Origin of the sequence: Paraburkholderia panacisoli (genome assembly GCF_008369935.1) — a bacterium.
Taxonomy (GTDB): Bacteria; Pseudomonadota; Gammaproteobacteria; order Burkholderiales; family Burkholderiaceae; genus Paraburkholderia; species Paraburkholderia panacisoli.
In genome coordinates this window covers 228,775-286,243 of record NZ_VTUZ01000006.1, presented here as the reverse complement: position 1 = coordinate 286,243, position 57,469 = coordinate 228,775, and the positions used below count along the sequence as shown (strand labels likewise).

The following is a 57,469-nucleotide window of genomic DNA, read 5'->3' as shown; positions in this document are numbered from 1 at the left end:
GACGACCAAAACACAAGTCTCGGCTGTCATCGGTCTGCGCCATCGTTGGTAAAAGAATCGCACGTAAATCCGTCGAGGAAAGCGCCTGTGACCCGCGAGCGCTTCTTCCAGAATTCACTGGAATGTTTTCAGCGCGACAGTTCCAATCACTCTCGCCTCCCCAAAAACTCAAAGCAAAAAGCCCGATCCTCGCGACCGGGCTTTTTGCTTTTCCGTCGTCGTCACCCAGGAAACCGCTCCCAAAGCAATTTCCTTCAATACACCCCACCGGCTCGCCCGCTACCGTTGAGCGTCGCAATTCCTGCGCACTCACGTATCGAGGCATCAGATGACCGTCTTACTTTCCATGGCCGCCTTCGCGCTCGCCAGTTCCATTTCCCCCGGCCCGGTGAACGTGGTCGCGCTCAGCGCCGGCGCCCAACACGGGTTCATCGCAAGCATGCGTCACGTGAGCGGCGCGACGGTCGGTTTCACCGTGCTGCTTTTACTGATCGGCCTGGGTCTCCACGAACTGCTCGCCCACTTTCCTGATCTGATCGACATCGTCAAATGGGCCGGCATCGGCTTCCTGCTCTACATGGCCTACAAGCTCGCCGTCGACGACGGTCAACTCGGCGCCGGCAAACCGGCCCGCCGGCCATCCTTCGCCCATGGCGCGGCGCTGCAATGGCTCAACCCGAAAGCCTGGCTGGCGTCGCTGGCCGGTATGGGCGCGTACGCGGCCGACGGCGACGGCAAGCTCGTCTGGCAATTCACTGCGCTGTACTTCGTGATCTGCTACGTGTCAATTGCGAGTTGGGCGTACGCGGGCACGTTCCTGCGCAAGTACCTGCAGGAGCCGAAGCGAATGAGGCGATTCAACCGCGTGATGGCAACGCTGCTCGCCGCGAGCGCGCTGTATCTGCTGATGGAATGATGATTGACCCGACACGCCGGACCGGCCGCGCCGATCACCGCAGCGGCCGCATCAACTGCGATACTGCCCCGGCGTCGCCGCCACCAGCCGTTTGAAGGTCCGCTGTAAGTGCGCCTGGTCGGCGAAACCGGCATCGAGTGCGACGTCCGCGATCAGGCGTCCGCGCCTGAGTTGTGCCCGGCTGTATTGAATGCGTCGATTGATCAGGTACGCGTGCGGGGTCATCCCGTAGCGTTGTTTGAACGCGCGAATCAGATGCGACGCGGACAGCCCGGCCGCCTTGCAAACGTCGTCGAGTTTCAGCGAGCGCGTGCAGTTTTCCGCGATGAATTCCGCCGCCCGCGTGAGTTGACGGCTCGCATCACGATCCTGCAAGGACGCCGGATTCAGCTTGCGTTGCACTTCGGAGAAGAAAGTGACGGCCGCGCTTTCCTTGCGCAGCGTCTCAGTGTTGCTATCAACCAGAATCGCACACAGCCGGTTCAAGCCATCGAACAATGCCAGGTCCAGCGTCATGGTTTGCGAGAACGCGCGAAACGCGTGGTTCTCGTTGAAGCCCAGTTCGTGTTGCAGTGCCGTGAGCCATTCGACGTCGACGTGCAGCATCCGATACGACCAGCGTTCGTCGGCGATCGGATTGCACGCATGCACGTCGTCGGGGTTCATCATCACGACCGCGCCCGCGCCGATCCATTCACGCGCGTGGCGATTCAGGTACACGCTGCGTCCACCGGTCACCGCACCGATCGAAAACGTTTCGTGCGAATGTTTGGCGTAACAGACTTCGCGGCCGTCGTCGATGGAACGCGCTTCGATGAACGGCAACGCATCGCTGCGCCAGAACTTCGGCGCCGAAGCATCCTTCGCGTTATGAATTGCCGCTGCCGCTATCCCGTTCATCCGCGCCCCCTCTGATGCTCACGTAGACTTCGCCAGAACGAAGCCTATGTATGCTAGCCGCCAAACGCACGGTCAACAAGCAGAGTCGCACGGGACATCAACAGCGCGGCGGACCCACCCGCCGCGCAACAAGTTACTTCGCGCTCACGTCGATATTGCCGAGATATTTCGCGGCCAGCGTCTTCACCGTCCCGTCGGCCTGCACCTTCGCGATCGCCGCATTCAACTGGTCGCGCAGCGCCGTGTCGCCCTTGCGAATCCCATACGCGATGCCGCTGCCGAGAATCTTGTCGTCACGCACCGGCTGGCCGACGAACGCGTAGTCCTTGCCGTTAGGCTTCGACAGAAAACCCGTTTGCCCTGCCGGCGCCAGCACGAGCGTCGCGTCGAGACGGCCCGCCATCATATCCGTGTACACCTGGTTCTGATCCTGGTACGGCACGACGGTTACGCCCGCCGGTTCCCAATGCGTTTTCGCGAAGGTCTCCTGAATCGACGCCTGCAATACGCCGACCCGCTTGCCCTTCAACGACTCGGGCGTCGGCAGCAGACCGCTGTCGCGCCGGGCGATCAATTGCGTCGGCACACGATACACGACCGTGGTGAAATCAATCGCCTGACGGCGTTGTTCGGTCGCGTTCATCGCCGAGTTGATCGCGTCGAACTTGCGGCCCTGCAAGGCGGGAATCAGTCCGTCGAACGAGGTCTCGACCCATTTGCAGGTCATATGCGCGGCGGCGCAAACGGCATTGCCGACGTCGATATCGAGCCCCTGCAGTTCGCCATTCGGGCCTTTCGATTCGAACGGCGGATACTGTGCTTCGACTCCGAAGCGCAGCGTCGAGGTGTCGGCAGCGTTCGCGGCAGACGACGCCGCCAGCGACGCGAATGCGCAGGCGAGCGCCAATAGAGGCTTGAGCAACTTCATAACAGATCCCTTTTCCCTTCGATTTCGTTGAAACGCCCGCGCTGCAATACGCTGATGCGCAAACTCGCGACGATCATACTGCGTTCAAAATTGCGGCCCCGGCGGGACCGCCGTTCGCGCGCGCGATCAGATCTCGCACAAGCGCCGCGCGCCTTCGATCAACGTGGCGTCGTCCTTCGAGAAACTCAGACGGATCAGGCCGGAATCCGTGCCGTCGGTATAAAACGCCGACAACGGAATCGTCGCGACGCGCGCATCGCGGATCAGGCGCAGCACGAAATCGCTGTCGCTTTCGTCGGAGAAGCCGCGAAAGCGCGCAAGCATGAAGAAGCTGCCTTCGCTCGGCAACAGTTCGAAGCGCGACTCGCGCAATGCATGCGTGAGCAGATCGCGCTTCTTCTGATAGAACGCGGACAGGCCGAGATAGCTGTCGCGATGGGCCAGCGCATCGACGAACGCGTACTGCATCGGCGTATCGGCGGAAAACACCATGAACTGATGGACCTTGCGGATCTCGTCCATCAGCGCGGCGGGTGCGAGGCAATAGCCGACGCGCCAGCCGGTCACATGGTACGACTTGCCGAACGACGAGACGATCACGCTGCGCTCCGCGAGTTCGGCGTGACACGCCATGCTCTGATGCTTCGCGCCGTCGAACACGACGTGTTCGTAGACCTCGTCGGCGAGAATCACGATGCCGGTGTTGCGCGTGAGGGCTTTGAGCCGCGCGATGTCGGCTTCGTCGAACACGGTCGCGGTCGGATTGTGCGGCGTGTTGATGATGATCATGCGGGTCTTCGGCGTGATCGCCGCGGCGACCTCGTCCCAATCCACACGGAAATCGCTCAACGACAGCTTAATCGCCACCGGCGTTGCGCCTTGCAGCCGGACGATCGGGCCGTAGCTGTCGAACGAAGGCTCGAAGTAGATCACTTCGTCGCCGGGATGCACCAGCGCGCTGATCGTCGAGTACAGCCCTTCGCTCGCGCTCGCGATCACGGTGACTTCGCTGACCGGGTCGTAGCGTACGCCGTACAGCGTTTCGACCTTGTCTGCGAGGGCTTCGCGCAATGCGGCGATGCCGGCCATCGGTGCGTACTGGTTGTGGCCCGCGCGCATCGCCTGAGCGACGCCTTCGATCAGTTTCGCGTCCGGCGCGAAATTCGGCGCGCCTTGCGACAGGTTCAGCGCATCGTGCTGGGCGGCCAGTTGGCCGATCACGGTAAAAATCGTCGTGCCTACGTCAGGCAGTTTCGAGCGGGCTTGCATGGCGCTCTGCATAAAGCTATCTCCCTTTCTCCATCCGGCTGCGGATTCGCGGACGGCCGACAGCGCGGCGATCCTTCCATTGGGGTGATTAGGCATCAGCCAAAGAACCGTCACAATCGAAACTTTGTCATGCGCGGCATGCGTTTACGTCATGGCAAGCGCGAAAGCGCGCCGCCTCGGACGAGGCCGGCCAGATCAGGGCTTGCGGGGAAGAAACAGGGCGGTGCGAAGAACGCGGAAAACCCGGAGGTATGACGTAATGTGATGCGCGCATGGACGGCTGCGAGCGCAGCCGTCCACGCCTGTCAGGCGTCGTCCATCATACGGACCTTGACCTTCTTACCCTTCACCTTGCCGGCGCTGAGTTTGCGCACCGCATCGCGCGCGACGCTGCGCTCCACCGCCACATAAGTCGACATTTCGGTCACGTTGATCTTGCCGATCTGCGTGCCGGCGAAACCCGCCTCGCCGGTCAGCGCGCCGAGCACGTCGCCGGGACGGATCTTTTCCTTGCGGCCGCCGAGAATCTGCAGCGTTTCCATCGGCGGCAACAGCGGCTCGTTGCTCGCCGCCGTGAGTTCGGAAAGCTTGTGCCATTCGACATCGCGTTTTTGCGCCAGTTCGAGACTGCCGACACGGCCCATCTCGTTCATGCTCGCGAGACTCAGCGCCCAGCCATCCTGATCGGCACGACCCGTGCGGCCGATACGGTGCACGTGCACTTCCGGGTCGGGCGTCACGTCGACGTTGATCACCGCCTCGAGTTGCGCGATGTCGAGACCGCGCGCGGCGACATCGGTCGCCACCAGCACCGAGCAGCTGCGGTTCGCGAACTGGATCAGCACCTGATCGCGCTCACGCTGATCGAGTTCGCCATGCAACGCGAGCGCGTGGAAACCTTGCGCGCGCAGCACGTCGAGCAGATCGCGGCATTGCTGCTTGGTATTGCAGAACGCGAGCGTGCTCACCGGACGGTAGTGGTTCAGCAGCAGACCAACGGCGTGCAGCCGCTCGTCTTCGGTCACCTCATAGAAACGCTGACGGATCTTGGTGTTGTCGTGCCGTTCGGCAAGCTTCACTTCCTTCGGATTGCGCAGGAACTGCTGACTCAGTTTGACGATGCCCTCGGGGTACGTCGCCGAGAACAGCAGCGTTTGCCGCTCTTTGGGGCATTGCTTCACGACGGTCGCGATATCGTCGAAGAAACCCATGTCGAGCATGCGGTCGGCTTCGTCGAGCACCAGCGTGTTGAGCGATTGCAGCGGCAGGCTGCCGCGCTCGAGGTGATCCATGATGCGGCCCGGCGTGCCGACCACGATGTGTGCGCCGTGTTCGAGGCTCGCCGTTTGCGGACGCATCGGGGTGCCGCCGCACAACGTGAGCACCTTGATGTTTTCTTCCGCGCGCGCGAGACGGCGGATTTCCTGCGTGACCTGATCGGCGAGTTCGCGCGTCGGGCACAGCACCATCGACTGCACGGCGAAGTTGCGTGTGTCGAGGCGCGCCAACAGCGCCAAAGCGAATGCAGCGGTCTTGCCGCTGCCGGTCTTCGCCTGGGCGATCAGATCGTGGCCGGCGAGCGCGATCGGCAGGCTTGCGGCCTGAATCGGCGTCATCTCGACGTAGCCGAGCTGCGTCAGGTTCGCGAGGGTCGCGGGTGGCAGCGCCAGCTCGCTAAACGGCGCGCCGGCGGGGGTGGGACTGTTCATGGGGTGAGGGCTCGCTATGGACTGAAGGCGGAAGATCAATCGGCCACGGGGCCGAGGTCGGGACGGCCTTCGAGCTGCTCGTACAGCACCGAACCGTCTTCCCCTTCGAAGCGTTCGAGGTAATTGCGCGTGGCACACAGCGGGCAGCGGAACAGCAGCCCCTGCCCTTCGTTCTTGATGACGACGTCCGACTCTTCCCACTGCGCTTCGCAGGTCTTGTTTCTACAGGTAAACACGTTGATTCTCCAACTGGATTCGATGATTGATTGGCGGGCCGCACGAAGGCCCGGCCATGCAGGATTGGCGCCGCGCTACCGGATTGCCGCGGCCGGGGCGCTTCAACCCAGATGCGTATGGCGCGCACGCGGCGCGCTCACGTCCATTTCGGTCAGACCGTGCACGATTCCGCAGTCTTCGACGGCCTGTTCGCCGTGGCATTGCTCGCGCAGCGTGGTCAGTTGCACTTTCAGCTGCTTCAGCTCTTCGATGCGGGTGTCGACGTGCGCGATGTGCTCGTCGATCAGCGCATTGATGCCGCCGCAACCGTCCGCCGGCGCGTCCGTCAGACGCAGCAAGGCGCGGATTTCGTCGTGGGTCATGTCGAGCGCGCGGCAATTGCGGATGAAGCGCAACCGTTCGACGTGCCTTGCCGTGTAACTGCGGTAATTGGCCTCGGTGCGTTCCGCTTCGGGCAATAGCGCTTCTTTCTCGTAGAACCGGATGGTTTCGGTCGTGCAATGGGCGATTTTCGCCAATTCGCCGATCTTCATGCGCCCTCCGGATAGCGGTCTCGACCCCGGGCCTTGACCTTGTAGTGGCTTCAAGGTGTTTACTAGACCACAAATCGACCCAGGAAGCCACTATGCGTGATGCCAGCCAACTCGTAGCCGACCACCGTGAACAGGGGGATGCCTGTGCTCACGGGGATGAAGGACATGCTCATGCGCATGGACATGTACTCGGGCACGAGTGCGACCATCGGCACGACGCGGCCGGCCACCCGGGCCACCCGCCCGCCCACGCCGATTGCTGCGCAAGCACGGCCGCCGTCCCCCTGCCGCTCCCCTTGCCGCGATCCGAAGCCGTCGGCGCCGGCACACGCACCGCGATCCGCATCATGCAAATGGATTGCCCGACCGAAGAAGCGCTGATCCGCAAGAAACTCGACCGCATGCCGGAGGTGCGCAGCATCGACTTCAACCTGATGCAGCGCGTGCTGACCGTCGTGCACGCGCCGAATGCGCTCGACTCGATCCTCGCCGCGCTCCGTTCTCTCGACTTCACGCCTGAACTCGCGGACACCGCCGCGCATGCAGCGCCTGCGGGCATCCGTGACGCGTCGACCACGCCGTGGTGGCCGCTCGCACTCGCCGGCGTCGCCGCGGCGGGTTCAGAAGCCGCCGGTTGGCTCGGCGCGCCGGTCTGGCTGGCTGCGGGTCTGGCGATCCTCGCGATCGCCTCTTGCGGCGTCACCACTTACCGGAAGGGCTGGCTCGCGATTCGCAACGGCAACCTGAACATCAACGCGCTGATGAGCATCGCCGTGACCGGCGCGCTGATCCTGCGCCAGTGGCCCGAAGCCGCGATGGTGATGGTGCTCTTCACGATCGCCGAATTGATCGAAGCGAAGTCGCTCGACCGCGCCCGCCATGCGATCCGGGGTTTGATGCAACTCACGCCGGAACAGGCGAGCGTGCAGCAGCCCGACGGCGGTTGGCGTCTCACCGGCCTCGACGCGATCCCGCCCGGCGCGCTGGTCCGCGTGAAGCCGGGCGAGCGGATCGCGCTCGACGGCGAGATCGTCGCGGGCCGCTCGAGCGTGGATCAGGCGCCGATCACCGGCGAAAGCCTGCCGGTCGACAAGACCATCGGCGACGCGGTGTTCGCCGGCACGATCAATCACGCAGGCTCGTTCGACTACCGCGTCACCGCCGCGGCCGCCAACACGACGCTCGCGCGGATCATCCACGCCGTCGAAGAAGCGCAAGCCAGCAAGGCCCCGACGCAACGTTTCGTCGACCGTTTCGCGCGGGTCTATACGCCGCTCGTGTTCACCATCGCGCTCGCTGTCGCGGTCGTGCCGCCGCTGCTGTTCGGAGCAGCGTGGCACGAATGGGTCTACAAGGCGCTCGTGATGCTGGTGATCGCGTGCCCCTGCGCGCTCGTGATCTCGACGCCGGTGACGATCGTCAGCGGGCTCGCGGCCGCCGCGCGCAAAGGCATTCTGATCAAAGGAGGCGCCTACCTCGAGGAGGGCCGCAAGCTGAGCCGGCTCGCGCTCGACAAGACCGGCACGATCACGCACGGCAAACCCGTGCAGACCGGGTTCGAGATGCTCGCCAGCGCTGACGTCGCGGTCGGCATCGACGCCGAACGTTGCCGGATGCTCGCGGCGAGTCTCGCGGGACGCTCCGACCATCCGGTGTCGATGGCGATTGCGGCAGCAGCGAAGAGCGACCGCCTGGCGCACGTCGCAGTCGATTCGTTCGAGGCGCTCGCGGGACGCGGCGTGCGCGGCGTGATCGACGGTTCGCCGTATTGGCTCGGCAATCATCGGCTGGTCGAAGAGCTTGGCCGCTGTTCGGCGTCGCTCGAAGCGCGGCTCGACTCGCTCGAACGCGAAGGCAAAACCATCGTGATGCTGGTGGACGCCGAGCGTGTGCTGGCGCTCTTCGCCGTCGCCGATACGGTGAAGGAGACGAGCCGCGCCGCCGTCGCCGAACTGCGGCGCCTCGGCGTCGCCACCGCGATGCTCAGCGGCGACAACCGGCACACCGCGTCGGCGATTGCGCGGCAGGTCGGGATCGACGAAGCGCTCGGCGATCAGTTGCCGCAAGACAAGCTGAACGCGGTCGCGCATTGGTCGGCGCAAGGCGCGACGGTCGGCATGGTCGGCGACGGCATCAACGATGCGCCCGCGCTGGCGCGCGCCGACATCGGCTTCGCGATGGGCGCGATGGGCGCCGACACCGCGATCGAAACCGCCGATGTCGCGCTAATGGACGACGACCTGCGCAAGATCCCGCTGTTCATCCGCTTGTCGAAGGCGACGCACGCGGTGCTGGTGCAGAACATCTCATTGGCGCTCGGCATCAAAAGCGTGTTTCTCGCGCTGACCTTGATGGGCACAGGCACGATGTGGATGGCGGTATTCGCCGATGTCGGCGCAAGTTTGCTGGTGGTGGGGAACGGGTTGCGTCTGCTGCGCAAGTGAGGGCGCGCGCTGCGCGCGTGCCGCTAGTGCGCAAATGCGCGCTCGTCCATGCACTGACAACCACCGATCGCCGCCTTTAACGTCTCCGAAGGCCGCACCCCGAACAGCTTCCGGTAATCGGTCGCGAACTGGCTCAGATGCCAGAAGCCCCACGCCGCCGCGACGTCCTGCACCGAACGCGCGTCGCACGACGCGTTCGAAAGATCGCGCCGCGCGCCGTTCAGGCGGATCGCGCGCAGATACGTGGCGGGCGCCATGCCGAGCACGTCCTGAAAGCAGTATTGCAGCGTGCGCCGGCTCACATGAAGACGCTCGCACAACTCCGGCACGTTCACGGCGCGGTCGCGATGGGCCAGCACATACTCGCGCGCTTCCGACACGATCGACTGACGGCGCGGGCGCGCCGGGATCGCAACCGGCTCCGAAGCCGGCAACGCGCCGACATCGAACAACATAGCCAGCACCGACGCCTGCAAACTGTCGCGCGCGACCGCAGACAGCGGCGCGCCGCTCGCCGCGCCATCGTCGAGCAGGCGGCGCAGCGACGCGCACAACCGCTCCTTGCGCGCCATCCCAATCGGCACGACTTGCGTGTTCGGCACATGATCGGCGAGGCCGATGCGCTCCACTTCCGCCGCGTAGCGGCGCAGTACATCGCTCTTCACCACCACGCCGAAAATCTCGTAGCCCGCCGTGGTCAGCAATTCGAATTCGACGCCGCCCGGACGGCACGCGAGCGCATCGGCCACGATCACCTGCGCGTCGATGCGGCCTGAACCGGCCGGACAAGTCGGAATGCCGAACCAGTAGGCGTCCTTCTGCACCTCGCAGGTTTGCCGCAACGTGTGGCTGGTCGTTTCGACGAACACCTGCATGTGATCGACACACAACTCCGTCAGTCCGCCGGTAAAACAGCCGGCGGTCAACTGATCGTAGGTCTGGCGCCAGCCATGGAGATTGCGCGCCTGTTCGTCGGCGTCGCGAGCAATGCGGGTTTGCACGCAGAAGCTCGGCTGCGGCGTGAGCGTCGAACGGGTCAGGCTGTCGCCTTGGGTATCAATCGTCATCGTCATACCGGATCTGTGCAAACGGAATATCGAGTCGCAAAAGAAGGCAAGTCCCATGCCGAACGCCACCGCTGTCTTTCTCGCTCACATCGCAGCGGTAGTCTGCGTGCCGCTGTTCAATTCATGAACAGCGCTGCACACACTGCTCAGAAACGCGACGCCGCATCGCCGCGCTCTCAGCAGTCCGCCGCATGATGCCACGCGCCGGTGCTTGACAGGTATGCACAGATCACCAGCGCGGTGCATTGGCACACTTCTGGCTCTACGCTGTCACGGTCGAGCGAAATATCTCGCCGGATATAGCCCATTCAAACATGTGAGGAGCACACAGATGAATCACGCGGAGATGCAGTTTCTGACCACCGAATTCCCGTACAAAAAGCAGTATGCGAATTTTATCGGCGGCGAATGGGTGAAGCCTGTCGGTGGGGAGTACTTCGACAACATATCGCCGATCACCGGCGAGCCCTTCACATCGATCCCCCGTTCGCGCGAGGCCGATATCGAACTTGCACTCGACGCCGCGCATTGTGCGAAAACGGCATGGGGCAAAACCTCGACCACCGATCGCGCGAACATCCTGAACCGCATCGCCGACCGGATGGAAGCAAACCTGCAACGCCTCGCGGTGGCCGAGACGATCGACAACGGCAAGCCGCTGCGCGAAACCATGGCCGCCGACATTCCGCTCGCCATCGACCACTTCCGCTATTTCGCCGGCGCCGTGCGCGCGCAGGAAGGTTCGATCTCGGAGATCGACGACGACACCGTCGCTTATCACTTTCATGAACCGCTCGGCGTGGTCGGGCAGATCATCCCGTGGAATTTCCCGATTCTGATGGCGGTATGGAAACTCGCGCCCGCGCTCGCCGCCGGCAATTGCGTGGTACTGAAGCCAGCCGAGCAAACACCCGCTTCGATCCTCGTGCTGCTCGAAGTGATTCACGACCTGCTGCCGCCGGGCGTCATCAACGTGGTCAACGGCTTCGGCCTGGAAGCCGGCAAGCCGCTCGCATCGAACAAGCGCATCGCGAAGATCGCGTTTACCGGCGAGACCACGACCGGCCGTCTGATTATGCAGTACGCGAGCCAGAACATCATTCCGGTGACGCTCGAACTCGGCGGCAAGAGCCCGAACATTTTCTTTGCAGACGTGATGAATGCGGACGACAGCTACTTCGACAAGGCGCTGGAAGGCTTCACGATGTTCGCGCTGAATCAAGGCGAAGTGTGCACGTGTCCGTCGCGCGTGCTGGTCGACGAGAAGATCTACGACCGTTTCATGGAGCGTGCGTTGAAGCGCGTCGCCGCGATTGCGCAAGGGCATCCGCTGGACAGCAAGACGATGATCGGCGCGCAAGCCTCGCAGGAGCAGCTCGAAAAGATTCTCTCGTATGTCGATCTCGGCAAGCAGGAAGGCGCCGAATGTCTGATCGGCGGAGAACGCAACCAGCTCGACGGCGAACTGAGCAAAGGCTATTACGTGAAGCCGACCGTGTTCCGTGGCCACAACAAGATGCGGATCTTCCAGGAAGAAATCTTCGGGCCGGTGGTTTCGGTCACGACGTTCAAGACCGAAGAAGAAGCGCTCGAGATCGCCAACGATACGCTCTACGGTCTGGGCGCCGGCGTATGGACGCGCGACGGCACACGCGCGTACCGCTTCGGCCGGCAAATCCAGGCGGGACGCGTGTGGACCAACTGCTATCACGCGTATCCGGCGCATGCGGCGTTTGGCGGCTACAAGCAATCGGGCATCGGCCGTGAGAATCACAAGATGATGCTCGACCACTATCAGCAGACCAAGAACCTGCTCGTCAGCTATAGCGAGAAGCCGCTCGGATTCTTCTAAGCTTCCCGCTGGCGCTAACAATCCTGTTCGAGCGGGCCGCGTTGCGCGGCTCGCTCTTTTTCAGCGAGGGCATGTGATGGCCGATGAAAAGAAAGTCGCCCGCGTCGTGGCGACGCCTGCCGCGATCGAGTTGATCGACACGTTGCGCACCCAGCATGGGGACGTGCTGTTCCATCAATCCGGCGGATGCTGCGACGGCAGCGCGCCGATGATGTTTCCCCGAAGCGAGTTCATGGTCGGCTCGTCCGATGTGAAACTCGGGACGATCGGCGGCGTGCCGTTCTACATGAGCGAATCGCAGTTCGAATACTGGCAACACACGCAGTTGATCATCGACGTGGTGCCGGGAAACGGCGGCATGTTTTCTTTGGAGCGCCCGAGCGGCATGCGTTTTTTGACCCGCTCCCGGCTTTTCGAAGATGACGAGAACGCGTGGCTGGAGACGCATCCGGTGGAACGGGTCGATGCCTGATTGTTTACGCCGCGCCTGGATTCTTTGACTCGTCGCTCACCGCGGGCGTGGCTGGCACACTTGCCAGCAGCGCATCGCTTTCGTCTTTCAGGCCGATGCCGGTCAGCCCAAGGCGCCGCGCATGCGTCAGCAGGTAATGCAACTTGTGCGCGGCCAGCGGATAGTCGAGTCCTTCGGGGCGCACATTCGAAATGCAGTTGCGTTGCGCGTCGCTACAACCCACTTTTGGCGCATACGTCAGATAGATGCCAAGGCTATCGGGCGAACTCAGGCCGGGCCGTTCGCCGATCAGCATCACCACGATCTTCGCATCGAGCAGCTCACCGATCTCGTCGCCGAGTGCGACGCGCGCCTGACGCGCGACCACCACGGGGCCGATTTTCCAATCCGCGAGTTTCGGGCAAACGGCTTGCAGCAACGGGATTGCTTGCCTCGATGCGGCGAACGCCGACAGCCCGTCGCCGATCACGAACACCACGTCATTTGGCTGCGCCGATCGCTGCATGAGTGTCGCGCGGCTCGCTTCCGACAAACGCCGCCCGAGATCGGGACGCCGCAAGTAATGCTCGCGATCAGGCGCGGCGCTATGCACGTCCAGTGACTCGAAGCCTTGCGCGTGTAGCTGCTCGTGCAACACATCGGCATCGAGCGGATGGTGTACGGCGTCGCGCGCCTGCGCATGCGACAGGTTGAACGCGAGCAATGGCGCGGTCGGCAAGCTGCTGCCCGCGCGGCCCAATGCGATGCGCGCGTTGGTGAACTGGCGCAGCGCGTTCCACGGATTCTTTTCGAGGAAGTCGCTCATACGATGCCCATCCAGTCGCGCGCGCCTTCCAGCAGCGGTTGTTGTGCCGACGCGCTCAGCAATGCGCCGCGTGAGTCGGTGATCTGCATCGACTCCAGCCACTCTTCGAACTCGGGTGCGCGACGCAAGCCGAGCACGTCGCGCACATACAGCGCGTCGTGGAAAGACGTGCTCTGATAGTTGAGCATCACGTCGTCCGCGCCCGGAATGCCCATGATGAAATTGATGCCCGCTACACCGAGCAGCGTCAGCAGGTTGTCCATGTCGTCCTGATCGGCTTCGGCGTGGTTCGTATAGCAGATGTCGCAACCCATCGGCACGCCGAGCAGCTTGCCGCAGAAGTGGTCTTCGAGACCGGCGCGCGTGATCTGCTTGCCGTCGTACAGATACTCAGGACCGATGAAACCCACCACCGTATTCACCAGAAACGGATTGAACTTGCGCGCCACCGCGTAGGCGCGGACTTCGCAAGTTTGTTGATCGATGCCGAAATGCGCGTCGGCCGACAGCGCGCTGCCCTGGCCGGTTTCGAAGTACATCAGATTGCTGCCGACCGTGCCGCGTTTCAGCGACAGTCCCGCTTCATACGCTTCCTGCAGCAGCGCGAGCGAAATGCCGAAGCCCGCGTTCGCTTTTTGCGTGCCCGCGATCGACTGGAACACCAGATCGACCGGTGCGCCCTTTTCGATGGCGGCGATCGTGTTGGTCACGTGCGTCAGCACGCACGATTGCGTCGGCACCTGATAGCGCTGGCGGAACTCGTCGATCATCAGCAACAGCTTCGTGATTGCGGCGAGATTGTCGCTCGCCGGATTGATGCCGATCATCGCGTCGCCGCAACCGTACATCAGGCCGTCGAGCATCGACGCGGCGATGCCTTTGACGTCGTCGGTCGGATGATTCGGCTGCAGACGTACCGACATATGGCCCGGTAAACCGACCGTGTTGCGAAAGCGCGTGATCACCGGACGTTTACGCGCCGCCGCGATCAGATCCTGATTGCGCATCAGCTTCGACACCGCCGCGACCATCTCCGGCGTGAGGCCTGCGCCGATGCGGGTGAGCGCGTCGGCATCGGTCGAGCTGCTCAGCAGCCAGTTGCGGAAATCACCGACCGTCAGATGTGCGATCTCGGCGAAAGCCTGCGGAGAGTGATCGTCGATCACCAGACGCGTGACCTCGTCGCTCTCATAGGGGATCAACGCTTCGTTGAGGAACGCGCGCAACGGCACCTGCGCGAGCGCCATTTTTGCAGCGACGCGTTCTTCTTCGCTCGCTGCCGCGACGCCTGCGAGCTGGTCGCCGGATCGTAGCGGACTGGCTTTCGCGAGCAGCGTTTTCAGATCCGCGAAGCGATACGTGCGGCTGCCAATCGACTCGGTGTAGCTCATATTTACGACTCCAATCGCCGCCGCACGCGCAGCGGCCCCGATCCGTCATTCTTCCAGCAAAACATCCGCTGACGCCGTGTCGCGTTGATGGCGCGTCAACAGGAAGTAGACGTAGCCCAGCACGAGAAAGATTGCGAACACGACCGCCACCAGAAAGTTGAAGTAGACCATCGTAGCCAGACAGATCAGCGCGGCGATCAACGCGAACGCCGGGAACAATGGAAAGAGCGGCGCGCGGAACGGTCGTTCCATGTTCGGCGCCGTGCGGCGCAGCTTGAACAGCGACAACATGCTGATGATATACATCACGATAGCGCCAAACACGGACATCGTCACGATGTTTGCCGTCAGCGTCTGTCCGCCGAACTGGATCAGCTCGTCGCTGTAGATCGCCGCGATGCCGACTACGCCGCCCGCCAGAATCGCGCGATGCGGCGTCTTGAAGCGCGGATGCACTTTCGACAGCCACTCCGGCAGATAGCCCGCGCGGGCCAGCGCGAAGATCTGCCGCGAGTAACCGAGGATGATGCCGTGAAACGACGCGACGAGTCCGAACAGCCCGAGCCACACCAGCATATGCATCCAGCCGCTGTGTTCGCCGACGATGAACTTCATCGCTTGCGGCAGCGGGTCGTTGATGTTCGCGAGCCTGGTCCAGTCGCCCGCCGCGCCGGCAAACACCATCACGCCGATCGCGAGCACCACCAGCGTCAGAATCCCGGTGATGTAGGCGATCGGAATCGAACGCTTGGGGTTGCGCGCTTCTTCGGCGGCCATCGCGACGCCTTCGATCGCGAGGAAAAACCAGATCGCGAACGGAATCGCCGCGAACATGCCGTGGAACGAACCCATGCTGAAGGTGTTTGCGCCGGCCCAGCCGCCCGCCGTGAAGTTCGACCAGCGGAAGCCCGGCGACACGACGCCCATGAAGACGAGCAGTTCGAAGATGGCGAGCAGCGTCACGCACAACTCGAAGGCCGCGGCAATCTGCACGCCGACGATGTTCAACGCCATGAACACGAGATACGCGCACATTGCCGCGTGCTTCGGCTCGAGACCTGGGAACTGCACGTGCAGATAGGCGCCGATTGCGAGCGCGATGGCCGGTGGCGCAAACACGAATTCGACCAGCGTCGCCGCGCCGGCCAGATAGCCGCCGGTCGGGCCGAACGCCTGGCGCGCGTAGGCAAATGGGCCGCCAGCATGCGGGATTGACGTGGTGAGTTCGGTAAAACTGAAGATGAACGTCGTATACATCGCGGCAATGAAAATCGCCGTGATGACGAAGCCGAGCGTGCCGGCGCTCGCCCAGCCGTAGCTCCAGCCGAAATATTCGCCGGAGATGACGAGACCGACTGCGATGCCCCATAGCTGCCATGTGCCGAGCGTCTGCTTCAGCTCGTGATGCATGACCTTGCCGATGGGCTGATTGCTGGACTCTGATTTCATCGGACGCTCCTGATGTTTACCGTTTGCTGCGTGGGACGACAGGCTTCAGCCGATGGTAGTGAGCCATTAATCGAGGTGTTATCGAAATTCGGCAATTCTCCGGGCACGTAGCGGGATCAGCGGATGCTTAAATGTGTTTACACGCTGTCCACCAAGTTCGCAGGATTTGGTAAACGGCGACGTGGTACTTTTGTTTTTGTCCGGATCCCATTCGCACCGCTTTTCTGTCCACTCAGTCATGAACGATTCAGGCAATCGGGCTCGATATGAAACGCGGCTCGCACGCGTGCTCGACCACATCTACGATCATCTCGACGAACCGCTCGATATCGAACGGCTGGCGGATATCGCGTGTTTGTCGCCATATCACTGGCATCGGATTTATCAAGCGATGTACGGCGAGACGGTCGCGACGACGGTGCGCCGCTTGCGCTTGCATCGCGCGGCCGGTTTTCTCGCGAACAGTTCGATACCGATTGCGGAGATCGCCGAGCGTTCGGGGTATAGCAGCTTGCAGTCTTTCTCGCGCACTTTTCGTGCGACCTTTGGCATGCCGCCCGCGCGGCACCGGAAGCAAGGCACTCATAGCCGGTTTCGTCCGGCGCTCTCAGGAGACGATCAAATGACGATGCGTGAGGTCGTGATTCGGAACGTGGAACCGATGGACATTCTGTCGGTGGATCACGTGGGTCCGTATATGCAGATCGGCAAGGCGTTCGATGCGCTGTTCGGCTGGTTGTCGAAACATAACCTGCTGGCGGCGCAGATGCGGATGATCGCGGTTTACTTCGACGATCCTGGGGTTGTGGAAGAGAACGCGCTGCGCTCGAAAGCGGGCGTGTTGTTGCCGCATCCGATTCAGGCTTCGGTGACGGTGAGTGTGCCGGTCTCTGTGACGCACGTGAAAGGCGGTGAGTACGCGGTGTTGCGGCACAAGGGACCGTATAGCGATATGCGTGCGGCTTATGAGTGGTTGTATGGGACGTGGCTGGTGCAGTCGGGCCGTGAGGCGGCGGATGCGCCGGTGTTCGAAGAGTATCTGAATAGCCCGAAGGACACTGCGCCTGCCGAGCTGCTTACCGAGATCTGTTTACCGTTGGTTTGATCGCTTGGTGAGTTTTGCGTGTGGTTGCGCACGTATACGCAGCGCGCTTTATGGGTGCCTCTCTGGTTTTTATAGTCTTTGTATATGTATACGTAGTAATAGTTAACAAGCATCGCTCCTGGCTGTGGATAACTTGGAACTTCGTTTACGGATCAAGGGACTGCGGAATCGATAACCCGTGGGAGCGCAGGCGGACAGGCGAGCGGAGCCTGGGAAAACTTTTCTGCCGCCAGGTTGGACGGTGGGTTTATCAAGGTTTCGTGCACAAGGTGCCAGGGGGTCTTTACAAGAGTTATCCAGAGGAGGGTGTGGATAAGTTTTGGGGTGTGGCGGATCGTGTGGGGAGTTTTCGGCGGCCAACGCCGTGCATTCCTGTATGAACACAAGAATGCCTGCTTTGACCCGCGCGACTATGCGGAGCTAGATGATCTGAGTCTAATTGACGACGAAGTTCGATTCGTACTGCGAACGTACCGACAGATTTTTTTGGCCTACTCGCGTAACGCCATCCCGTCGGCTAACTGGTCAATTTTGTCAGGAGGTAGGCTTCAGAAAACAAAAAGGGTTACAAGCAAAAAGCTCGTAACCCGTCCGAATTTATCGATGGGAGCGAGTGACTGGGACACTCACCCCGCCGCGCCTAAAAGGCCGCAAATCAAAATGCTGAGGCTGCTTTCACATAAGGCAGGCCAGTCGCGATTACTCCGGCGCCCTAGGGAAAAACTACCCACTCAAACGTCAATATTCCCCGCCCGCAACGCATTCGACTCGATGAAAGCCCTACGCGGTTCCACATCATCGCCCATCAGCGTGGTAAAGATGCCGTCAGCAGCAATAGCATCCTCAATCTGCACACGAAGCAAACGCCGCACAGCCGGATCCATCGTCGTTTCCCAAAGCTGCGCGGGGTTCATCTCACCGAGGCCCTTATAGCGCTGCTTGGAGACATTGCGTTCAGCATCGGCCAGGAGCCACTTCATCGCACTCTTGAAGTCGCTGACAGCCATACTGCGCTCCCCACGCTTGATCACAGCCCCAGCGCCAATCAAGCCCTTGAACGTATTCGCGGTATTGACCAGCTGCTGATAATCCGCGGTCAACTGAAACTCTTCATCCAGCACGGAGACTTTCTGATTGCCATGATGCGTGCGCGCGACGCGCAGCGAGCGCAGCTCACGCACCGGGTCATACATCGTCGTGACCGTCACTTCAGGCTTCAGCGCATCATCGCGCAACTTTGCCTCGAGCGCTTTAGCCGACGTCTCAGCGGCCGTTTCGCTAGAGAGGTCGATAGCAACCCCATCCATCACAGCCTCAAGCGCTCCGGCGTCATACAACCGGCTCAGACGATTGACCACAGCTTGCGCAAGCAAATAAGCGCGAGCCAATTCGCCCAGCGCATCGCCGGTAATCGGCGTTGCATTCTCGGCCGGCAATAGCTCCGACCCTTGCAGCGCAAGCTTCAGAATATGAGCATTGACCTCGGACTCATCCTTCAGATACCGCTCGTCCTTGCCGGCCTTGATCTTGTACAGCGGCGGTTGCGCGATATAGATATACCCGCGCTCGATCATCTCCGGCATCTGCCGATAGAAGAACGTCAACAACAGCGTCCGAATGTGCGCCCCGTCAACGTCAGCATCGGTCATGATGATGATCCGGTGATAACGCAGCTTATCGAGGTTGTAGTCTTCCTTGCCGATCCCGCATCCGAGTGCGGTAATCAGCGTCACGATCTGCTCCGAAGAAAGCAGCTTGTCATAGCGCGCTTTCTCGACGTTGAGCACCTTGCCGCGCAGCGGCAAGATCGCCTGAAACTTCCGGTCACGCCCCTGCTTCGCCGAGCCGCCTGCCGAGTCGCCCTCGACGATGTAAATCTCCGACTTCGCCGGATCCTTCTCCTGGCAGTCCGCGAGCTTCCCAGGCAGACCGACGCCATCGAGCACGCCCTTACGACGCGTCATTTCACGCGCCTTGCGAGCCGCATCGCGTGCGCGCGCCGCATCGACGATCTTGCCGCAAATGATCTTCGCGTCGTTCGGCGTTTCCAGCAGGAATTCCTCGAGCGCCTTCGCGACCACATCTTCCACCGGCGCGCGCACTTCCGACGACACCAGCTTGTCCTTGGTCTGTGCGCTGAACTTCGGCTCCGGCACCTTGACCGACAGCACGCACGACAGCCCCTCGCGCATGTCGTCGCCCGAGGTCTCAACCTTCGCTTTCTTCGCGACTTCGTGATCGGCGATGTACTTGTTCAACACGCGTGTCATCGCCGCACGCAAGCCGGTCAGGTGCGTGCCGCCGTCGCGCTGCGGAATGTTGTTCGTGAAGCACAGCACGTTTTCGTTGTAGCTGTCGTTCCACTGCATCGCCACTTCCACGCCCACGCCGTCTTTCTCGCCGTTCACGTGGAAAATGGTGGGGTGCAATACGCTCTTGGTCTTGTTGATGTACTCGACAAAACCCTTCACGCCGCCGACAAACGCGAAATCGTCTTCCTTGCCCGAACGCTGATCGCTCAGGCGAATCCGCACGCCGTTATTCAGGAACGACAGTTCGCGAATCCGCTTGGCCAGAATGTCGTAGTGATATTCGACATTGCCGAAGATCGTCTCGTCGGCCATGAAGTGCACTTCGGTGCCGCGGTTTTCGGTCTCACCCACCACTTGAATCGGCGACACGGCGACACCGTCGATCTCTTCGATCACACGGTTTTGCGGCACGCCACGGTGGAATTCCATGAAGTGCTTCTTGCCGTCGCGGCGCACGACGAGGCGCAGCCACGCCGACAGCGCGTTCACGCACGACACGCCCACGCCGTGCAAACCGCCGGACACCTTGTAGCTGTTCTGGTCGAACTTGCCGCCGGCGTGCAGCTCGGTCATCACGATTTCAGCGGCGCTGCGCTTCGGATCGTGCTTGTCGTCCATCTTCAGGCCGGTCGGCACGCCTCGGCCGTTGTCGGTGATGGAAATGGAGTTGTCCGCGTGAATGATCACCTGGATGTCGTTGCAGTGCCCGGCCAGTGCCTCGTCGATCGAGTTGTCGAGCACTTCGAACACGAGGTGGTGCAAACCGGTGCCATCCGATGTATCCCCGATGTACATCCCCGGCCGCTTGCGCACAGCCTCCAGACCTTCGAGGATCTGAATGGACGAGGCGCCGTAGCTGTTGTCGGGTTGCGTATTGTTCGTTTCAGTCATGGATTTTTTCCGGTTCTGCGTTACTGCAAGGTTGCTGCTCGGGACTTTTCAAATCGCCATAAAAACGCCAAAGGGGCGCTGCGCCCCTTGGTGTGTTATTGGTGTTGGACGCGTTAGATGCGCATCGGCATCACCACGTATTTGAATTCGTCGTTCTCGGGAATCGTGATCAACGCGCTGGAGCTGGCGTCGCCCAGGCTCACCTGCAACATGTCGACCTTCAGGTTCGCGAGCACGTCGAGCAGATACGTGACGTTGAATCCGATGTCGACGCTGTCGCCGTCGTATGCGATTTCCAGTTCTTCCTGCGCCTCTTCCTGATCGGCGTTGGTGGACATGATCTTCAACTGGCCCGGCTCGATGATGCAGCGCACGCCCTTGAATTTGTCCGACGTCAAGATCGCCGCGCGTTGCAGCGAACGCTGCAATTCTTCGCGGCCAATCAGGAATTGATTCTTGTGCGACTTCGGAATCACGCGCTGGAAGTCGGGGAATTTGCCTTCCACCAGCTTCGACACCAGTTCGACCTGGCCGAACGTGAACTTGACCTGCGTTTGCGCGATGTCGATCTTCAGCGTGTCGTCGATGTCTTCCAGCAGGCGCTGCAATTCCAGAATCGTCTTGCGCGGAATGATCACTTCCTGACGCGCGAACGAGCCTTCGATCTTCATCGACGAAAACGCCAGGCGGTGGCCGTCGGTTGCGACTGCCATCAACTGGTCGCCGTCCACCACCAGCAGCATGCCGTTCAGGTAGTAGCGGATGTCCTGCTGGGCCATCGAAAAATGGACCATACCGAGCAACTGGCGGAACGTCTTCTGCGGAACCACCAGGCTCGCGCCGTAGTCTTTAGCTTGCGCGACTGTCGGGAATTCGTCGGCGGCGAGCGTTTGCAGCGCAAAGCGGCTCTTGCCGGACTGCACCGTCAAACGCTTGTCGTTCAGCGTGAGCGTGACCTGGCCGTCGGGCATCGCGCGCAGAATGTCGAGGAGCTTGCGTGCCGCCACCGTGGTCGCCACCGAATCGCCGCCCACGCCGAAATCGGCACGCGTGGTGATCTGCAACTCCAGGTCGGTCGACAGGAACGACACGTCCGGGCCGTTCTTGGTAATCAGCAAATTGGCGAGGATCGGCAACGTATGGCGGCGTTCGACGATGCCGCTCACAGTTTGCAGCGGCCTGAGGAGGTTATCGCGTTCGGTCTTGACCAGTTGCATAGAGTTCCTTCGTTGATATAACGGCCTGCACGCCTTGCCAGGCAAGCATTCCAGCGCGCAGCCGTGGCTCCCCGCCGGCGCCACGCAGCGCCCGTCACGGCGTGAATCCGCCCGCGGCCGCCGGGCGGTTAAACCTGTATTGTGCCTGAAAACGGAACCGCCTCACTAAAATGGGGGCGAGTTTGAAAATAAACAGGTCGATTTTTCCGTCCGGGCCGCTCAGCCCTTCAGCGTCTGCTCCAGCACGTGCAGTTCGTGGTTCAGTTGCGCGTCCTTGCTGCGCTCGTCGGCAATTTTGCGCACTGCATGCAGCACGGTGGTATGGTCGCGCCCGCCAAACAGCTCGCCGATTTCCGGCAGGCTCTTCTGCGTCAGCTCCTTCGCCAGATACATCGCGATCTGCCGCGGCCGCGCAATGTTCGCCGGACGCTTCTTCGAATACATGTCCGCGACCTTGATGCTGTAGAAATCAGCCACGGTCTTCTGGATGTTTTCCACCGAAATCTGCCGGTTCTGCACCGTCAGCAGGTCTTTCAGCGCTTCTTTGGTCAGTTCGATCGTGATTTCGCGGCCGTGGAACTTCGAATACGCGAGGATCTTGCGCAGCGCGCCTTCCAGCTCGCGCACGTTCGAGCGCAAGTGCTTGGCGACGAAGAACGCGACGTCCTCATTCAGGCTGACGAACTCCGATTGCGCCTTGCGCATCAGAATCGCGACGCGCATTTCCAGCTCGGGCGGCTCGATCGCGACCGTCAGGCCGGAGTCGAAGCGCGAGATCAGGCGGTCGTCGATACCCGAGATTTCCTTCGGATACGTATCACTGGTGATGATCACCTGCGCCTTGTTCGCGACCAGCGCCTCGAACGCGTAGAAGAATTCCTCTTGTGTGCGCGACTTGCCGGAAAAGAACTGAATATCGTCGATCAGCAGCAGGTCGAGCGAGTGGTAGTAGCGCTTGAAGTCGTCGAATGCCTTGCGCTGGTAGGCCTTCACCACGTCGGACACATACTGTTCCGCGTGAATGTAGCGAATCCGCGCGCCGGCCTTGTCCATCAAAAGCTGGTTGCCGATCGCGTGGATCAGGTGGGTCTTGCCCAGACCCACGCCGCCATACAGGAACAGCGGGTTGTACGAGATGCCCGGATTGTCCGCAACCTGAATCGCCGCGGCGCGCGCGAGCTGGTTGGCCTTACCGGTCACGAAGTTGTCGAACGTCAGCACAGGGTTCAGCTTCGAACGCTCGTACATCGAGTCATTTTCGCCGCTGCTGTTCGAGCCCGCGCTCTGGCCCGGACGCCAGGTGCGGCGTGCGGCCGCAGCTTCGTTCGCGTCGAGGCTCGGCAGATCGAGGTCGGCGGCATCTTCGGCCGCCGCGCGGGCGTGCGCGTTTTGCGCGGCCATCGCCTGGTTGGCGCGCGCCATCTGCGCCGCTTGCACGGCGCCCACGGCCGCGTCGACCGCGGCGCCCCCACCGGCATGGCCGCCCATTGGCGCGGCCGAAGCAGGACGCGCCGGCGCTGGCGACGACGCCACCGGGGCGCGCATGCCTGCTTTCGGGTCCAGTACGAATTGCACGTCGACCGGCGCGTGCCAGAAATCGCGGGCCATATCCGCGATGCGGCCGGAGAACTGGCTCTTGACCCAGTCGAGCTTGAAGCGGTTCGGCGCAGCGATGCTAAGTGTGTTCGCAGCGGCGTCGAAGGCGACCGGGGCCAACGGTTTGATCCACGTCACGTACTGCTGGGGCGTGAGCTCACGCTCCAGCAATGCGGAACAGTGTTGCCAGAAATCGTTCATCGAGTTGCTGTCGTTATGGTGTGCACGGCGGTCGCCGCTGCCCTTGTCGCGCGCACGCAACAAGGCCCTGAGCAGCCAGGCGTAACGGCCCCAGGCGCCTGTGCCACAAGGGTTTGCGGGGCAAGCGAGCCGGAGCGGCGTGCAGCATTTTTGGGAAGTAAGGCGAGATTCTAACGCCAAAACGGACCGGCAAGGGAGTTATCCACAGGGACTGATCATCTGGCGAACAAAGTCCGGCTTGCGGCCGAACCAGGCTAAACTATTGACGGCCAACGGAAAAGCGGTTTAAATAGCGGGTTCCGCGAAAACCAATTCAGAGTAAACCTCCGGCCATTGCGCTTTCAGCGATGATCGCGCGGTTTTTTTTCGATCAAGTGAGAGCAACATGAAACGTACTTACCAACCTTCCGTCACCCGTCGCAAGCGCACCCACGGCTTTCGCGTTCGCATGAAGACCGCAGGTGGCCGCAAGGTCATCAACGCACGCCGCGCGAAGGGCCGCAAGCGCCTCGCCATCTAAGGCGAGCGGATTGCGCGCTGTGACCGAAGCCCGCGGCGAAGCGGGAGCGGCAGGGGCGCAGCAACAGGGCTCGGTTCCGTTGCGAGCGCAAGCCGCCTTCCCCAAAGCCGCAAGGCTGCTGAAAACGGATGAATTTTCATCCGTTTTTCGTTTGCGCCCGTGGCGCCGCACCGCGCACTTCGTGGTGTACGGCCGGCCCACCGGCAATGAAGCTCGCTTGGGCCTCGTAATCGGCAAGAAGTATGCGCCGCGCGCGGCCACGCGTAATCTGGTGCGTCGAATCGCGCGTGAAGCTTTCCGGCTGCGTCGCGCGGAGTTCGGCGGTTGGGATGTGCTGCTGCGTTTGCACACGCGTTTCGACAAGAAGGCTTTGCCGAGCGCTTCGTCACCGCCGTTGAAGGCGTTGTGCCGCAGCGAAATCGAGGCGCTGCTCGACAAGGCAGCGCGCGAAATTGTCCGTCGCGAGGCGCCGCCCGCGGAAGCGCCCAAGACGGAATGACGCTCAAGTGACCGCCCGTATTCGAGTTTTGGCAGTTCAGGCAGCTTTGGCAGCCGGGCTGCGCGGGCGTCACCCGGTACTCCACGTTGCGCGGCGCTGTCCGGCCGCACCTGCCATGCAAACGGTACTCATCGCTTTATTGCGTTTTTACAAGCTTGCCGTGAGCCCAATGCTCGGCAACCGGTGCCGTTTTTACCCTTCCTGCTCTGATTACGCGCGCGAAGCAATCCAGTATCATGGCGCCGCGCGCGGGACTTATCTCGCCGCCAGGCGTATTTGCCGCTGTCACCCGTTTTCCGCGGGCGGCATCGATCTCGTCCCGCCTCCCACTTCTGAAAAGCGCTGACGCGCCGTTCCATCGACACTGAGACAACGCATGGATATCAAACGCACCGTCCTATGGGTCATCTTTTTCATGTCAGCTGTCATGCTGTTCGACAACTGGCAACGCGACCACGGACGCCCGTCGATGTTCTTCCCGAGCGCCACGCCGACCAAGACCGTCGGTAGCGCCGCACCGGGAACCACGACGCCGGGAACCCAGCCGGCCGATCTGCCGGCCACCCACGCAGCCGCGCCCGGCAACGCGCCGGGCGCAGCGCAATCGCAGCTCGTGAAGTTCTCCACCGACGTCTACACCGGTGAGATCGATACGCGCGGTGGCACATTGTCGCGGCTGTCGCTCGTCAAGCAGGGCGACGGCAAGACGCCTGATCTGGTGATCACGCTGTTCGACCGCACCGACAATCACACGTATCTGGCCCGCACGGGTCTGCTCGGCGGCGATTTCCCGAACCACAACGACGTGTTCACGCTGATGCCGAACCAGCAGACCGAACTGAAGGGCGACGAAAAATCGTTCAGCCTGAGCTTCGAGTCGCCGGAAAAAGGTGGCGTGAAGGTCATCAAGACCTACACGTTCACCCGCGGCAGCTACGTGATCGGCGTCGACACGAAGATCCAGAACGTCGGCACGACGCCGGTGTCGCCGTCGGTCTACATGGAACTGGTGCGTGACGACCAGCCGGTGGAAACGCCGCGCTTCTCGCACACGTTCATCGGACCGGCTGTCTACACCGACCAGCATCACTTCCAGAAGATGACGTTCGGCGACATCGACAAGAACAAGCAGGATTACGCAACCTCGGCCGACAACGGCTGGATCGCGATGGTCCAGCATTACTTCGCGTCGGCCTGGATCCCGCAGCAAGGTGCGAAGCGCGACATCTACGTCGAGAAGATCGATCCGTCGCTGTACCGCGTGGGCGTCAAGCAACCGCTGCCGACCATCGCGCCGGGCCAGACCGTCAGCGTGTCGGCGCGCCTGTTCGCCGGTCCGGAAGAAGAGCGCATGCTCGAAGGCATCGCGCCGGGTCTGGAACTGGTGAAGGACTACGGCTGGGTCACGATCATCGCGAAGCCGCTGTTCTGGCTGCTCGAGAAGATCCATAGCTATGTCGGCAACTGGGGCTGGTCGATCGTGCTGCTCACGGTGCTGATCAAGGCGGTGTTCTTCCCGCTGTCGGCCGCGAGTTACAAGTCGATGGCGCGCATGAAGGCGATCACGCCGCGCATGCAGGCGCTGCGCGAGCGCTTCAAGGGCGATCCGCAAAAGATGAACGCGGCGCTGATGGAGCTGTACAAGACCGAGAAGGTCAATCCGTTCGGCGGCTGTCTGCCGGTCGTGATCCAGATTCCGGTGTTCATCTCGCTGTACTGGGTGCTGCTGTCGTCGGTGGAAATGCGCGGCGCGCCGTGGATTCTGTGGATTCACGATCTCTCGCAGCAGGACCCGTTCTTCATCCTGCCGGTGCTGATGGCCGTCTCGATGTTCCTGCAGACCAAGCTGAACCCGACGCCGCCGGACCCGGTTCAAGCGAAGATGATGATGTTCATGCCGATCGCGTTCTCGGTCATGTTCTTCTTCTTCCCGGCCGGTCTGGTGCTGTACTACGTCGTGAACAACGTGCTGTCGATCGCGCAGCAGTACTACATCACGCGAATGATGGGCAAGACGAAGGTGAAGCCGGCCTGAGTCTTGTACGAGGCGGCGGGCGGCAAAGCCGCCTCCCGTCTGACGCAAGCCGACGCTGGCTGACAGTGCAGCGACAAAAAAGCCGCCCGGTGCAAACCGGACGGCTTTTTCTATGGGCGCTCGAATCCGGGCTGCCGCCTCAACTACTCTTCAGTGTCCTCGCCGTAAAAACGCTCGATCATCTCCTCGACGAGGTTGCGGTCTTTTGGCATCAGCGACGCGATCTTGGAAGCGAGTTCAATCGTCTCCGGCGTGGGTGGATATTTCTCGCCGCGCGCCAGCGGTCTGCTGCTCGAACCCGGTGGCGGTCCGTAATGAAGCCAATGCTCCTTGACGTTCAGCCATTCGGCTAACGTGCGCAGCTTGTCCGGCTTCGGGATCGTCGTGCCGGTGAGCCACTTGTGCGCGGTTTGCGGCGTAACGGGACGCTCGCCGTGATAGCGCAGATTGAATTGCTCGGCGAGTTTGGTCCCGCCGCGAATCTTGAGCGGCTCCAGCAGATCCTTCAACCGTTTGGCGAAGGCGGCTTTTTCTTTGTCGGTTGGCATGGGCCAGATTGTGCAATTCAGCGTCCAACCAGTTGACAACCTGACAAGCTTAGTCTTAGCGTATTTGAGATAGTTTTAGCTTGCCGTGCGCGTCGGGCAAAGCGTTTTCGGGAATTTGATTTCTTCCGTTTTTTCTTTGTCTGGCTGGCTTCTTCGCGCGCTGGTTGTCTTATCTCGTCCTATTTATTCCGAGATATTGCAGTAGCAATCCTAGCTTATTTGAGATAAATCCGATTTGTCCCGACAATGCGGCGACAAACCTGGGTTCCGATGCTCCGAAGCGGTTGCGGTAGGCACCCGCGTTACAATGCCTCGCGCTGCATCGACCGGCTGTCCCGCCCTTCTCTCCGCTTTTGCCACATTTTCATGCTGACCACCGACTCCGATCCCATCGTCGCCATTGCTACCGCGCCAGGCCGGGGAGGCATCGGTGTCGTGCGGATCTCGTTCGGGCGTGCGGGCGAGGCAGCGGCCCAGCCGCTCATGCGGGCGCTCACCGGCCAGACACTCGTGCCGCGCCACGCCAGCTACGTCCCGTTCCTCGACGGCAACGGCGCTGCGCTCGACCGCGGTATCGCGCTGTACTTTCCGGCGCCGCACTCGTACACCGGCGAACACGTTCTCGAACTGCAAGGCCACGGCGGTCCGGTCGTGCTGCAACTCGTGCTGCAGCGTTGCATCGACGCCGGCCGTGGGTTCGGTCTGCGGCTGGCCGAGCCGGGCGAGTTCACGCGCCGCGCCTTCCTGAACGACAAGCTGGATCTGGCGCAAGCCGAAGCCGTCGCCGATCTGATCGAGGCCAGCACCGAGGCGGCCGCGCGCTCGGCGGGCCGCTCGCTCGACGGCGCGTTCTCGCGCGACATCCATGCGCTGGTCGAAGACGTGATCACGCTGCGGATGCTGGTCGAGGCGACGCTCGACTTCCCGGAGGAAGAGATCGACTTCCTCGAAGCCGCCGACGCGCGCGGCAAACTCACGCGCATCCGCGAGCGCCTGGCGAACGTGTTGAGCGAAGCGCGGCAAGGCGCATTGTTGCGCGAGGGTTTGTCGGTGGTGCTGGCGGGCCAGCCGAACGTCGGCAAGTCGTCGCTGCTGAATGCGCTGGCCGGCGCGGAGCTGGCCATCGTCACGCCGATCGCGGGCACCACGCGCGACAAAGTCGCGCAGACCATCCAGATCGAAGGCATTCCGCTGCACGTGATCGACACCGCCGGCCTGCGCGATACCGAGGACGAGGTCGAGAAAATCGGCATTGAGCGCACCTGGAGCGAGATCGAGCGCGCGGACGTGGTGTTGCATCTGCTCGATGCGCGCACCGGCATGACCACCGAGGACGAGACGATCTCCGGGCGCTTTCCTGGCGGCGTGCCGGTGGTGCGCGTGCTGAACAAGACGGACCTGACAGGCCTCGCGCCCGCGACGCAAGCGCTCGATGCGGACCTCGATCTCAGCGAGGTGCGCTTGTCGGCGAAACAGGGCGACGGCGTGGCGCTGCTGCGCGAAGAGTTGCTGCGGATCGCCGGCTGGCAGGCGGGCGCCGAAAGCGTCTACCTCGCGCGCGAGCGGCATCTGATTGCGTTGCGCGCCGCCGAGGAGCATTTGGCGACGGCCGCGGCACACGCGGATCAGAACTCGCAGGCACTCGATCTGTTCGCCGAGGAACTGCGGCTCGCGCAGGATCAGCTGAACTCGATCACTGGCGAATTCAGTTCGGATGATCTGCTCGGGGTGATTTTCAGCAGATTCTGTATCGGCAAGTAGACGCGAATTCAGAATCGGGCGAGGATGGCTGCCAGATAAGGCTTGCATCGCGTCTCATCACTACCGTCGCCGCGCCGCTCTTCCGCCACTGTGAGCACAAAAAGCCATAAGTCTTTGGTACACAGCACGCGCAAGGTTTAAAATCGCCGCTGTCCGCGCACCAACGATCCGAGCATGCCCCGCTTAGCCGTCCCCCTCACCGAATCCCAAATCCGCGCACTCGAGCCGCGTGCAGCTCGCTATTGCGTCGCCGACGGCAACGGCCTCGTGATCGAAGTCATGACGACCGGCACGAAAGTCTGGCGCTTCCGCTATACGCTGAACGGCAAACGCCAGCCGCTCGCAACCATCGGCGACTACCGGATGATCTCGCTGCGCGTTGCGCGGGCCAAGGCGCAGAAGTATGTGGAGATGGTCGCGCAGGGCATCTCGCCGGTCGCCACCGCGCGGCGCGATCGCGGCGCCGAAAGCAACGCGGACGTTCTGCGCGAAGCGGCCGAGCTCTATCTCGCCACAGCCATGGCCGGCAAGTCGGACGAATATCGCCGCACGACCCGCCGCGCCCTCGACAAGGACGTGTTGCCCGCGATCGGCGGCAAACCGATCAACGCCGTGACCCCCGACGACATCGTCGCGATCTGCGAGCGGATCAAAAACCGTGGGTCCCCGAAAATGGCGCTGCACACGCGCAACGTGGTCAAACGGCTCTATGTGTATCTGATCGCCCGGCAGCTCGCCAACAGCAATCCCGCCGAGGTCGTGCCGGCGCGCTCCATCGCCACCTTCGACAGCCGCACCCGCGTGCTCTCCGGCGAAGAGATCGGCACCATGCTGCACGCGATCGACGCGTCGAGCATTCGCCGGCCGTTGAAGCTGGCGCTGCATCTACTGGTGCTGACGATGGTGCGCAAGTCGGACCTGGTCGAGTCGGCGTGGGCGGAATTTGATCTGGACCACGCGGTCTGGACGATTCCCGCCGCGCGTCTGAACGCCGATCGGGACCGCGTCGTTTATCTTTCGCACCAGGCGGTCTCGATGCTGCGCGAGCTTCACCGCGCGAAGGCGAGCCGGAACTACGTCTTCCCGAGCGTGAGGGGCGACGACCGGTCCATTGCGAAAAGTACGCTGAACCAGGCGGTCAAGGCACTCGGACTGGAGGTCGAGCATTTCGTGCTGCATGACTTCCGGCGCACGGCGTGGACCCATTTGCGCGAGGTCGCGCAGCGAGATGTTGCACTCGACAGCGCGTCGGCGCTCGAGGCGCAAAACCCACACCAAGAGGATGACGTGGCGCAGCAGCGTCGAATCGTTCAGGCTTGGGCGGACTTTGTCGACGGGCAGATTGAAGCCGGACGGCAAGCAGTGATCAGCTCGGTCTGACGGACATCGGCGGGATTTTGGCCGGCCGCGCCGACCGGTCGCGGCACCCGGAATCGTTGGTACACAATCCAACTTGGGCCGGCCCCAAATAGCTGATCAGAAAAGAGAAGTGCATTCCACATCAGGTTCTAAATAACAAGGTTTTGCGCCCTATATGCTCTCTTGCGCACACCTCATTTCCATCCTTCTTTCCCCGATTCCATCGCCTAAACTGAAGCATCGATGCATGCCGATACGGAGGCTCCGATGTCTGAATCGTTGATCGCTTACCTGATGGGGCCTGCCGTGATGCTGGTAGTCGGCCTTGCCATATGGGCAGCGTCCCATTATCACCATGATACGAAGCCGCCGAAGTTCGAGCGCTGGCTCGATACGCACTACGCGGAGTGGCTTCATCACAAACACTGAACGGTGCATCAAATGACAAGGCCGTCGCATTGGCGACGGCCTTTTTTATCGCGGCGTGCCTTTATGGCGCACACCCCAGTCGATCACCACCCCGGTTGCGGCTGAGGCTGCCCGTACCCATACTGCCCGGGCGGCGGCGCCCCGCACGCGACATACGCGCGCTGGTACTGGTCGTAGCAGTATCCCGGCGGTGGTCCCGCATAAGCCGGCGCGGGCTGATACGCCGGTTGCGCATAGACAGGCTGTTGATAAGCCACCACCGGCGCCGGATTCAACGCGGACGTCACCACCGCGCCCAACACCGCGCCGCCGATCAGCGCACCCACCACGTCGCCGCCATGATCGTGAGCAGACGCTTGCCCCGCCACGCACAGACTTCCCGCCATCACCAACGCCACTGCGATCTTTTTCATGTTTATCTCCCGCCGTTCAGGCATGGGACCGATTGTGAAGGGCATGGGCCGAAATAGATGCTGCAAGTGGTAACGGAACATTACGATACAACTGCAAGTGGCGCGGTCGCGTAGGCGGTATCCACGGCCGGCATCTACAGGTCTCAAACAATCTCCCGATCAATGTAAAATTCGCCGCATTACCCGTCAGATGAATCTGACGAATCGCAAGGCTTTCCTACCCTTCGATCCAGGCGGACCGGCGTCAAACAGCTTGGGTTCGAGACAACGCCAAAAAAGTAAGGGGCGTGCGCGTGAAACAATGGACCATCCGGCAACGGATTCTATGCAGCTTCGGGATCGTGCTGATCGTGATGCTGGCAATGGCAATCGTCACTTTTGAGCAGCTCGGCGGCATCGACCGCGACGCGAAGAGCCAGCAGCAGGACTCGATGCCCGGCCTCTACTACGCAACGGCGATGCGAGCGGCCTGGTTCGAAAACTATTCGGTGACGCAGCGTCTGATCTATGTCGACGCGGACCCCGACTCCACGAAACGCGACACCGCGCGCCTGCAGGAAATCCAGCAGACGCTGGAGAAGCTGCTCAACGACTACGGCGTGACGATTTTCCGCGACGTCGACCGGCAACTGTTCAACGATTTCCGCCAGCAGCACACGCAGTACCTGCCCGTGCAGGCGGCGCTGCTGAACACCCTGCCGGGTTCGAAGGAAAACGCCGCGCGCATCTTCACCACGCAGCTCACGCCGATCTGGGAAACGGGCCGCCTGTCGGTGCGCAAGCTGGTCGAGGACAACAAAACCTACGCCGACGAAGCCGCCGAAAGCATCCGCAAATCGGTCGAGACGAGCCGCATCGTGCTGCTGGTGATGATGCTGCTCGCCGCGGTTGTCGCCGTGCTGGCCGGCTATTGGCTGCTGCGCGCCGTCACCACACCGATGGCGAAGGTGCTGCAGGTGGTCGACGTGATGCGCACCGGCGACCTGACGCAACGCCTGGAACTGAATCGCGCGGACGAGATCGGCGCGCTCGAAGCCGGCTTCAACCGCATGACCGACGAACTGACGGCGCTGGTCGGCCAGGCGCAGAAGTCGGCGATGCAGGTGACCACGTCGGTAACGGAAATCGCCGCGACTTCGCGCGAGCAGCAGGCCACCGCGAACGAAACCGCCGCCACCACCACTGAGATCGGCGCCACCTCGCGTGAAATCTTCGCGACCTCGCGCGATCTGCTGCGCACCATGAACGAAGTTTCGGAAGTGGCGGGCCAGTCGGCCGCGCTCGCGGGCACCGGCCACGCCGGCCTCGCGCGCATGGAAGAAACCATGCGCCTCGTGATGGAAGCAGCCGGCTCGGTCAACGCCAAGCTGGCGATCCTCAATGAGAAGGCGAGCAACATCAACCAGGTCGTCGCCACCATCACCAAGGTAGCGGACCAGACCAACCTGCTCTCGCTGAACGCGGCGATCGAAGCGGAAAAAGCCGGCGAATATGGCCGCGGCTTCGCGGTCGTGGCGACCGAAATCCGCCGCCTCGCCGATCAGACTGCCGTCGCGACCTACGACATCGAACAGATGGTCAAGGAGATCCAGTCGGCGGTGGCCGCGGGCGTGATGGGCATGGACAAGTTCTCCGAGGAAGTGCGGCGCGGCATGCTCGACGTGCAGAACGTGGGCGGCCATCTTACGCAGATCATCCAGCAGGTGCAGCAACTCGCGCCGCGTTTCTCGATGGTCAACGAGGGCATGCAGACCCAGGCGACCGGCGCCGAGCAGATCACCCAGGCGCTGACGCAACTGTCGGAGGCCGCGCAGCAGACGGCGGAATCGCTGCGCCAGTCGACTCAGGCCATCGACGATCTGACGCACGTCGCCAACAGCCTGCGCACCGGCGTGTCGCGCTTCAAGGTGATGGCCTGACGCGCGCCGCAACGCCCGCGCCGACCCCATCACCGCCCGCCCACACGCCGATGCTCTTCATCCTCTTCACGCTCGATAGCGAACGCTACGTGATCGACGCGACGCAGGTGGAGCGTCTGATGCCGCTCACGCCGCAAGCGCCGCCGAAGGCGATCCCCGGCGCGCCGTCGTGGGTGGCCGGGGTGTTCGATCACGAAGGCGCGCCGCTGCCGGTGATCGACCTGCCGGCGCTCGCGCTCGGCCGTCCCGCCGCGCAACTGATGTCGACGCGCGTCGTGCTGATGCGCTACCCGCACGCGGGCGCCGTGCGTCTGCTCGCGCTGCTGCTCGAAGGCGCGACCCGCACGATTCGTCTGGATGCCGAAGCATTTCACGAGACCGGCATCGACCTGCCGCACGCGCGCTATCTCGGCCCGGTCGCGAGCGACGCGGGTGGCCTGGTGCAGTGGGTCCGCGTCGAACATCTGCTGCCCGAAGACGTCAAGGCGCTGCTGTTTCCCGAGGCGCATGCATGAACGCGCATCAGGACAACACGCCGCTTTATCGACGCTTCGCCGAGCTGCTGCATCGAACCATGGGGCTCGACGCGGCGTCGCTCGGCCATAGCGCGATCGAGCGTGCGGTCGATCAGCGCGCCGCCGCGTGGTACGCGGAGGGTCACGCGCAGGACTCGCTCGCCGACTACTGGGACGCGACGCAGAGATCGCCAGCGATGGTGCAGGCGCTGATCGAAACCGTAGTGGTGCCGGAGACCTGGTTCTATCGCGACGCCGACGCGTTCAAGGCGCTCGCGCGGCTCGCGCATGAGCGCCTCGACGAGCGTGGCGCGGGACTGCCGCTGCGCATCCTCAGCCTGCCCTGCTCGACCGGCGAAGAGCCGTATACGATCGCGATGACCTTGCTCGACGCGGGCATCGACGCCACGCGCTTTCGCATCGACGCGATGGATATCAGCGAACGGTCGCTCGCGCTCGCGCAGCGCGCGGTCTACGGACGCAATTCGTTTCGCGGCAATGCGTTCGCGTTTCGCGACGCGCATTTCACGCGCACCGAGGACGGCTGGCGTCTTGCGCCGCGCATCGTCGAAACGGTGCGCTTCTCGCGCGCCAATCTGATGCAACTCGACGCGACGTCGCTCGGCATCTACGACTTTGTGTTCTGCCGCAACGTGCTGATTTACTTCGACCGCGAAGCGCAGCAAACCGCTTTGCACGCGCTCAATAGCGTGCTGGCCGACACCGGTACGATGTTCGTCGGTCCGGCGGAAACCGGCTTGCTGGTGCGCCACGGCATGCAGTCCGCGAAGATTCCGCTGGCGTTCGCGTTCCAGCGCGCGGCGCCCGCCGATCCGCTGTCGAATGGCTGGCCCATGGCCGCGCCGCTTGCCGCCGCCGCCGCGCTCGTGATGAGCCCTTCGCCGGTGTCCGCGCTCGCGCCCGCGCAGGCGTTTTCCGCCGAGCCGTTCGCGTGGCCCGATCCGGTTGCACGCGCCGCGTTCGACGGCGTGACACAAATCGCACCGTTCGACGGGGCGATGCAGTCCATCTTGCGCAACACGCTCGCGCCGCATCCGCGCATGCCGTCGGCGCACGGCCCGCAACCGCCGCAGATCGACGCACCAGTCAGCGCCGCCCGCGACACGCTGCAAGCCGCGCACGCGCTAGCCGACGCAGGCCGCCTCATGGAAGCCGCCGCCGCGATCAACGCTTATCTGGAACAACATGCGCCGCACGCCGACGCGTTCTATCTACTCGGCGTGTTGGCCGATGCCAACGGCGAAACGAACCTCGCTCGCAGCCAGTACCGCAAGGCGCTCTATCTCGATCCGCAGCATGCGGAAGCGCTAGCGCATCTGGCGATGCTGCTCGAACTCGAAGGCGATCGCGACGCTGCGCGCCGCTTGATACAACGCGCGTCGCGCGCGCAGGGAGCGGCACGTGATTGAACATCGCATCGCGGGCTTCGACGATTGCTGGAACCGCATCGGCGTGCGCGGCGACTCGTCGTGCGAGCGGCTCACCGAATATGTGCGCTGCCTGAATTGCCCGGTGTTCGAAACGGCCGCGGCCAAACTGCTCGAACAGCCGATTCCGCTCGTCGATCTCTCGCGCCACGACCTTCGCGCGCCCGCGCATGAGCAGCGCGACGCTCACGCCGCGGGCGAATCGTTCCTCGTGTTCCGCATCGGCGAGGAATGGCTCGCCCTTGCCACGCCGATCTTCAAGCGCATCGTGCAGACGCGGCCCATTCGGACGTTGCCGCATCGGCAGCATCGCGCGGTGCTGGGCGTGGTCAACGTGCAGGGCGAATTGCTGGTGTGCCTGTCGCTTGCGCATCTGCTCGGCTTCGAGGCCGGCACCCCCATTGGCACCAACGCTGCCATCGCCGCACGCGACGAGCGCGCGCGTCACGACTTGCCGCGCCTGCTGGTGGTGTCGCGCGGCGAAGAGCGCGCGGTATTTCCCGTCGATCAGGTCGACGGCGTGCATCGTCTCGCGCCGGCCAGCTTCTGCGCGCCGCCCGCGACGCTGTCGCAAGCGGCTGCCGCGCACACGCGCGCGGTCGCGCCGTGGCGTGGTCTGAGCGTCGGCGTGCTCGACGCCGACGCGCTCTTCGACACGCTGAACCGGAGCCTCGGATGACCGACGACCCGCGCCGCCCGTCGCTGATCGACCTCTTCCGCGAAGAAGCACGGACTCAGGCGCGCGTGCTCAACGACGGCCTGCTGGTGATCGAGCGCGTGCCCGGCGACGCCGCCGCGCTCGAGGCCTGCATGCGCGCCGCGCATTCGTTGAAGGGTGCGGCGCGCATCGTCGGCGTGCAGGCCGGCGTCGAACTCGCGCATGCGATGGAAGACTGCTTCGTCGCTGCGCAGGAAGGACGCGCGTTGCTCGACGCCGCATGGATCGATGAGCTGCTGCGCGGCGTCGATATCATCGCGCGCATCGGCAAAAACGAAAACGAATCGGCGCGCGACGCGGTCGGCGCGTGCGTCGCCGCGTTGCAGGCGCGGATGGCGGGCGTGGTGCCGCATGGGGCGGCAGCGCGGCGCGATGCGGTGCGACCGGTCGCCGCTGTTTCGGCGCCGCCATCCGGCGCAGTCGCTGAGCCATCCGCTGCCCCAAGCGGAGCTGCCGCCGACACCGATGCCGATGCCGCGTTCAACCTGCTGGCCGGCGCGCTGCGTGCCGAAGCCACGGCCACCCCCGCCGCGAGCGTCAGGCCCGCGAGCGCCGTGGCCGACACATTCGCTGCACCACCCGCCGCAGCCAACACCGCCAACAGCACAACCACCGAATCCGGCCGCATGCTGCGCGTGCGCGCCGACAACCTCGACCGCCTGCTGTCGCTGTCCGGTGAATCGCTGGTCGAATCACGCTGGCTGAAGCCGTTCGCGCAATCCATGCTGCGCGTCAAACGCGTGCAGCGCGACAGCACCCACGCGCTCGACCGGTTGCACGAAGCCCTCGCCGACCAGAAGCTCGACCCGCGCGCACATGCCGCGCTCGAAGAACTGCGGCGCCTCACCGCCGAGTCGCAGCATCTGCTCGGTGAACGTCTCGCCGATCTGGAGAGCTTCGATCGCCGTTCGACGCATCTGTCGCAACAGCTTTACGACGCCGCGCTGCAATGCCGGATGCGCCCGTTCGGCGACGGCACCGGCGGACTCGCGCGCATGGTGCGCGACGTCGCGCGCTCGCTCGGCAAGAAAGTGCGCTGGCAACTGGTCGGCGAATCGACCCAGGTGGACCGCGACATCCTCGATCTGCTCGAAGCGCCGCTCGGCCACATGCTGCGCAACGCGCTCGACCACGGCATCGAAGCGCCCGCCGTGCGGCTCGCGCGCGGCAAGCCGGAAGAAGGCACGCTCACGCTCGACGCGCGTCACACGGCCGGCGCGCTGCTGATCACCGTGTCCGACGACGGCGCGGGCATCGATCTCGCCGCGCTGCGGGCGTCGATCGTGCGCAAGAAGCTGGCGAGCGAGGAGACGGCCGCGCGTCTGTCGGAGGCCGAGCTGCTCGAATTCCTGTTCCTGCCCGGCTTCTCGCTGCGCGATCAGGTCACCGAGGTGTCGGGCCGCGGCGTCGGGCTCGACGCGGTGCACGACGTCGTCAAGCGCGTGCGCGGCACGGTGCGGATCACCCACGAGCCTGGGCTCGGCACGCGCGTGCAATTGCAGTTGCCGCTCACGCTGTCGGTGATCCGCAGCCTGCTGATCGAAGTCGCGGGCGAGCCCTACGCGGTGCCGCTCGCACACGTGAACCGCACCTTGCAGGTGAGCCGCGCGGACATCGAACTGCTCGAAGGCCATCAGCACATCGCGTTCTCGGGCCGGCGCATCGGCGTGGTTACCGCGCACCAGATTCTCGACGCCGCGCCGCCCGCCGATGTCAGCGGCGCGATCTGCATGATCGTGATCGGCGACGGCCCGCAGACCTACGGCGTGGTGGTCGACCGTTTTCTCGGCGAGCGGATGCTGGTCGTGCAGCCGCTCGACCCGCGCCTGGGCAAGATCCGCAACATCACGGCCGGCGCGTTGATGGAAAACGGCGATCCAGTGCTGATCGCCGATGTCGACGACTGGCTGCGATCGGTCGAACGGCTCGTCGCGGGCGGCGCTCTGAAGCACGCGCAGCCCGGCGGCGCCCTGAGCGCAAAGCGCTCCGCGCGCCGCGTGCTGGTGGTCGACGACTCGCTCACCGTGCGCGAACTCGAACGCAAGCTGCTGGCCACGCGCGGTTACGACGTGACGATCGCCGTCGACGGCATGGACGGCTGGAACGCGGTGCGCGGCGAACGCTTCGACCTCGTGATCACCGACATCGACATGCCGCGCATGGACGGCATCGAACTCGTCACGCTGATCAAGCGCGATCCGCAGCTGCACGCGCTGCCGGTCATGATCGTGTCGTACAAGGATCGCGAAGAGGACCGCCGCGCCGGGCTCGACGCGGGCGCCGACTATTATCTGGCGAAAGGCAGTTTCCATGACGAAGCACTGCTCGATGCCGTGCATGACTTGATCGGCGAGGCCTACGGGTAAAACTCATGAAGATCGGAATCGTCAACGACATGCCGCTCGCCGTCGAGGCGTTGCGGCGCGCGCTCGCGGCGCGCCGCGATTACGACGTGTTGTGGGTCGCGCAGGACGGGCAGCAGGCGGTCGACTTCTGCGCCGCGCAACGGCCCGACATCGTACTGATGGATCTCGTGATGCCGAACGTCGACGGGGTCGAAGCCACGCGCCGCATCATGGCGCGCGCGCCGTGCGCGATCCTGATCGTCACCGTCGACGTGGGCGCGAACGCGTGGCGCGTCTACGAAGCGATGGGTGCGGGCGCGCTCGACGCCGTCGATACACCGGCGCTGAACGGCCCCGACGCGCACAAGAGCATCGCCATGCTGATCGCGAAGATCGACCGCATCGGCGCGCTCATCAAGGAACGTCATGCGCCCGGCGCGGCGGCCGCCGCGGGGATCGCGCGCGTGACCAGTCGTGATACGCCGTTGGTGGCGATCGGCGCGTCGGCGGGCGGGCCAGCCGCGCTCGCCACCCTGCTCGCCGCGCTGCCGAAGGATTTCAACGCGGCAACCGTGATCGTGCAGCACGTCGACGCCGCGTTCGCGGCCGGCATGGCCGACTGGCTGAACCAGCAATCGGCGTTGCCGGTGCGTATCGCACGCGAAGGCGACCGGCCGCAAGCGGGCGTCGTGCTGCTCGCCGCCACCGACGATCATCTGCATCTGAAGCTGCCCGAGGTGCTCGGCTACACGCGGGTGCCGGAAGAAACGCCGTACCGCCCTTCCGTCGACGTGTTTTTTCACAGCGTGGTAGCACGCTGGCCGGCGCGCGCAATCGGTGTGCTGTTGACCGGCATGGGCCGCGACGGCGCAATCGGCCTCAAGGCGATGCGCACCAAGGGCTATCACACGATCGCGCAGGACGAAGCGAGCAGCGCGGTGTACGGCATGCCGAAGGCGGCAGCGGCGCTCGACGCCGCCGCCGCGATCCTGCCGTTGCCGCGCATTGCCGCCGCGTTGGCAGCGGCGGCCAGCGCCCGATAGACCACCACCAGGCCACCGACGAGCCCGATTCACTGACATTCATTCTGGCTGAACAACATGGACACCCCTAAACCGCATCAGAACGCCGCCGCGCGGAGACTCGCGGAAGACGACGCGAACCCGCAGACGCTCGTGGAGAACGCGGAAGACGCGTCCAACCTCGCCATCGACGACGCGTTAGCGCGCATCCTCGGCAATCCGCCCGCGGCGGAGTGCCCGATCATGGTGTTGCTGGTCGACGACCAGGCGATCATCGCCGAGGCGATCCGCCAGGCGCTGGCCGCCGAAGCGAGCGTCGACTTCCACTATTGCGCGTCGCCCGAAGAAGCCGTGCTGTGCGCCGAGGAAACGCGCGCGACCGTGATCCTTCAGGACCTCGTGATGCCGGGTACGGACGGCCTCACGCTGGTGCGGCAATACCGGCAGAATCCGGCCACGCGCGACATTCCGATCATCGTGCTGTCGACCAAGGAGGAGCCGCTCGTGAAAAGCGCGGCCTTCGCGGCCGGCGCGAACGACTATCTGGTGAAGCTGCCGGACCGTATCGAGCTGATCGCGCGAATCCGCTATCACTCGCGCTCGTATCTGAACCTGCTGCAGCGCGACGAGGCTTACCAGGCGCTGCGTCAATCGCAGCAGCAGTTGCTCGCGACCAACCTCGAATTGCAGCGGCTCACGCATTCGGACGGGCTGACGGGTTTGTCGAACCGGCGCTACCTCGATCAGTATCTGGCCGCCGAATGGCGTCGCGGCACGCGCGACAGAACCGCCATCGGCTTCCTGATGATCGACGTGGATAACTTCAAGGCCTACAACGACACCTACGGGCACGTCGCCGGCGACGAAGTGCTCAAGCGCGTCGCGCAAACCGTCGAATCCTGCCTGGGACGCTCGCCGGATCTCGCCGCGCGCTTCGGTGGCGAAGAGTTCGCGGTGGTGGTGCCGGGCACGTCGGCGGGCGGCTTGCGGCTGCTGGCGGAAAAAATCCGCCTCGCGATCGAGGACCTGGCGATCCTGCATTCGGGTTCCGCGACCGGCATGGTGACGATCAGCATCGGCGCGGCGACGCGCGTGCCGTCGCAGCCCGAGCCGGTGACGACGCTGATCGAAGCCGCCGATATGGGCCTGTATCGGGCCAAGCGGGATGGGAAGAATCAGGTGGCGGTGAGCGAGTGAGTGGTTTGAGCGGCGGTTGAGGTTGCGGCGCTGCAGGATAAAAAAGCGCGCGCGGCAAATATGCCGGGCGCGCTTTTTTATTGGCCGCGCGGCGGGCGTTTTCGCGTTGTCCGGCCCGCGCGCGTCCTCGCTCGCTCTCAGGCGGCCTTGGCGCGTGCATAACGCGCAGCCGGCAGCTTGTGCGACAGATTCGGCTGCAGATGCTGGCGAGCGTTGTTCAGCCGCTCCCAGTCAGCCGCATCCGGCAATGACGGGATCGTCACCAGTTCGCCCTGGTCGAAACCGGCGAGCGCGGCGTCCACCATGTCTTCGGCGGTCATCACGATCTGCGGGGGCAGATTCTCGACCGCGAGCCCCGCACGATCCCAGAACGCGGTGCTGGTGGCGCCCGGCAGCACGGCCTGCAAGCGCACGCCCTTGTCGCCCACTTCGTGATGCAGCGACTGCGTCAGGTTCAGCACATACGCCTTGGTGCCGCTGTACGTGCCGTTCAGGGTCTCGGGCGACAGCGCAACGATCGACGAAATATTGATGACGGCGCCCTGTCCCCGTTCGACAAAGCCGGGCACGGCCGCCGCCGTCAGGCGCGTGAGCGCGGTCACGTTCAGTTCGATCATCTTCTCCAGCTCGTCGACGTCCGAATCGATCAGCGAGGCCGTTGCGCCGACTCCCGCGTTGTTGACCAGCATCGTGATCGCGCGATCCGCGCGCAGCCGCTCTTCGATGCGGCGCACATCACCCTTGACGGTCAGGTCGGCAACGACGGACTCGACATGGCGCCCGGTTTCCCGCGTCAGCCGCTCGGCCAGTCCGTTCAGCCGCTGCACGTCGCGCGCGACCAGAATCAGGTCGAAGCCGCGCCGCGCGAGGCGATCCGCGTACACCGCGCCGATACCCGACGACGCCCCCGTCACCAATGCTGTCCCTTTGCTTGCTTGCGTTGCCATTTGAAGCTCTCCTTGCGGGTTCGGCGCGTCGCGCCGGTGCCCTGTCCGATGAATGGGAAGACCGTGAGTCACCGCTGCCACCTCTGTTCCGTCCGGCATGGCGGTGTTGACGAGGCAAGTCTAGGCGCGTAGTCTTTTGTCTCAAATGTCGTATTTACCTCGTTTTAGGACATCGTAATGAGGCATGTTGGCGTGGTGGTTTTTCCCGGCTTCCAGATCCTCGATATGGTCGCGGTCTCCGTATTCGAATTGGCGAATCTGGATGCCCGTCAGCCTGAGTACGAAGTTGAGGTCATCTCGGAGCATGGCGGGATGGTGCGCAGTTCGTCCGGAGTCGAGATCGCCACGCGGCCCTTCGGCGATCCGGCGTACGACACCGTGATCGTCACGGGCGCGATGCAGGTCGCGCCGTCATCGCCGGGCCTGCTGGCGTTTCTGAACGATGCGCTCACCGCCTCGCGCCGCACCGCGAGCATCTGCACCGGCGCCTTCGTGCTGGCCGAGGCCGGGATCCTCGACGGCCGCCACGCGACCACCCACTGGGCGTATGCGCGTGACCTGCAACGGCGTGTCCCCGACGCGCGGATCGATGACGATCGCATCTTCATCGTCGACGGCTCGGTCTGGACCTCGGCCGGCATGACCGCGTGCATCGACCTGTGTCTTGCGCTCGTCGAGAGTGACCTCGGCGTGGAGGTTTCGCGCGCGATCGCGAAGAAACTCGTGGTGTATCACCGGCGCGCGGGCGGACAGTCGCAGTTTTCGGCCATGCTGGACCTCGAACCGAAGTCCGATCGCATCCAGAACGCGCTGTCGTATGCGAAAAGCCATCTGCGCGAGCCGTTGACGGTCGAACAACTGGCCGACGTCGCGCACCTCAGTCCGCGCCAGTTCAGCCGCGCGTTTCGCGACGAGACCCGTCAATCGCCGGCCAAAGCGATCGAGGCATTGCGCGTAGAAGCCGCTCGTTCCATGCTGGAAGCGGGCCGTCATTCGATGGAAGCGGTCGCGGCCGAGACCGGCTTCATCGATACCGAGCGGATGCGGCGCGCTTTTCTGCGCGCCTACGGTCAGCCGCCGCAAACAATCAAGCGCGCGGCACGCGCGCTGTAACAGATGTCGTGGACAATACTGGTGATACCGCCCCATCCAACTTGAACCCTGCAACCAGCAAAGGAAACGACGCGATGACCTACGACGCCAATAATCCCTTCGCACGGATTCTGCGCGGCGAATTGCCCTGCATCAAAGTGGCCGAAACCGATGCGGCGCTGGCCTTCATGGATCTGATGCCGCAAGCCGACGGTCATCTGCTGGTCGTGCCGAAAGAAGCGGCGGCCGAGATATTCGAGTTGTCGGAAGCGTCGCTGACGGCGAGCATGCGCATGACCCAGAAACTCGCGATCGCCGTGCGCGCCGCGTTGCGCCCCGATGGCGTTTTCATCGGACAATTCAATGGCGCGGCGGCCGGACAGACCGTGCCGCACGTCCATTTTCACGTGATCCCGCGCTGGCAAGGCCAGGCGCTGAAGATGCATGCGCGCGACGTCGCCGACACGGACACGCTCGAAGCGGTGGCGCAGCGCATTCGCGCGCATTGGCGCGCCGACTGACGATGAGCGCCGGGCGTGGTCATGCGCCGTAACATGTGTAAAGCGCTTTGAAACCAGCGGCGTCTGCGGCGCGGCTAGACTGGCAATGCCTTGTAGCCTTCAAGGCATTGAGTGTGGATCTCTTTTTTAGCCTGCCGAAGCGGCAGGCTTTTTTCTTGGCGATTCGCGCGGGAGTCGCGCACCAATATTCAGCAGCGGACCCCGTGCGCTTCAAAGACGGTGCCGCGCGCGACGCAGCGGATGCCGCCAGTCAATACGCCGATGTCTCGCAGGCACGGGGCGCATGTCGTGCAGATGGCGGTGCTCCTGCCACAATTCGTCGGAAAATAGAAACGCGACGATGAGCAGCGGAATGACTAGAAAAGCGCCCAATATCAATTGCTCGAACACAGTGGCCTCCGATCGCAGGAGCATGATTTCATTGTAGAGCACCGCACGTGCCCATTCAGCCCCGCGGCGTTTTTAAAAACACGCGCACCGCGCGACGCCCTGCCGTCGCCGCTTTTCACTCTGCTTGCGTTTCGCACGCTGTTTGCAATGACGCGCTCCGAAACCGCGAAACGTTGCAAGAACTCCACTCGCCGCGCCCTGACTAACCGGAACGCGCCTGCGCACCTGCGGCAGACCCGCGCGCATTCAAACCACCGGCTTTCGAGGGGATTCCAATGACGATCGAACGCAGCAGCGAACTCACGCTGCGCCCGCTTGAACGCTCCGATCTGCGCTTCGTCCACGAAGTGAACAACAACGCGAAGATCATGCGCTACTGGTTCGAAGAGCCGTACGAAACCTTCTCCGAACTGACCCAGCTCTACGATCAGCACGTGCACGATCTCCGCGAACGGCGCTTCGTCGCGATCGACAACAGCGGCCAAACCGTCGGCGTCGTCGAACTGATCGAGTTGGACTACATCCACCGGCGCGGCGAGTTTCAGATCATCATCGCGCCCGAAGCACAGGGGCGCGGCTATGCCACCGTCGCGACATGGCTCGCGATCGACTACGCGTTCTCAGTGCTTAACCTGCGCAAGATCTATCTGATCGTCGACAAATCGAATACCGCAGCCATCCACATCTACGAGAAATGCGGCTTCAGGCATGAAGCCGAGCTGATCGAGGAATTCTTTGGCAACGGCCAGTATCACAATGCGCTGCGCATGTGCCTGTTCCAGTCGGAGTTCTTCGGGTCAGGTAAGCGGTCTGATTGAGCCCGCGATCCCGTGCGACAGCGCTTGCACGGGACGTGCCACTGGACTGCCCCGCTCACCTGGCACTGTTTAAGTCCTGCATCTGCCCCGTTACTTCGCATTTCTGATCAACCAGCTTGAATGACTTTGTGTGCAATGCACAAAGTCTCCATTTTCCTTGTATTAATTCGCTTAATTGAAGCTGCGCGTTTACGCGAGTATGTGCCGCAAAGCTTTGCTGGTTAAAGCACTGCGCGCCACATATGTTTTATTTATTCGCTTCAATGCCGTCAGTTTAAGACGCTGCTCAAGGTTTAAGCACATGCGACCGACGGTGCGACAATTCGCCGCTGTTGCGACCGCACACAAGATGTGCTTGTCGTTCTCTCGCGTTCTCCTAGAGTGTGAGTTGCGTGTTCAACGTTAAAGTTAAATACATAGCTAACCTGAACATCCGCCCCGCACTGGAGGTCAATATGAAAATACGTTTCGCCCTTGTTTTCGCCATGGCGAGTTTGGCTGCCGCGACTGTTCAGGCACAAGACGTCGTGATCAAGCCGCAGCAAACCATCCAGTTCAAGGCCAACGCGTATGGCTGTCTGTCGAAAGACAAACTCGACGCCGCCGACCAGCATGCGCAAGCCGGTGAACAGCAAAAGATGCAGGAATTCTTCTCAGGATATCAATGCGTTTCCACACCGGTGAACTCGGATTTCCGGGTCGTGCGAGTGGTCGGCCACGATGTCGAATTCGTGAATTCCGGCAATAGCGATACGCAAGGCCTCTGGGCGAACGACCGGTTTATCAAGCAATAATCTGAACGCCGGCATTCCGGCAAGCGCCGGAATGCGATTTCGCACATATAAATCCTCTGGTGATTAAAAGCCGGTGGTGCTGAACTTGTGTTTTAAATCAAGCGGCTGGGCATTTGAATGCCTTGGCCGCTTTATTTTGTCTGCACGCTTGCGAAGCTCCGGATGGAGCCAAAAGAAAAAAACCGATGCGGATTATCAATCCGCATCGGCAGTACGCCTTCTCGCAAAGCGCAGGAACAACCAGCAGAAGAAAACCAGCAGGAACCACCACTAAAACGATCACGTGTCGCTCAATGCGAATCGCGCGGCACCGGCGCGCCGCTCGATCCGACCAGAAAGTCGAGATCCGCACCCTGATCCGCTTGCAGCACGTGCTCGACGTAAAGCCTGTAATAGCCGCGTTCTGGCAGCTCGGGCGCCTGCCATGCGGCACGCCGACGCGCGAGTTCGTCGTCGCTCACATCCAGATGCAGGCGGCGTGCCGCAACGTCCAGTTCGATCATGTCGCCGGTCTGCACGAACGCGAGCGGACCGCCCGCCGCGGCTTCGGGCGACACGTGCAGAACCACCGCGCCGTAGGCCGTGCCGCTCATGCGGCCGTCGGAAATCCGCACCATGTCCGTAATACCCTTTTGCAGCACCTTTTTCGGCAGCGGCATATTGCCGACTTCCGCAAAGCCCGGATACCCCTTCGGCCCCGCACCCTTGAGCACCATCACGCAGTGCTCGTCGATGTCGAGCGACTCGTCGTCGATCCTCGCGTGCAGTTCCTCGATATTCTCGAACACCACCGCCCGACCGCGATGCCTGAGCAGCGCCGCGGTGGCCGCGGACGGCTTGATCACCGCGCCGTTCGGCGCAAGATTGCCCTTGAGCACCGCAATGCCCGCCTCCGGCTTGAACGGCTCGGCGAACGTCGTGATTACCTTCTCGTCGTGATTCGGCGCGTTGCGCACGTTGTCCCAGATCGTCTTGCCGTTCACGGTCAGCGCATCGCGATGCAGCAACCCCTGCTCGCCGAGCTGCTTCAACACTGCCGGCACACCGCCCGCATAGTAAAAGTCTTCCATCAGGTATTCACCCGACGGCTGCAGATTCACGAGACATGGCACCTTCGACCCAAGCTCCCAGTCCTCCAGCGACAACGGCACGCCGATGCGTTTGGCCAGCGCGATCAGATGCACGACCGCATTGGTCGAGCCGCCGATCGCCGCATTCGTGCGGATCGCGTTTTCAAACGCCTGCCGCGTGAGGATCCTGTCCATCGTCAGATCCTCGCGGACCATTTCGACGATGCGCCGGCCCGCGAGATGCGCGAGCACCTGGCGACGCGCATCGACGGCGGGAATCGCCGCGTTGTGCGGCAACCCCATGCCGAGCGATTCGACCATCGACGCCATCGTCGACGCGGTGCCCATCGTCATGCAGTGGCCGCGCGAGCGGTTCATGCACGACTCGGCTTCGGTGAATTCCTCTTGCGTCATCGACCCGGCGCGCACTTCCTCCGACATCTGCCACACGCCCGTGCCCGAGCCGATCTGTTTGCCGCGAAACCGGCCGTTGAGCATCGGCCCGCCCGACACCGCCAGCGACGGCAGATTGCACGAAGCCGCGCCCATCAGCAGCGCGGGCGTGGTCTTGTCGCAGCCGACCAGCAGGATCACGCCGTCCATCGGATTGCCGCGAATCGACTCCTCGACGTCCATTGACGCGAGGTTGCGAAACAGCATCGCGGTAGGCCGCAAGTTGGTCTCGCCAAGCGACATCACCGGAAACTCGAGCGGCAAGCCGCCCGCTTCGTGCACGCCTTTCTTCACGTATTCCGCCAGTTCGCGGAAATGCGCATTGCACGGCGTCAGTTCGGACCACGTATTGCAGATGCCGATCACCGGGCGTCCGTCGAATTCATCGTGGGGGATGCCCTGGTTTTTCATCCACGACCGATGGATGAAGCCGTCGCGGTCCTTCAGGCCGAACCACGCCTGACTGCGCAGCGGCTTTTTGCTCTGCTTCGAATCAGCCATGACATCTCCCTGTGGACACACCCTTCAAGCCGGACTCGCGTCAGTGCACGCGCTTGCTGCGGCGGTACTGGTCGAACAGCACCGCCAGCAGCAGAATGCCGCCGCGAATCAGGTACTGGTAGAACGTCGGCACATTAAGCAGGCTCATCGCGTCCTGCACCGAGCCCATGATCAGCACGCCGACCAGCACACCCGAAATCGTCGCGACACCGCCCGTCAGCGAAACGCCGCCGAGCACGCACGCCGAGATCACGCCGAGTTCGAGCCCGACCGAGGTTTTCGGGTCGCCGAGACTCATACGCGAGGCCAGCATCACGCCCGCGAAGCCGGTCACGAGTCCTTGCAACACGAACACTGTGATCTTGATCCGCGTGACAGGCAAGCCCGCCAGCAAGGCCGCCTCGCCGTTGCCGCCGACGGCCAGCACGTTCTTGCCGAACACGGTTTTCTTCAGCAGGAAACCGAACAGCAGGAAGCCGACGATGTTGCTCCAGATCGGAAATGAAATGCCGAGGAACGAGCCGCCGCCGAGGTCGAAGAAGCGCTCTTCGGAGATCATCACGGCGTCGCCGTTCGACGTGATGTACGCGAGGCCGCGCACGACTTCCATCATCGCGAGCGTGACGATCAGCGAGTTGATCTTGTAGCGCGCGACCAGCACGCCGTTCACGAGTCCGACCGCGCCACCCGCGAGCACGCCGGCCGCGACGCCGAACAGCACACTATGCGTCGCGGTAATCAAGGTCGAGGCGACCACACCGGCGAACGCGACGATCGACGCCACCGATAGATCCACTTCACCGAGCGCAAGAACGAACATCATGGTCACGGAGATCGAGCCGATCAGCGTGACGGAAAGCAGCAAGCCCTGGATATTGCGCGAGCTGAGAAAGTCCGGGACGGTGAACGACAGGACCGCGAACAGGATGACGAACACCATCACGATGCCGGACTTGTTGATCAAATCCCAGCTTCGCGCGGCGCGCGCGCTCAGGCCCGCTGAGGCGACGGCCGGGGTCGTGGAGTCGGTTGAAGGTGTGTTCATAATGTGTGTTTCCGTTTCAATGGCGCGATTCAGTTGCGTGCTTTCGTTGGCGTGCTTGGGTCGAGTCGGGTGAGCGGGGCGGCGTCAGCGGGGCAGCGCGAGCTTGATCAACGCATCCGGGGTGGCCTGCGTCTTCGACAGATCGCCGACGATGCGGCCTTCCTTCATCACGATCACGCGATCGGTGACACCGATCACCTCGGCCAGATCGCTCGACACGACGATGACCGTGCGGCCCGCATCAGCGAGCCCGTACAGCAGCCCGTAAATCTCGCTGCGCGCGCCGACGTCGATGCCGCGCGTGGGCTCGTCCATCAGGAACACGTCGATGTCTTCCGCGAGCCAGCGCGACAGGATCACCTTTTGCTGATTGCCGCCGGACAACGTGCCGATCGGCGTGTCGCCGTTGCGCGTCTTGATCGCGAGCTTGCCGATGAATTCCCTGGCGGTCTGTGCTTCCTTGCGGCCGTTGAGCACGTGGAAGCGGCTGAAATGACGGCGGCAACTGATGTTGAGGTTGTCCGATACCGAGGCGATCGACACGATGCCTTCCTGCTTGCGATCCTCCGGACACAGCGCCACACCAGCGCGCACGGCATCGCGCGGCGTGGCGAAGCGCACTCGTTTGCCTTTGAGCGTGATCTCGCCGGCGGCCGGTTTGACCGCGCCGTAAATCAGCTTCATCAACTCGGAACGGCCCGCGCCGACCAGCCCGAAAAAGCCGACGATTTCGCCCTTGCGCGCCGCGAACGAAGCCGGTTCGCGCAGGCCGGGTCCCATCAGGCCTTTGACGTCGAGCTGCACGTCGCCGAGTTCGCGCGAGCGGTAGCCGTACACGTCCGCGATCGAGCGGCCCACCATGCAGCTGATCAGCCGGTCGCGATCGAGTCCGTCGCCCGCTTCGAAGGTGTCGATGCGTCGGCCGTCGCGAAACACCGTGACGCGATCGCACAGCTCATACACTTCGTCCATCCGGTGCGTGACGTAGATGATCGCGCGGCCTTCGGCCTTCAATGCGCGGATGATCCGGAACAGTTGCGTGGTCTCGCGCGACGACAGCGAACTGGTGGGTTCGTCGAACGCGATCACGCGCGCGTCGCGCATCAGCGCCTTGCCGATCTCGATCATCTGCCGCTGGCCGATCGACAGATTCTTCACCTGCTGCGACGGATCGATCTTCTCGCCGAGCCGTTCCAGCTCGCGCACCGCACGCGCGACCAGCGCCTTTTCGTCCAGTACACCGAAACGATTCGGCAGCGCACCGAGCATCAGGTTTTCCGCAACGGTCAGCTCCGGCACCAGATGCAGTTCCTGATAGATGATTGCGACGCCCGCTGCGATGGCCGCTTTGGTCGTGGCGAACTGCTGCACGACGCCGTCGAGCGACAGGGTGCCCGCCGCCGGCTGATTCACGCCGGACAGCACCTTCAGCAGCGTCGATTTGCCGGCGCCGTTTTCGCCCATCAGGCCATGCACTTCGCCGCGCCGCACTTCGAGCGACACCTGGTCGAGCGCGAGCACGCCGGGAAAGCGCACGGTGATGCCGTCGAGTTGCAGATACGACGCCGCGCCGGATACGGGCGAAGAAGAAGGCGAGGGCGCTTGCGCCGACAGCGCCGCTGCGTCGCTGTGGGACTCGGTGGGTAAGGACGTCATCGAAAAAACCTCGAACGGGTGGACAACTGTGCTCACAACAGCGCGGGCCGGTCTCACGTAAGCGCGAGGCGGCCCGCCAGAACCTGCGGACTTGAATCCGGCTTAGATGCCGAGTTCTTTACGCACGTCCTGCCAGTTGCCGCGCACCATCAGCTTGCCGGTGGTCTGCGTATCGGCGGGCGGCTCTTTGCCGTCCTTGATCCACTCGATCAGGTTTTCCGTGCTCTGCTTGCCGTGGTTGGTCGAGCTCACGGCGATCGTGCCGAAGAAGCCTGTCGGTTCCTTCTTCTGGAATTCGGCGAAGGCTTCGCCCGCACCATTGATGCCGACACCGATCACGTCCGCCGCGGGAATATGCAGTTGCTCGGTCGCGCGCACGCCACCCAGAACGCTTTCCTCGTTGAGCGCGAAGATCACCCACTTCTTGATGTTCGGATGCTGCGCGAGCACCGGCGACGAGGCGTTGAAACCGCCTTCGTCATCGGTCGTCTTTTGCGGGGCGTCGAAGACGTTTTCCTTCTTGAAGCCGCCGGCTAGCAGCGATTGCGTCGCGCCGTCGGTGCGCAGCTTCGCGGTCGGCAGTTCGTAGTTCGTGATGCGCAGTGCACCGACTTCTTCAGGCTTCCAGCCGCGGCGCTTCATTTCCTCGGTGATCGCCTGGCCGACCTGGTTGCCGATCTTGAATGCGGACATGCCCAGATGCGGCACATTCGGCAGCGGCTTGCCGGTCGAGTCGACCAGTTGATCGTCGACGGTCACGAACTTCATGTTGTAGCGCTTCGCGCGCGCCTGAATCGCCGGTCCAAGGCGCACGTCGGGCGCGCAGATCACGAAGCCCTTGGCGCCTTGCGCGCCGAGGTTATCGATGGCGGCCAGCACTTTTTCGCCGTCCGGCGTGCCGATGTTGACGACCGAAAAGCCGTCCTTCTGACCGAGCGCGGTCGCGGCTTTCTGTTCGTTGATGAACCACGCCTGTTCCGGCATCTTCACGAGGAAGCCGACTTTGAGCTGCTGATCCGCATGTGCGGAAAGTTGCACGGCGAACGGCGCGGCGAGGGCGGCGGCGGCCATCGCGGTGAGGGTCAAACGGCGAAGCTTGCTGGTCATGCCTGTCTCCTGAGGTTGAAAAGCTGCATTGATGTCGTTGGTTTGCAGCAGGGCTATGCGCGGCGGCGTCAGCCGGCGCGCGAATGACGCATGGGATGCATGGCGCATCGAACTGCTGCTGCGCGATAAACGGCACGGAGTGCGCTGCAATGCGTGACGGTCATCGCGATCAGCCCGCCACGTAGGCCGTTTTGACGGCCGTCCAGAAGGCCGCGTCGGTCGCGCCGTAGGCAGACGCCTTGCGGCCGCCGCCGGGCGCGTGGTGCTCGACGGCCGTGGTGGGCAAATTGATCGTGACGAGCCCGCTCTGAACATGTCGGCGGAAATGCCGCGCGCGTTCGAGCGAGCGCGTGCAGATGCCGGCACACAGGCCATAGGCCGTGTCGTTCGCAAGATGCAGCGCGTGCTCGTAGTCGTCGGCGCGCAGCACGACCGCGAGCGGGCCGAAAATTTCCTCGCGCGCAATGCGCTGCTCGGGTTCGCCGATGAACAGCGCCGGTTCGAAAAAGTAGCCCCGTGTTGCGCGCTGCAGCGGCTGGCCGCCGCGCAACAGTTGCGCGCCTTCCTGTTGACCGATGCGCACATAGTCGAGGTTGCGCTCCAGTTGCGCAGCGTTCGCCACTGGCCCGATATCCGTGCCGCGCTTTAACGCGTGATCGACCGAGAGCTTGCCGAGCTTCGCGCGCAACGCGTCCACGAACGGCTCGAAGACCGCGCGCTCGACGATCAGACGGGCCGCCGCCGTACAGCGCTGCCCGGCCGAGCCATATGCGCCGCTCAACGCCGCGTCGACCGCGTTGTCGAGATCGGCGTCGGCCAACACCACGAACGGATTCTTGCCGCCCATCTGCAGTTGCACGCGCGCCTGGCGGGCGGCCGCGGCCTGCAACACGCGCGTGCCGGTCTCCGTCGCGCCGGTGAAGCTGATCGCCGCCACCAGCGGATGCGCGACGATCCGCGCGCCGACCTGCCGGCCGCTGCCCATCACGAGGTTGAACACGCCCGCGGGCAGGCCGGCGCGGCTGATGATCGAAGCCAGCGCCGCCGCGCAGGCCGGCGTCGATTCGGCCGGCTTGAAGACGACGCAATTGCCGTGGGCGAGCGCGGCGCCGATCTTCACGGCGGCGATCGCCAGCGGTGCGCTCCAGGGCGCGATGATGCCGATCACGCCGAGCGGCTCGCGCGTCACGTCGATTTCGACGCCGGCGCGCGCCGACGCCAGCGGCTCGACAAACGCGCGCAGCGCCTCGGCGGCGCACAGCTTGAAAATCTGGCCGGCGCGGATCGCTTCGGCAAGCGCTTCGGGCAAGGTCTTGCCGACTTCGCGCGCGAGCAGCCGGCTGAGTTCGTCGCGGCGCGCAAGCATCTCGGTGCCGATTGCATCGAGTGCATCCGCGCGACGCTGCACCGACGCCAGCGACCAGTCGCGAAACGCCGCATGCGCCGCTTCGATTGCCGTATCGGTCTGCCGCACGTCCGCGCGCACGTATTCGCCGACCGGTTCGTCCAGGTCCGACGGGTTGAACGACACCCCCGCGGTCGCGCCCGTCTCCCATCCGCCATTGATGTAATGGCGAAACGGGCTGGCAACGAGCGGAACGAGCGGATCGCGGTTCATCGACGGATGGGCGTCAAGTGGGAGTCCTGGAAAGTCAACGAATGGTATGAGCGCCCCCAATAACTTTCCAATCCCTTTTTAAGCCATCCCGATATCAGTTTCGGTATGGCATCATGGAGACCCTGAGCGGGCCAAACCGCCAGGCAAAGGCGGCCCGGGGCCGTCCGACAAAAACAATGCTGGGAGACAACCGATGACGCGTAGCTACTCGAACTGGTTTGTCCGTGCGCGGCTCAAGACGCGCCAGTTGCTGCTGCTCGCGGCGATGGAGGAGGAGGGCAACGTGCGCCGGGCCGCCGACGTGCTCGGCATGACCCAGCCCGCCGCCTCGCGTCTGCTCAAGGAGTTGGAGGACATGCTGGAAGTCAGCCTGTTCGACCGTACGCCGCATGGCATGCACGCCACGCTGTACGGAGAGGTGATGATCCGGCATGCGCGCATGGTGCTATCGAATTTGAGCCACGCGCACGACGAAATCTCGGCGTTGCGCTCCGGCCTCGCGGGTCAGGTGCGCATCGGCGTGATTGCGGCGGCCGCCGCGACGATGGTGCCGCGCGCGATCGCCAGCGTGAAGGAGCGGTATCCGCAGTTGCAGATCTGGGCGGAGGTGGAAACCTCGGACGTGATGCTGCCGCGGCTAGCCGAAGGCGAACTCGACATCATGATCGGGCGGGTGCTGGAGCGGCAGAACCAGTTCAAGGCCGAAATCCGCTACGAACCGCTCGCGGACGAGCCGCTTTGCGTAGTCGCGCGCCCGGGTCATCCTCTCGAAAATGAGACAGGGTTGACACTGCGCGGAATCGTCAACGCCAGCTGGGTTTTGCACCCGCCGGGCAGCGTGCTGCGCCATCGCTTTGATCTGATGTTTTCGCAAATTGGACTGAACCCGCCGCAAAACGTGGTCAATACGAACAATTTTCTGGCGATTTCGAGCCTGCTGCTCCAAAGCGACATGTTGGCCGTTTTGCCCGACGAAGTGGCGCGTCAGTACCAACAGTACGGTGTCCTGAAGCGCGTGCCGATAGATTTGCCGTGCAGGATGGACACATTCGGTATCATCACGCGCCAGTCGCATCTTCTTTCGCCGGGGGCCGCCGTAGTCCTGGAAGCCTTGCGGGAAGCCGCCGCCGAGGTGTATGGCACGGCTTTTGAACCGGCCGTGGCGCGATAAATGCTTCTCCCGTTGGCATGGCCGCCGGCTGACGGCGCGGGAGAATTGCGATGTACAACAAACACGGAAGACGGCAACGCGCCGTCGACGATTCCTTTTCTGTTCGCTCCGGTGGGGCGAGCGCCTGGTTTAGCAACGGCATGGCTCTGAAATCGACGATTTACAAGGCGGAACTGCAGATCGCCAACATGGACCGGCACTATTACGCCGACCATTCACTGACGATCGCTCGCCATCCCTCGGAAACCGACGAACGGATGATGGTCCGCGTCGCCGCCTTCGCGCTGTTCGCGCAGGAACGCCTCGAGTTCTGCAAAGGTTTGTCGGACGTCGACGAACCGGATTTGTGGCAAAAGGATCTCACCGGCGCGATCGAAACCTGGATCGAAGTCGGCCAGCCCGACGAACGGCGCATCGCCAAGGCGAGCGGCCGCTCCAACGAGGTGATCGTGATCGCCTATGGCGGCCGCGCGTCGGACATCTGGTGGCAGGGCGTGCGCAACAAGGTGGAACGCATGCGCAACGTGACGGTGTGGACGCTGAGTGAAGACGTCGCGGCGGCGCTCGGCTCGCTTGCCGAACGCACGATGCGTCTGCAATGTACGGTGCAGGACGGTGAAGCCTGGCTCGGCAGCGCCGAGGCCGATGCGGTGAAGATCGAGTGGACGGTGCTGAAAGCGCCTGCTAACGCCTGAAGGGTCTTTCGTCTACAGCGATGTGACCCGCGCCGCTTCCGGCGGCCCCTTGAGTTCGACCATATTCCCTTCAGGGTCGAACAGATACAGCGACGGCCCAAAGCCGTCCGCACCGTAGCGCAATGCCTGCTCGCCCAGCCGCGCGCCGTGCCCGGCGAGATGCTCCTTGAGCGCCTCGGCGTCGAATGGTTCGACGCGCAAACATAGGTGATCCATATTCCGGCCCGTACCCGGCATGCCGTTTTCGACGTGGTCGAGTTTCGCGCCGACCTGCAAGAGGTCGATCAACGAGCGGCCGGCGCGCAATTGCGTCAGGCCCAGATCGCGCTGCTCCTTTTCGAGGCTGCATCCAAGCACGTCGCAATAGAAACGCGCCATGGCCTCGACGTTTATCGCCCGGATGACGACGTGATCGATTTCGCGGATGTGAATTTTCATGTCGAACGCCCCTTTGGCCGGTTCGCAGCACTGATGATTAGCCAGTGTAGGAGAAAGGGCAGCGCCGCGAGTGCGGGCGTGAGTGCGGCTGTGAAACCAGCCGGGAGGGCCGGATCACGCGGAGAACCAAGGCGGGGAATTCGGGACGTACAGGCGAAAAAAAGCCCGCTCTATGTGGAGCGGGCTGAATCCATATCAGGAGGAGACATGGAGGAGACAGGTACTAATATACACATCGGGTTGATGCGACGCAATAACTTTTTAAGGGAAAACCCGATATCGGGCCAAAATGTCGCAGTTTGGGGCAAAACGACCGCTTGGCGGCCGTTTCATCCTACGAATAAGCGCAATGACAGAGCAAGAACCGGGGCGTAGGGTGTGGGCATACGGCCTACATTGGTGAGCATCGACACTGCCTGCCTATCCGGGACCATCATGAAACCCACTACCGGTAATACCGCCATCGGCACCCTCCCAGACACCGCCAGCTGGACTTCCGACGACGAACGCTGGGCCGCCGTCACACGCCGCGAACCGCGCGCCGACGGCGCATTCTTCTACGCGGTCAAGACTACCGGCGTGTTCTGCCGCCCGTCGTGCGCGTCGCGCCAGCCACGTCGCGAGAACGTCGCGTTCTTCGCCGACGCTGCCGCCGCGCGCGCCGCGGGCTTTCGCGATTGCAAGCGATGCCAGCCGGGCGGCCTGCCGCGCGAGCTGGAGATCGTCAGGCGCGCGTGCGCCGCGCTGGACGCCGATCCGCAGCAGCGTCTCACGCTCGCGCAATTGAGCGACGCGGTGCACGTGAGTCCGTTTCACCTTCAGCGGCTGTTCAAGCGCGTGGTGGGCGTGTCGCCGCGCCAGTACCAGGCCGCGCAGCGGGGCGCCGCATTGCGCGACGCGCTGCAGAACGGCGCGGACGTCACGCGCGCCACGCTCGATGCGGGCTTCGGCTCGCCGTCGCGCATGTACGACAGCGCGCCGGCTGAGCTTGGCATGGCGCCGTCCGCGTATCGCCGCAAAGGCGCCGGGCTGACCGTGCGCTATGCGAGTGCGCCGACTTCACTGGGCTTCGTGTTGATCGCGGCCACGGACAAAGGCATTTGCAAGATCGGTTTCGGCGACGACGACGCATTGCTGGTCGACGAACTGCGCGGCGAGTTTGCCAACGCCGATCTGTTGGAAGATTCCCAACAGCTCGCTCCGTTCATCGCGCAGATCGACGCCTATTTGCGCGGCACCCGCCAGGACTTCGATCTCCCTCTGGACATCGCCGCGACCGCGTTCCGGCAGCGAGTGTGGGACGCGTTGCGGCGCATTCCCTACGGCGAAACGCGCAGCTATTCGCAGATCGCCGAAGCGGTCGGCTCGCCCCGCGCTGTGCGCGCGGTCGCCACCGCATGCGCGACGAATCCGGTGGCGCTGGCGATTCCTTGCCATCGCGTGGTGCAAAAGGGCGGGGCGCTGGCGGGCTATCGCTGGGGTCTGCCGCGCAAGGCCGCGCTGCTCGACAACGAATTGCAGCATGCCAGCCGCAAAACACCGGCCTTCGCGGACAATAACCCAGCCGAAACAGCCATCACCACCAAACTGGACCACGCCGCGTGAGCACGCTTGAAGACGACGTCGCAACCCTCGAACTGCCGTTCAAACCACCCTTCGACTGGCCGCGCCTGCTGCGCTTTTTCAGCGGACGCGCGACCCCCGGCGTCGAAGCGGTGGAAGACGGCGCCTATCGCCGCGCGATCGACTGGGCCGGCGACAGCGGCACGCTGAGCGTGCGCCTGCATCCGCGCAAACGCTGCATTGTCGCGAGCATCGAGGGGCCGGTGAGCCGTCACGCCGACGCGCTCGCCGTGCCGATCGCGAAAATGTTCGACCTGCATGCCGATCCGAAGAAGATCGGCGCCGAACTCGCCGCGGACCCGTGGCTCGCGCCGCTCGTCGAGGCCGTCCCCGGTCTGCGTGTGCCGGGTGCGTGGTCGGGCTTCGAACTGGTGGTGCGCGCGATCGTCGGCCAGCAGGTCAGCGTGAAGGCCGCGACCACCATCATCGGACGGCTGGTGCAGCGCGCCGGCGAGCGCATCGACGGGCATCGGCACGAGAACACCGCTTGGCGCTTTCCGACCCCCGCCGCGTTGGCCGCGGTCGATCTCGCGCAGATCGGCATGCCGGGCAAACGCGTAGCGGCGCTGCAAGGCTTCGCGCATGCGGTGGCTAGCGGCGACGTGCCGCTCGACAGCAATGTCGTCGACGCAACCAGCCTGCGCGCCCTGTTGCTAGCGCTGCCCGGCATCGGCCCGTGGACCGTCGAGTATGTCGCAATGCGCGCGTGGCGCGACGCCGATGCGTGGCCCGCCTGGGACCTCGTGCTGATGCAGTCGATCTGCGCGCGCGACCCGTCGCTCACCCGGCCCACCCAGCAACGCGCGCGCACCGACACATGGCGGCCGTGGCGCGCGTATGCGGCCATGCATCTGTGGAACGAGGTGGCGGACCGCGCAGGCGCCGCGCGCGGCGGCTGAAGTCGAGCGTAACCCGGCAACCACCATCGCAAAGTGCGCGAACCGTGTACCGGACGAGCGGCGATGATCCGGGCAGCACGCGGATTCATCGGCAAACAGGCGGGACGGGCGGCTCGGATAGCCCGCCGAAGCGGCCTCAAGCAGCCGTTGTGGCGAAATGTTAAAGTGCCCGCTACTGAAAATTCCGCCGAACGTCGTCCACCGCGCAGTGCTGCCACGAGCAGTGAAGCGGCACATGGCGGCCGACAACGCACGACTCCGCCTCAATGCCAAACACGACACCCCTGCGCACGACCGACGCGTTTCTGCACCGCCTGTCCGTGCTGACCTCAGGCCCGCAGCGCGACGCGCTGACGCGCGGCCTGCGCGGCATCGAAAGGGAGAGCCTGCGCGTCACGCACGACGGCAAGCTCGCCTTGACGCCGCATCCGCGCGCGCTCGGTTCTGCGCTCACGCATCCGTCGCTCACCACCGACTATTCCGAAGCGCTGCTCGAACTGATCACGCCGGCCGAGCATGATGTCGCGGACACGCTCGAGAAACTCGACACGCTGCATCGTTTTGTCTACGCGGAACTCGGCGACGAGATCCTGTGGAACAACTCCATGC

General features: G+C 63.4%; 52 protein-coding genes (2 of these 52 running past the window's edge). 29 read left to right on the top strand and 23 right to left on the bottom strand.

All coding sequences use genetic code 11. The features are described 5' to 3' along the window. Nucleotides 1-52, top strand: partial view of a porin gene (locus FVF58_RS11940; RefSeq protein ID WP_149670106.1) — the final stretch only. It extends 1,076 nt beyond the left edge of the window; the window shows 52 of its 1,128 coding nt (coding positions 1,077-1,128); the start codon falls outside the window, past its left edge; it ends in the stop codon at nt 50-52. A gap of 276 nt (nt 53-328) precedes the next feature. Beyond that, nucleotides 329-916 (top strand): LysE family translocator, encoded by a 588-nt coding sequence (locus FVF58_RS11935; RefSeq protein ID WP_149670105.1) that lies wholly within the window; start codon nt 329-331, stop codon nt 914-916. Nucleotides 917-967: 51 nt separating this feature from the next. On the opposite strand, the gene FVF58_RS11930 is transcribed toward FVF58_RS11935, so the two are convergent. The 6 genes from FVF58_RS11930 to cadR form a co-directional block, all read right to left on the bottom strand. After that, a complete protein-coding gene (locus tag FVF58_RS11930) occupies nt 968-1,816 on the bottom strand; it encodes a helix-turn-helix transcriptional regulator (protein WP_149670104.1) in 849 nt (282 codons plus the stop codon). 133 nt (nt 1,817-1,949) lie between these two features. Next, nucleotides 1,950-2,744, bottom strand: a complete 795-nt coding sequence (locus FVF58_RS11925) for an ABC transporter substrate-binding protein (RefSeq protein ID WP_149670103.1) — start codon at nt 2,742-2,744, stop codon at nt 1,950-1,952. Between the two features lie 126 nt (nt 2,745-2,870). Then, nucleotides 2,871-4,025, bottom strand: a complete 1,155-nt coding sequence (locus tag FVF58_RS11920; protein ID WP_149670102.1) for a pyridoxal phosphate-dependent aminotransferase — start codon at nt 4,023-4,025, stop codon at nt 2,871-2,873. Between the two features lie 293 nt (nt 4,026-4,318). Next, the gene (gene dbpA, locus FVF58_RS11915) at nt 4,319-5,722 is read right to left on the bottom strand and encodes an ATP-dependent RNA helicase DbpA (protein WP_149670101.1); all 1,404 of its coding nucleotides are present in this window, start codon (nt 5,720-5,722) and stop codon (nt 4,319-4,321) included. A gap of 35 nt (nt 5,723-5,757) precedes the next feature. After that, on the bottom strand, nt 5,758-5,958 hold the full coding sequence (locus tag FVF58_RS11910; RefSeq protein ID WP_149670100.1) for a hypothetical protein: 201 nt from the start codon (nt 5,956-5,958) through the stop codon (nt 5,758-5,760). 102 nt (nt 5,959-6,060) lie between these two features. Next, nucleotides 6,061-6,492 (bottom strand): Cd(II)/Pb(II)-responsive transcriptional regulator, encoded by a 432-nt coding sequence (cadR, locus tag FVF58_RS11905; protein WP_149670099.1) that lies wholly within the window; start codon nt 6,490-6,492, stop codon nt 6,061-6,063. A gap of 92 nt (nt 6,493-6,584) precedes the next feature. On the opposite strand from cadR, the gene FVF58_RS11900 reads away from it, so the two are divergent. Further along, nucleotides 6,585-8,936, top strand: coding sequence for a heavy metal translocating P-type ATPase (locus tag FVF58_RS11900; RefSeq protein ID WP_149670098.1), 2,352 nt, complete (start codon nt 6,585-6,587; stop codon nt 8,934-8,936). A 23-nt stretch (nt 8,937-8,959) separates the two neighbouring features. On the opposite strand, the gene FVF58_RS11895 is transcribed toward FVF58_RS11900, so the two are convergent. Then, nucleotides 8,960-10,003 (bottom strand): helix-turn-helix domain-containing protein, encoded by a 1,044-nt coding sequence (locus FVF58_RS11895; protein WP_149670170.1) that lies wholly within the window; start codon nt 10,001-10,003, stop codon nt 8,960-8,962. Nucleotides 10,004-10,334: 331 nt separating this feature from the next. Between FVF58_RS11895 and adh the strand changes: the two genes are divergently transcribed. Together adh and FVF58_RS11885 are read left to right on the top strand one after the other, a co-directional pair. Continuing rightward, nucleotides 10,335-11,855 carry an aldehyde dehydrogenase gene (adh, locus tag FVF58_RS11890; protein ID WP_149670097.1) on the top strand — a complete coding sequence of 507 codons (1,521 nt, stop codon included), beginning with the start codon at nt 10,335-10,337 and terminating at the stop codon, nt 11,853-11,855. A gap of 76 nt (nt 11,856-11,931) precedes the next feature. Next, a complete protein-coding gene (locus tag FVF58_RS11885) occupies nt 11,932-12,327 on the top strand; it encodes a DUF779 domain-containing protein (protein WP_149670096.1) in 396 nt (131 codons plus the stop codon). Between the two features lie 4 nt (nt 12,328-12,331). Here the strand turns inward: FVF58_RS11885 and eutC are convergent, their stop codons facing one another. The 3 genes from eutC to eat are packed head-to-tail and all read right to left on the bottom strand — an operon-like array spanning nt 12,332 to nt 15,972. Then, on the bottom strand, nt 12,332-13,132 hold the full coding sequence (gene eutC, locus FVF58_RS11880; RefSeq protein WP_149670095.1) for an ethanolamine ammonia-lyase subunit EutC: 801 nt from the start codon (nt 13,130-13,132) through the stop codon (nt 12,332-12,334). Continuing rightward, the gene (locus FVF58_RS11875; RefSeq protein WP_149670094.1) at nt 13,129-14,523 is read right to left on the bottom strand and encodes an ethanolamine ammonia-lyase subunit EutB; all 1,395 of its coding nucleotides are present in this window, start codon (nt 14,521-14,523) and stop codon (nt 13,129-13,131) included. Before FVF58_RS11875 ends, eutC begins: the two co-directional genes overlap by 4 nt. Nucleotides 14,524-14,568: 45 nt before the next feature. Beyond that, nucleotides 14,569-15,972, bottom strand: coding sequence for an ethanolamine permease (eat, locus tag FVF58_RS11870; protein ID WP_149670093.1), 1,404 nt, complete (start codon nt 15,970-15,972; stop codon nt 14,569-14,571). Nucleotides 15,973-16,210: 238 nt separating this feature from the next. On the opposite strand from eat, the gene FVF58_RS11865 reads away from it, so the two are divergent. Next, nucleotides 16,211-17,077 (top strand): AraC family transcriptional regulator, encoded by an 867-nt coding sequence (locus FVF58_RS11865; protein ID WP_149670092.1) that lies wholly within the window; start codon nt 16,211-16,213, stop codon nt 17,075-17,077. Between the two features lie 731 nt (nt 17,078-17,808). Here the strand turns inward: FVF58_RS11865 and gyrB are convergent. From gyrB to dnaA, 3 genes are all read right to left on the bottom strand, one after another. Next, complete coding sequence (gyrB, locus tag FVF58_RS11860; protein WP_149670091.1) at nt 17,809-20,280, bottom strand: DNA topoisomerase (ATP-hydrolyzing) subunit B; 2,472 nt, start codon at nt 20,278-20,280, stop codon at nt 17,809-17,811. Nucleotides 20,281-20,393: 113 nt separating this feature from the next. After that, complete coding sequence (dnaN, locus tag FVF58_RS11850) at nt 20,394-21,497, bottom strand: DNA polymerase III subunit beta (protein ID WP_149670090.1); 1,104 nt, start codon at nt 21,495-21,497, stop codon at nt 20,394-20,396. Between the two features lie 219 nt (nt 21,498-21,716). Continuing rightward, complete coding sequence (gene dnaA / locus FVF58_RS11845; RefSeq protein WP_223191144.1) at nt 21,717-23,294, bottom strand: chromosomal replication initiator protein DnaA; 1,578 nt, start codon at nt 23,292-23,294, stop codon at nt 21,717-21,719. Between the two features lie 385 nt (nt 23,295-23,679). Between dnaA and rpmH the strand changes: the two genes are divergently transcribed. The 4 genes from rpmH to yidC all read left to right on the top strand — a co-directional run bounded on the left by rpmH (nt 23,680) and on the right by yidC (nt 26,348). Beyond that, nucleotides 23,680-23,814 carry a 50S ribosomal protein L34 gene (gene rpmH, locus FVF58_RS11835; RefSeq protein WP_004198824.1) on the top strand — a complete coding sequence of 45 codons (135 nt, stop codon included), beginning with the start codon at nt 23,680-23,682 and terminating at the stop codon, nt 23,812-23,814. A 19-nt stretch (nt 23,815-23,833) separates the two neighbouring features. After that, a complete protein-coding gene (locus FVF58_RS11830) occupies nt 23,834-24,313 on the top strand; it encodes a ribonuclease P protein component (protein WP_149670088.1) in 480 nt (159 codons plus the stop codon). Between the two features lie 115 nt (nt 24,314-24,428). Further along, nucleotides 24,429-24,659, top strand: coding sequence for a membrane protein insertion efficiency factor YidD (yidD, locus tag FVF58_RS11825; RefSeq protein ID WP_006050604.1), 231 nt, complete (start codon nt 24,429-24,431; stop codon nt 24,657-24,659). Between the two features lie 30 nt (nt 24,660-24,689). Beyond that, nucleotides 24,690-26,348 carry a membrane protein insertase YidC gene (yidC, locus tag FVF58_RS11820; RefSeq protein WP_149670087.1) on the top strand — a complete coding sequence of 553 codons (1,659 nt, stop codon included), beginning with the start codon at nt 24,690-24,692 and terminating at the stop codon, nt 26,346-26,348. 143 nt (nt 26,349-26,491) lie between these two features. Here the strand turns inward: yidC and FVF58_RS11815 are convergent, their stop codons facing one another. After that, entirely contained in the window at nt 26,492-26,896 is a 405-nt protein-coding gene (locus FVF58_RS11815; protein ID WP_149670086.1) for an XRE family transcriptional regulator, read from the bottom strand. 366 nt (nt 26,897-27,262) lie between these two features. On the opposite strand from FVF58_RS11815, the gene mnmE reads away from it, so the two are divergent. From mnmE to FVF58_RS51375, 3 genes are all read left to right on the top strand, one after another. Further along, nucleotides 27,263-28,657 (top strand): tRNA uridine-5-carboxymethylaminomethyl(34) synthesis GTPase MnmE, encoded by a 1,395-nt coding sequence (gene mnmE, locus FVF58_RS11810; protein WP_149670085.1) that lies wholly within the window; start codon nt 27,263-27,265, stop codon nt 28,655-28,657. Nucleotides 28,658-28,831: 174 nt separating this feature from the next. Next, the gene (locus FVF58_RS11805) at nt 28,832-30,037 is read left to right on the top strand and encodes a tyrosine-type recombinase/integrase (protein ID WP_149670084.1); all 1,206 of its coding nucleotides are present in this window, start codon (nt 28,832-28,834) and stop codon (nt 30,035-30,037) included. Between the two features lie 246 nt (nt 30,038-30,283). Further along, nucleotides 30,284-30,445, top strand: a complete 162-nt coding sequence (locus tag FVF58_RS51375; RefSeq protein ID WP_188130793.1) for a hypothetical protein — start codon at nt 30,284-30,286, stop codon at nt 30,443-30,445. 83 nt (nt 30,446-30,528) lie between these two features. Here FVF58_RS51375 and FVF58_RS11800 read toward each other — a convergent pair whose 3' ends face one another. Further along, the gene (locus tag FVF58_RS11800; RefSeq protein WP_149670083.1) at nt 30,529-30,858 is read right to left on the bottom strand and encodes an ecotin precursor; all 330 of its coding nucleotides are present in this window, start codon (nt 30,856-30,858) and stop codon (nt 30,529-30,531) included. 293 nt (nt 30,859-31,151) lie between these two features. Here FVF58_RS11800 and FVF58_RS11795 point away from each other — a divergent pair, with 293 nt between their 5' ends. The 7 genes from FVF58_RS11795 to FVF58_RS11765 are packed head-to-tail and all read left to right on the top strand — an operon-like array spanning nt 31,152 to nt 40,022. Then, nucleotides 31,152-32,777: a methyl-accepting chemotaxis protein gene (locus FVF58_RS11795; RefSeq protein ID WP_149670082.1), complete on the top strand. Its 1,626-nt coding sequence runs from the start codon at nt 31,152-31,154 to the stop codon at nt 32,775-32,777. 50 nt (nt 32,778-32,827) lie between these two features. Then, nucleotides 32,828-33,292 carry a chemotaxis protein CheW gene (locus FVF58_RS11790; protein WP_149670081.1) on the top strand — a complete coding sequence of 155 codons (465 nt, stop codon included), beginning with the start codon at nt 32,828-32,830 and terminating at the stop codon, nt 33,290-33,292. Further along, a complete protein-coding gene (locus FVF58_RS11785; RefSeq protein WP_149670080.1) occupies nt 33,289-34,722 on the top strand; it encodes a CheR family methyltransferase in 1,434 nt (477 codons plus the stop codon). The genes FVF58_RS11790 and FVF58_RS11785 overlap by 4 nt, the downstream gene beginning before the upstream one ends. Beyond that, a complete protein-coding gene (locus tag FVF58_RS11780; RefSeq protein WP_149670079.1) occupies nt 34,715-35,419 on the top strand; it encodes a chemotaxis protein CheW in 705 nt (234 codons plus the stop codon). The genes FVF58_RS11785 and FVF58_RS11780 overlap by 8 nt, the downstream gene beginning before the upstream one ends. Continuing rightward, complete coding sequence (locus FVF58_RS11775) at nt 35,416-37,824, top strand: hybrid sensor histidine kinase/response regulator (RefSeq protein WP_149670078.1); 2,409 nt, start codon at nt 35,416-35,418, stop codon at nt 37,822-37,824. The genes FVF58_RS11780 and FVF58_RS11775 overlap by 4 nt, the downstream gene beginning before the upstream one ends. A 5-nt stretch (nt 37,825-37,829) precedes the next feature. Beyond that, nucleotides 37,830-38,846 carry a chemotaxis response regulator protein-glutamate methylesterase gene (gene cheB / locus FVF58_RS11770; protein ID WP_149670077.1) on the top strand — a complete coding sequence of 339 codons (1,017 nt, stop codon included), beginning with the start codon at nt 37,830-37,832 and terminating at the stop codon, nt 38,844-38,846. 57 nt (nt 38,847-38,903) lie between these two features. Then, nucleotides 38,904-40,022 (top strand): diguanylate cyclase, encoded by a 1,119-nt coding sequence (locus tag FVF58_RS11765; protein ID WP_149670076.1) that lies wholly within the window; start codon nt 38,904-38,906, stop codon nt 40,020-40,022. Between the two features lie 137 nt (nt 40,023-40,159). On the opposite strand, the gene FVF58_RS11760 is transcribed toward FVF58_RS11765, so the two are convergent. Further along, nucleotides 40,160-40,969 (bottom strand): SDR family NAD(P)-dependent oxidoreductase, encoded by an 810-nt coding sequence (locus tag FVF58_RS11760; RefSeq protein ID WP_149670075.1) that lies wholly within the window; start codon nt 40,967-40,969, stop codon nt 40,160-40,162. A gap of 177 nt (nt 40,970-41,146) precedes the next feature. On the opposite strand from FVF58_RS11760, the gene FVF58_RS11755 reads away from it, so the two are divergent. Both FVF58_RS11755 and FVF58_RS11750 read left to right on the top strand, forming a co-directional pair. Further along, nucleotides 41,147-42,082: a GlxA family transcriptional regulator gene (locus FVF58_RS11755; protein WP_149670074.1), complete on the top strand. Its 936-nt coding sequence runs from the start codon at nt 41,147-41,149 to the stop codon at nt 42,080-42,082. A gap of 74 nt (nt 42,083-42,156) precedes the next feature. Beyond that, complete coding sequence (locus FVF58_RS11750) at nt 42,157-42,582, top strand: HIT family protein (RefSeq protein WP_149670073.1); 426 nt, start codon at nt 42,157-42,159, stop codon at nt 42,580-42,582. A gap of 210 nt (nt 42,583-42,792) precedes the next feature. Here the strand turns inward: FVF58_RS11750 and FVF58_RS11745 are convergent, their stop codons facing one another. Beyond that, nucleotides 42,793-42,972, bottom strand: a complete 180-nt coding sequence (locus tag FVF58_RS11745; RefSeq protein WP_149670072.1) for a hypothetical protein — start codon at nt 42,970-42,972, stop codon at nt 42,793-42,795. Nucleotides 42,973-43,247: 275 nt separating this feature from the next. Here FVF58_RS11745 and speG point away from each other — a divergent pair, with 275 nt between their 5' ends. Further along, nucleotides 43,248-43,790 (top strand): spermidine N1-acetyltransferase, encoded by a 543-nt coding sequence (gene speG / locus FVF58_RS11740; RefSeq protein ID WP_149670071.1) that lies wholly within the window; start codon nt 43,248-43,250, stop codon nt 43,788-43,790. Between the two features lie 455 nt (nt 43,791-44,245). Beyond that, nucleotides 44,246-44,584, top strand: a complete 339-nt coding sequence (sap1, locus tag FVF58_RS11735) for a surface attachment protein Sap1 (RefSeq protein ID WP_149670070.1) — start codon at nt 44,246-44,248, stop codon at nt 44,582-44,584. 290 nt (nt 44,585-44,874) lie between these two features. Here sap1 and FVF58_RS11730 read toward each other — a convergent pair whose 3' ends face one another. The 5 genes from FVF58_RS11730 to FVF58_RS11710 all read right to left on the bottom strand — a co-directional run bounded on the left by FVF58_RS11730 (nt 44,875) and on the right by FVF58_RS11710 (nt 52,034). Continuing rightward, entirely contained in the window at nt 44,875-46,608 is a 1,734-nt protein-coding gene (locus tag FVF58_RS11730) for an IlvD/Edd family dehydratase (protein WP_149670069.1), read from the bottom strand. A gap of 40 nt (nt 46,609-46,648) precedes the next feature. Further along, on the bottom strand, nt 46,649-47,653 hold the full coding sequence (gene araH / locus FVF58_RS11725) for an L-arabinose ABC transporter permease AraH (RefSeq protein ID WP_149670068.1): 1,005 nt from the start codon (nt 47,651-47,653) through the stop codon (nt 46,649-46,651). Between the two features lie 84 nt (nt 47,654-47,737). Beyond that, nucleotides 47,738-49,309 (bottom strand): L-arabinose ABC transporter ATP-binding protein AraG, encoded by a 1,572-nt coding sequence (gene araG / locus FVF58_RS11720; RefSeq protein WP_149670067.1) that lies wholly within the window; start codon nt 49,307-49,309, stop codon nt 47,738-47,740. A gap of 102 nt (nt 49,310-49,411) precedes the next feature. Beyond that, nucleotides 49,412-50,416: an arabinose ABC transporter substrate-binding protein gene (locus FVF58_RS11715; protein WP_149670066.1), complete on the bottom strand. Its 1,005-nt coding sequence runs from the start codon at nt 50,414-50,416 to the stop codon at nt 49,412-49,414. A 169-nt stretch (nt 50,417-50,585) separates the two neighbouring features. Continuing rightward, the gene (locus FVF58_RS11710; protein WP_149670065.1) at nt 50,586-52,034 is read right to left on the bottom strand and encodes an aldehyde dehydrogenase family protein; all 1,449 of its coding nucleotides are present in this window, start codon (nt 52,032-52,034) and stop codon (nt 50,586-50,588) included. A gap of 193 nt (nt 52,035-52,227) precedes the next feature. Here FVF58_RS11710 and FVF58_RS11705 point away from each other — a divergent pair, with 193 nt between their 5' ends. Next, nucleotides 52,228-53,205: a LysR family transcriptional regulator gene (locus FVF58_RS11705; RefSeq protein ID WP_149670064.1), complete on the top strand. Its 978-nt coding sequence runs from the start codon at nt 52,228-52,230 to the stop codon at nt 53,203-53,205. Nucleotides 53,206-53,345: 140 nt separating this feature from the next. Further along, complete coding sequence (locus tag FVF58_RS11700) at nt 53,346-53,900, top strand: YaeQ family protein (RefSeq protein WP_149670063.1); 555 nt, start codon at nt 53,346-53,348, stop codon at nt 53,898-53,900. 12 nt (nt 53,901-53,912) lie between these two features. Here FVF58_RS11700 and FVF58_RS11695 read toward each other — a convergent pair whose 3' ends face one another. Next, complete coding sequence (locus FVF58_RS11695; protein WP_149670062.1) at nt 53,913-54,338, bottom strand: VOC family protein; 426 nt, start codon at nt 54,336-54,338, stop codon at nt 53,913-53,915. Between the two features lie 435 nt (nt 54,339-54,773). Between FVF58_RS11695 and ada the strand changes: the two genes are divergently transcribed. The 3 genes from ada to gshA form a co-directional block, all read left to right on the top strand. Beyond that, nucleotides 54,774-55,943 carry a bifunctional DNA-binding transcriptional regulator/O6-methylguanine-DNA methyltransferase Ada gene (gene ada / locus FVF58_RS11690; RefSeq protein ID WP_149670061.1) on the top strand — a complete coding sequence of 390 codons (1,170 nt, stop codon included), beginning with the start codon at nt 54,774-54,776 and terminating at the stop codon, nt 55,941-55,943. Then, complete coding sequence (locus FVF58_RS11685) at nt 55,940-56,860, top strand: DNA-3-methyladenine glycosylase family protein (protein ID WP_149670060.1); 921 nt, start codon at nt 55,940-55,942, stop codon at nt 56,858-56,860. Before ada ends, FVF58_RS11685 begins: the two co-directional genes overlap by 4 nt. 266 nt (nt 56,861-57,126) lie before the next feature. Next, nucleotides 57,127-57,469, top strand: partial view of a glutamate--cysteine ligase gene (gene gshA / locus FVF58_RS11680; RefSeq protein ID WP_149670059.1) — the 5' portion only. Its footprint extends 1,274 nt past the window's final position; the window shows 343 of its 1,617 coding nt (coding positions 1-343); the start codon lies at nt 57,127-57,129; its stop codon lies beyond the right edge, outside the window.

Coding starts and splice junctions, on each gene's coding strand:
- dbpA (WP_149670101.1), bottom strand. CDS start 5,722: ATGAACAGTCCCACCCCCGCCGGCGCGCCGTTTAGCGAGCTGGCGCTG.
- ada (WP_149670061.1), top strand. CDS start 54,774: ATGAAACCCACTACCGGTAATACCGCCATCGGCACCCTCCCAGACACC.
- FVF58_RS11815 (WP_149670086.1), bottom strand. CDS start 26,896: ATGCCAACCGACAAAGAAAAAGCCGCCTTCGCCAAACGGTTGAAGGAT.
- cadR (WP_149670099.1), bottom strand. CDS start 6,492: ATGAAGATCGGCGAATTGGCGAAAATCGCCCATTGCACGACCGAAACC.
- FVF58_RS11730 (WP_149670069.1), bottom strand. CDS start 46,608: ATGGCTGATTCGAAGCAGAGCAAAAAGCCGCTGCGCAGTCAGGCGTGG.
- FVF58_RS11750 (WP_149670073.1), top strand. CDS start 42,157: ATGACCTACGACGCCAATAATCCCTTCGCACGGATTCTGCGCGGCGAA.
- cheB (WP_149670077.1), top strand. CDS start 37,830: ATGAAGATCGGAATCGTCAACGACATGCCGCTCGCCGTCGAGGCGTTG.
- FVF58_RS11705 (WP_149670064.1), top strand. CDS start 52,228: ATGACGCGTAGCTACTCGAACTGGTTTGTCCGTGCGCGGCTCAAGACG.
- yidC (WP_149670087.1), top strand. CDS start 24,690: ATGGATATCAAACGCACCGTCCTATGGGTCATCTTTTTCATGTCAGCT.
- mnmE (WP_149670085.1), top strand. CDS start 27,263: ATGCTGACCACCGACTCCGATCCCATCGTCGCCATTGCTACCGCGCCA.
- sap1 (WP_149670070.1), top strand. CDS start 44,246: ATGAAAATACGTTTCGCCCTTGTTTTCGCCATGGCGAGTTTGGCTGCC.
- FVF58_RS11765 (WP_149670076.1), top strand. CDS start 38,904: ATGGACACCCCTAAACCGCATCAGAACGCCGCCGCGCGGAGACTCGCG.
- araH (WP_149670068.1), bottom strand. CDS start 47,653: ATGAACACACCTTCAACCGACTCCACGACCCCGGCCGTCGCCTCAGCG.
- rpmH (WP_004198824.1), top strand. CDS start 23,680: ATGAAACGTACTTACCAACCTTCCGTCACCCGTCGCAAGCGCACCCAC.
- FVF58_RS11760 (WP_149670075.1), bottom strand. CDS start 40,969: ATGGCAACGCAAGCAAGCAAAGGGACAGCATTGGTGACGGGGGCGTCG.
- FVF58_RS11715 (WP_149670066.1), bottom strand. CDS start 50,416: ATGACCAGCAAGCTTCGCCGTTTGACCCTCACCGCGATGGCCGCCGCC.
- FVF58_RS11755 (WP_149670074.1), top strand. CDS start 41,147: ATGAGGCATGTTGGCGTGGTGGTTTTTCCCGGCTTCCAGATCCTCGAT.
- FVF58_RS11935 (WP_149670105.1), top strand. CDS start 329: ATGACCGTCTTACTTTCCATGGCCGCCTTCGCGCTCGCCAGTTCCATT.
- FVF58_RS11885 (WP_149670096.1), top strand. CDS start 11,932: ATGGCCGATGAAAAGAAAGTCGCCCGCGTCGTGGCGACGCCTGCCGCG.
- yidD (WP_006050604.1), top strand. CDS start 24,429: ATGCAAACGGTACTCATCGCTTTATTGCGTTTTTACAAGCTTGCCGTG.
- adh (WP_149670097.1), top strand. CDS start 10,335: ATGAATCACGCGGAGATGCAGTTTCTGACCACCGAATTCCCGTACAAA.
- FVF58_RS11695 (WP_149670062.1), bottom strand. CDS start 54,338: ATGAAAATTCACATCCGCGAAATCGATCACGTCGTCATCCGGGCGATA.
- FVF58_RS11875 (WP_149670094.1), bottom strand. CDS start 14,523: ATGAGCTACACCGAGTCGATTGGCAGCCGCACGTATCGCTTCGCGGAT.
- FVF58_RS11710 (WP_149670065.1), bottom strand. CDS start 52,034: ATGAACCGCGATCCGCTCGTTCCGCTCGTTGCCAGCCCGTTTCGCCAT.
- FVF58_RS11920 (WP_149670102.1), bottom strand. CDS start 4,025: ATGCAGAGCGCCATGCAAGCCCGCTCGAAACTGCCTGACGTAGGCACG.
- FVF58_RS11895 (WP_149670170.1), bottom strand. CDS start 10,003: ATGACGATTGATACCCAAGGCGACAGCCTGACCCGTTCGACGCTCACG.
- FVF58_RS51375 (WP_188130793.1), top strand. CDS start 30,284: ATGTCTGAATCGTTGATCGCTTACCTGATGGGGCCTGCCGTGATGCTG.
- gyrB (WP_149670091.1), bottom strand. CDS start 20,280: ATGACTGAAACGAACAATACGCAACCCGACAACAGCTACGGCGCCTCG.
- speG (WP_149670071.1), top strand. CDS start 43,248: ATGACGATCGAACGCAGCAGCGAACTCACGCTGCGCCCGCTTGAACGC.
- eutC (WP_149670095.1), bottom strand. CDS start 13,132: ATGAGCGACTTCCTCGAAAAGAATCCGTGGAACGCGCTGCGCCAGTTC.
- FVF58_RS11790 (WP_149670081.1), top strand. CDS start 32,828: ATGCTCTTCATCCTCTTCACGCTCGATAGCGAACGCTACGTGATCGAC.
- araG (WP_149670067.1), bottom strand. CDS start 49,309: ATGACGTCCTTACCCACCGAGTCCCACAGCGACGCAGCGGCGCTGTCG.
- FVF58_RS11930 (WP_149670104.1), bottom strand. CDS start 1,816: ATGAACGGGATAGCGGCAGCGGCAATTCATAACGCGAAGGATGCTTCG.
- FVF58_RS11865 (WP_149670092.1), top strand. CDS start 16,211: ATGAACGATTCAGGCAATCGGGCTCGATATGAAACGCGGCTCGCACGC.
- FVF58_RS11775 (WP_149670078.1), top strand. CDS start 35,416: ATGACCGACGACCCGCGCCGCCCGTCGCTGATCGACCTCTTCCGCGAA.
- FVF58_RS11800 (WP_149670083.1), bottom strand. CDS start 30,858: ATGAAAAAGATCGCAGTGGCGTTGGTGATGGCGGGAAGTCTGTGCGTG.
- FVF58_RS11925 (WP_149670103.1), bottom strand. CDS start 2,744: ATGAAGTTGCTCAAGCCTCTATTGGCGCTCGCCTGCGCATTCGCGTCG.
- FVF58_RS11900 (WP_149670098.1), top strand. CDS start 6,585: ATGCGTGATGCCAGCCAACTCGTAGCCGACCACCGTGAACAGGGGGAT.
- dnaN (WP_149670090.1), bottom strand. CDS start 21,497: ATGCAACTGGTCAAGACCGAACGCGATAACCTCCTCAGGCCGCTGCAA.
- eat (WP_149670093.1), bottom strand. CDS start 15,972: ATGAAATCAGAGTCCAGCAATCAGCCCATCGGCAAGGTCATGCATCAC.
- FVF58_RS11805 (WP_149670084.1), top strand. CDS start 28,832: ATGCCCCGCTTAGCCGTCCCCCTCACCGAATCCCAAATCCGCGCACTC.
- dnaA (WP_223191144.1), bottom strand. CDS start 23,294: ATGAACGATTTCTGGCAACACTGTTCCGCATTGCTGGAGCGTGAGCTC.
- FVF58_RS11700 (WP_149670063.1), top strand. CDS start 53,346: ATGGCTCTGAAATCGACGATTTACAAGGCGGAACTGCAGATCGCCAAC.
- FVF58_RS11785 (WP_149670080.1), top strand. CDS start 33,289: ATGAACGCGCATCAGGACAACACGCCGCTTTATCGACGCTTCGCCGAG.